Raw genomic sequence first — 42,204 nt, forward strand, 5'->3', positions numbered from 1 at the left:
CCCGAAGACACGCGCCTGGTTCGCCGTGAGGTTGGCGAGCGCGCGGTGGGAGACCAGCACGCCCTTGGGGCGGCCTGTGGAGCCCGAGGTGTACAGCAGGTAGGCGGCCGCGTCGGGGTCGGCCTGCGGGAGCGCCACCGCCCCGGTCGGGGCCTCGCGCAGCGCCTCCTCGACAAGGTCGCGGGTCACCAGACCGCGCGCCCCCGAGTCGGCCAGCATGAACTCCTTGCGCTCGGCCGGGTAGGCGGGGTCGATCGGCAGGTACGCCGCTCCGCAGCGCTGCGCCGCCAGTACGGCGACGACCGCCTCGACGGACGGCTCGACCGCCACGGCGACGACGTCCCCGGGACGCACGGCGAACCGCTCCGCGATCACCCGGGCGACCTGGTCCACCCGCGTGCGCAGCTCGCCGTAGGTCAGCGCGCTGTCCGCGCCCTCCAGCGCGATCGCGTCGGCGCGGCTGTCGGCGATCCGCTCGAACTGCGCCCAGAAGGTGTCGGGCTGCCGCTCGTCGTCCGCCCCGGACGGCCAGCGGTCGAGTGCGGCCGCGGCCGAGGGGGTCTCGACGCGCTCGTCGGGCCGCTGCGCCATGGCGCGGGCCGTCTCGCCGAAGAGGCGGGCGATGAGCTGCGCCGTCTCGGGCCGGAACAGGTCCGAGTTGAACTCCAGCCAGCCCGTCAGCGGACCGCCGTCGTCGGTGATCTCGAAGGTCAGGTCGGTCTTGGCGGTACCGGTGTACAGCGGGGCGGTCTCGACCCGCAGGCCGGGCAGGGCCGGCGAGGGCAGCGCGCCGCTGCGGACGTCGAGGATCGCCTGGAAGAGCGGGCTGCGGCTGGGGTCGCGGTCCTGGCCGCTCGCCTCCACGATCGTGGAGAACGGGACCCACTTGTGCGGCATCGCCTCGAGGGTGGTGGCACGGGCGCGGTCGACGAGGTCGCGGCCGGTGGCTCCGCCCGGCGCCCGGAAGCAGAGCGGGACGGTGTTCACGAAGAAGCCGACGACGTCGTCGTACGCGCCGTCGTCCGGACGGTTGGCGTCGGGCACACCGATGACCACGCGCTCCTGGCCGGTCAGCCGGGAGAGGGTCGAGGACATGCACGCGGCGAGCGTCATGAAGACGGTCGCCCGCTGGTCCCGGGCGAGGGAGCGCAGCAGGTCCGAGTCGGCCTGGCTCAGCGTCAGCGGCACCCGCGCGCCGTCGAAGGTCTGCACGGCCGGCCGCGGCCGGTCGAAGGGCAGGTCGAGGGCGAGGGGCGCGCCACCGAGGTGCTCGGTCCAGAACTCCAGTCCGCGCCGGCCCTCGGCCGACTCCAGCCGGGCGCTCTCGTCGACCGCCCACCGGGCGTACTCGTGGACGACCGCGGGCGGTTCGCCGTCCGTGGCGCCGGAGCCTTGGGCGTACAGCCCGGCCAGCTCACCGGCGATGATCTCCATGGAGCGGCCGTCGGAGACGATGTGGTGGAAGGCCAGGAGCAGGGCGTGCTCGTCGGGCCCGAACTCCACCAGGGCGGCGCGCATCAGCGGCGGCGTGTCCAGCTCGAAGAGCCGCCGGGCGTGGCCGTCGACGAGCGCGGCCAGTTCCGCCTCGCGCCGTGCGGGCGTGACCGCGGTCCGGTCGAGCACCTCGAAGGGGCAGGCCAGGCCGGTGTGCACGAAGGGCACGGGCCGGCCGCCCTCGTCCTTGAAGCCGGTGCGCAGGGCGGGGTGGCGCTCGACGATCGCGTCGAGCGCGCCGCGCAGGACGTCCCGGTCGAGCTCCCCGTACAGCCGCAGGACACCCGGCACGACGTAGGCGGCGGAGCCGGGGGCGAACTTCTCCAGGAACCACAGCCGGCGCTGGCCCAGCGACAGGGTGGGCTCTGCCGCGGCGGGCAGGGCGGGCGCCTCGACGTCGGCCGGTGCGGTGGCGGCGAGTTCGGCGATCCGCGCCGCCTGGGCGCGGACGGTGACGGACTCGAAGAACATCCGCAGCGGAGGCTGTACGGAGAACTCCCGGCGCACCCGGGTGTTGAGGTCCGCGGCGCGCAGCGAGTGCCCGCCGAGCGCGAAGAAGTCCTCGTCGGGACCGACCCCGGCGACTTCGAGCACCTCGCACCAGAGGGCCGCGAGCCTGCTCTCCAGCGGCGACATGTCGGCCGCGCCGGCCGAACGGGAGACCTCCAGGGCGAGTTCGCGGAGCGCGTGCGCGTCCACCTTGCCGTTGGAGGTGAGCGGGATCGAGTCGAGGACGAGGAGCCGGCTCGGGACCATGTAGCTCGGCAGTTCACGGTTGAGCCAGTCCCGCAGACCGTCGGTGCCGACGCCTTCGCCGGTGACGGCGGCGATCAGCTCCGTCTCGCCCGTACCGCGTGAGGCGACCACGGCCGCCTCGGCGACCTCGGGGTGACGCCGCAGCGCCACGTCGACCTCGCCGAGCTCGATGCGGTAGCCGCGCACCTTCACCTGCTGGTCGGCGCGGCCGACGTAGCGCAGCTCGCCGTCGGCAGACCGGCGCACCAGGTCGCCGGTGGCGTACAGCCGCCGGCCCGGCTCGGTCGCGAACGGGTCGGGGACGAACCGCTCGGCGGTCTTGCGCGGGGCCGACGCGTAGCCGCGTCCGACACCGACACCGCCGATGTACGCCTCTCCCACGACGCCGTCGGCGACGGGCCGCAGCTCGGCGTCGAGGACGTGGATCACCGCGTCGGTCATGTCGGCGCCGATGGAGACGTCACGGGCGCGGGCGACCTGACCCGACTCGGGACCGAGGTGGGCGACGGTCGAGCACACCGTGGTCTCGGTGGTGCCCCAGCGGTTGTACAGCTCGACGTGGCCGCGGTCGGCCGCGAACCACTGCGCGAGCTTGTCGGGGTGCGCGGCCTCGCCGCCGATCAGGATCGAGCGCAGCGCCGGCGGCACCTGCGCACCGGCCTCCAGGGCGGTGACCAGCACGTGGAAGAAGGCCGTCGGGATGTCGACCAGGGTGAGCCGCTGCTCCTCGCACCAGGCCCAGAACCGCTCGGGCGAGCCCAGCACCGACTCGTCGCGCTGCACCAGCGTCGCGCCCCGGGTCCAGGCGGAGAAGATCTCCTCCAGGCAGGGGTCGAAGGTGAGCGGCGCGAACTGCAGCACCCGGTCGCCCTCCGCGACGTCGAAGGCGTCGAGGAAGGACAGCAGGTAGCTCACCAGCGAACGGTGCTCGATCTGCACGCCCTTGGGGCGGCCGGTCGAGCCCGAGGTGAAGATGACGTACGCCAGGTTGTCGCCGGTGACGGCGAGCGCGGGGCGGTCCTCGGGAAGGTCCGCTCCGGACTCCTCGTCGACGCGGGTCGCGGCCCCCAGGGAGCCCGCGAGGTCCGCGGTCGCGGCGTGGCACAGGATCCGCGCGCACCGCGCGTCGCCGACCATGTCGGCGAGCCGGGTCTGCGGCAGCGTCGGGTCCAGGGGCACGAACGCGGCGCCGGACTTCATGACCGCGAGCATCGCGACGATCAGCTCGGGGGAGCGCTCCAGGCAGAGGCCGACGGTGTCCTCGGGGCCGAGGCCGTCCTGCCGCAGCCGGTGCGCGAGGCGGTTCGCCGCACGCTCCACCTGGGCGTACGTCAGCTCCACCGCGCCGGCCACGAGGGCGGTCGCGTCGGGGGTGCGGTCGGCCGTCGCCTCGAACAGCTCGTGGACGGAGGTGACACCCGGCAGGGCGCGGGCCGGCACGTCGGCCCGTGCGAGCGACTCGGTCGCACCGGCCAGCCGCAGCGCGGAGACCGGGGAGTCGCCCTGTACGACCATCTGCTCGAGCAGCTCCAGGAACTGCTGCCCCAGCTGCCCGGCGAGGGCCTCGTCGAAGCGGTCCGCGCGGACCAGCATGTGCGCGAGCAGGCCGCCGTCGGCCGGGACGGCGTGCAGGGTGATGTCGAACTGGGTGGCCAGCTCGCCGGCCGGGAACTGCTCCAGCGTGAGGTCTCCGAGGACCGCGCTGTCGCTGCCCGCGCCGAAGAGCACCGAGGTGACGTCGTCGGCGATCGCGTTGTGCGGCCGCTCGTAGACGACGGCCGTGTTGATGGCGGCCGAGGTGTTGCCCCGGGCGCGCAGCAGCTCGACGAGCCGGCTGACCGGGAAGTGCTGGTGGCCCAGCGACTGGCGCAGCTGCCGGCCGGTGCTGCGGATCAGCTCGGTGACGCTCGGGTGGGCGCCGGGCTCGGCGCGTACCGGAATGGTGTTGACGAAGTAGCCGAGGGTGTTGCGGAAGCGCGCCTGGGGGCGGCCGGCGGTGGTCGCGCCGACGACGAAGTCACGGGCACCGCTGTGGGCCGCGACGAGGACCTCGAAGGCCGCCATCAGCACGGAGAAGACCGTGGTGCCGCTGTCACCTGCGACCCGCTCCAGCTCGGCGAGAAGCTCGGCGTCCACCGTCACCCGGTGGCTCGCGATGCCCTTGTCCGGCTCCGGACGCTCCCGGGCGGGCAGCGTCGGCGCCTGGACGTCGCCGGACAGGAGGTCGAGCCAGTAGCGCTCGTCGGCCTGCCACTGCGGGGAGCGCTCGTAGTCCTGCTGCCAGCGCACGAACTCCTCGTAGCCGACGGCCGCCGGGAGCTCGGGGGTGCGCTCGTGCAGCAGGTCGCCGTAGACGGTGGTCAGCTCGTCGAGCAGGGTCACCACCGACCAGAAGTCCGTGATGGCGTGGTGCTGCGCGAGGACCAGGACCGGCGCGCCGCAGCCGGTGAACAGCCGGGCGCGGGCGACGTCGCCGTGCTCGATGTCGAAGGGGGCGAGGGCGCACGCGTCGACGCGGGCCCGGAGTTCCGGCTCCGTCTCGCCCTTCAGGTCGACGACGCCCAGCTCGAACGGGACGCCGGGGTCGATCAGTTGGGTGCGCCGGCTGCCGTCGACGCCGAAGCGGGAGGTCAGGATGGGGTGGCGGGTGCCGATGTGGCGTACGGCCGCGGACAGCACGTCGGCGTCGACCGGCTCGGGCAGCCGGACGGCCACCGAGACGTTCTGCCGGCAGTCCGGGCCTTCGAGCTCCCGCATGAAGAGCAGCGACTGCTGGCCGGCCGACAGCGGTACGGCACCGCCGCGCCGTCCGGTCTCCTGCCGCGCCGGCGCCTCGGGGGCGGTGCGCATCCGCTCCTCGACGGCGACGGCCACCTCGCGCAGGCTCGTCGGCTGGAGCAGCAGGCTCGGGTCGGTGACGACACCGAGCAGCTCCTCGATCCGGAAGGCGAGGTCGACCGCGGCCAGCGAGTCGAGGTCGAGCTCGGCGACCATGGTGGCGGGCGCGTCGCCCTCACCGCGGCCGAACAGGCTCAGCGCGCGCTCGATCGCGTCGACGCGCTGCTCGGGGGAGAGCTCCGCCAGCTCGGCGCGCGGCGGGAACGTGAGCTGCCGCTGCTCGCCGCGGGCCGGGGCGGAGGTGGAACGGCGGTACAGCTCGCCCTCGACCTGACCGGCGGTGTACGCCGTCCGGCCGGCCAGGCGCTGGATCTTTCCGCTGGAGGTCTTCGCCATGCTGCGGGCGCCGAGCAGGACCACGTCGAGCAGGGCGATGCCGTGCTCGTGCTGGACGGCCGCGGCGATCGCGTCGGCGATCCGGGGGAGTTCCTCCTCGGGGGTCCCCGCCGCGACCTCGTGCAGGACCACGCACTCCTCGCCGTTCCCGGTCTCGACCGAGAACGCCGCGCCACAGCCGGGGCGGGCCCAGGTGGACGCCGCGACGGCGGTCTCCTCCAGGTCGTGCGCGTAGAGGTTGCGGCCGCGTACGACCATCATCTCCTTCAGGCGGCCGGTGACGTAGACCTGGTCGTCCAGGACGAAACCGAGGTCGCCGGTGCGCAGGTAGGGCTGCGGGTCGTCCGCGAGGCGGGCGCCGAAGGAGGCCTCGGTCGCGGCCTCGTCCTCCCAGTAGCCGGAGGCGACGGAGGCGCCGCGCACCCACAGCTCGCCCACCGCGCCGGGAGCGACGCGCTCGCCGGATCCCGGGTCGACGACGGCGAGTTCGTGCCTCTCCGCCACCTGGCCGGAGGAGATCAGGTGATCCCCGTCCGCGCGCGGCTCGGCGCGGCCCTGCTCCAGGGCCGCGCGGTCGATCCGGGTGCTGTGCGCACCGTTGCCGCGGCCGCTTCCCGCCACGAACAGGGTGGCTTCGGCCAGTCCGTAGCAGGGCAGCAGCGCGGACCTGTCGAAGCCGCTGACGGCGAACGCGTCGGCGAAGCGGTCCATCGTGCGGTTGCGGACCGGCTCGGCGCCGCAGAAGGCGACCCGCCAGGAGGACAGGTCGAGGTTCTCCCGCTCGGCGGGGGTGCTCTTGTTGACGCAGAGGTCGAAGGCGAAGTTCGGGCCGCCGCTGACGGTGGCTCCGCGGGAGGCGATGGCCTCCAGCCAGCGCATGGGCCGCCGCATGAACTCCAGCGGGGACATCAGCACGTTGGACAGGCCGGAGAGCATCGGCTGCAGGACGCCGCCCAGGAGTCCCATGTCGTGGTAGAAGGGCAGCCACGAGGCGACGATGTCGCCGTCGGCGAGGCCGAAACCGCCCGCGATCGCGGAGCCGTTGGACAGCAGGTTCCCGTGCGTCACCACGACACCGCGCGGCGTGCCGGTGGAGCCGGACGTGTACTGGAGCAGGGCGACCGAGTCGGAGGTGAGGGCCGGCCGCCGCCACTCCTCGGCGCCCTCCAGCATCGCCTCCTCGGTGACCACCCAGGGCAGCCGGGCCACCTCGGGTGCCTGCTGCTCGAACAGTTCGTGGGTGAAGGCCTGCACCAGGCTGTCCGAGAGGACGATCTCGGCGCGGGAGCTGTGGACCACCGCGCGCAGCCGGGGCAGCGTACGGGCGATCCGCATGGGGTCCGGCGGATAGACGGGGACGGCGACCATGCCGGCGTAGAGCGTGGCCACGAAACCCACGACGAAGTGCTCACCGGGTGGATAGAGCAGCATGACCCGCGCACCCGGCTTCGCCCGCTCCTGAAGGGAGACGGCTATCGCCCGCGCACGCCTGTCGATCTCGATCATGCTGAGCTTGCTGTCGACACCGCCGACGTCGGCGAGGAATTCGTAGCTTACGGCGGTGCCGCGCTCGGAGACATTGCGGCGGATGACATCAACGACAGAATTGTTTGCGTACATAGACCGTTCTCGCATCGGCGTGGAGTTTCGGAGCCCGGACGGGGCGGAGCAGACCTGCGGGTACACCGCGGCGGCGGAACCGACGGCGAATGGAGAGCCGTCGGCCCGCTCGGGAAATCGCGGTCAGTAGCCGGCGATCGGCCGGCGGTGGCAGAGGGCGCGGACCCGCTCCTGGACGCGTGCCTGTACGGCGGGGTCGAGCGCGTAGGTGTTGTTCGACGTGTTCTCGGTGGCGGTCAGCACCTCGGAGACGAGGTCCGCGACTTCCACGACGTCGGCGACGTCGAAACCACGGGCCGCCATGCTGTTGCTGCCGAACCGCACGCCCGACGTCACGAAGGCGGAGTGGGCGTCGCCGACGATCCGGTTCTTGTTGACGAGAATGCCGGCGCTCTCCAGCGCCTTCTCGGCGTTGACGCCGGTGATCCCGAACGACGTCAGGACGTCGGCCACCACGATGTGGTTGTCGGTGCCGCCGGAGATGACCCGGACGCCCCGGCCCACCAGCTGCTCGGCGAGCGCGGCCGCGAGGGAGCGCACCCGGCGGATCGTCGCGCCGAAGGCCGGCGTGGTCGCCGCCCCCAGGGCGTAGGCCTTGGCGGCGATGCTGTTCACCACCGGCGCGCCCTGGATGAGCGGGAAGAGTCCGCTCTGCAGGGTCTGCTGGAGCGTCCGGCCGCTCGGGAGGACGGTCTCGGCCGAGTCGCCGAGCAGGATCAGCCCGCCGCGCGGGCCGTAGAGCTGCTTGTGCGTGCAGGTGGTCACGACATGGGCGTGGGGCAGCGGCGACGGGTGCAGACCGGCCACCACCAGACCGGCGATGTGGGTGATGTCGGCGAGCAGGTACGCGCCCACCTCGTCGGCGATCGCGCGGAAGGCGGCCCAGTCGAGCGTACGGGGGTAGGCGGTGGTCCCCGCGACGATCAGACGCGGCCGGTGCCGGAGTGCCTGCGCCCTGACCTCCTCGTAGTCGATGAGCCCGTCGGGCCCCAGGCCGTAGCTGTGCGCGTCGAATATCCGGGCCGAGATGTTGACCGAGGCGCCGTGGCTGAGGTGGCCGCCGGCGTCCAGGTCGAGGCCCAGGATCGGGTCGCCGGGCCGCAGCAGCGCGTTCATGACGACCTGGTTGGCGGTGCTCGCCGAGTGGGGCTGGACGTTGGCGTAGCGGGCGCCGAAGGCCTGCTTGGCACGCTCGATCGCGAGCTGCTCGACCTTGTCGACGTTCACGCAGCCGGCGTGGAACCTCTTGCCCGGGTATCCCTCGGCGGTGACGTTGGCGAAGAAGCTTCCTTCGGCGAGCAGCGCGGCGGGGCTCACCGGGCTGCACGAGGCGACCAGGGCGAGGGTCTCGTGCTGCCGGCGGAGCTCGTCGTCCATCAGCCCGTACAGGGCCGGGTCCCCGAGCTCCATGGCGTGCAGGGCCTTCTCGTAGAAGGACGAGAGCGGAGCGGTCGGGGCGGTGAGCGTGGGCAGACCGACGGCGTGGGTCATGGAGAGGCATCCAAACTGTGAGAGCGGCGGTCGACGGGCGACAGGGCGCTGGGGGTGCCCGTGGTGGCGGGGGGCCCGTGGTGGCGGCGGGGGGTGCCCGTAGCGGCGGGGCGGCCCGGGCTCCGGCGTGCGGGGGGGGAGAGGGAGCCCGGTCGGCGTGCCCAGGGCCCCCCAGGGGCGCCCCCGGACTGGTGATCAGAAGTTCGGCGTCGAGAGCATCGCCGCGACCTTGCGGTCCGGGTCCTCGAAGCCACGCCGGCCGTGCATCACGCGCTTGTTGTCGATCATGACGATGTCCCCGGCCTCCCACTGGAGGTCGACCCGCACCTCCTCGGTGGCGTCGAGCGCGTCCCAGCGGCAGTGCTGCGGGATGGACGATCCGTCCTCGAAGGAGACGATCGCGCCCGAGCCCAGGTAGCTGTTGCAGAGCGTGGGCGCGTCCACGTAGGGCGCCTGCGGGACCGCGGAGACGGTCCACTTCCAGTTGAGGTTCCCGGCCTCGTCGAAGTCGTACTCGAAGTCGTCGAACGTGGCGAACAGCGCCTCCAGCTCGGCCCGGTCGGCCGTGCCGAACACCCGCTCCTGGTGCTCGGGGGCGGTCGGGAACGGCAGCCGCCAGGTCAGCCGGAGCTTGTCGAACAGGTCGCGGGTTTCCTTGGCGAGCCGCTTGTACGCCTCGACGCCGTCGTAGACCGTCGTCTCGCCGTCCTCGTCGGCCGGCCGTACGCAGTAGAACCACTGGAGGCCCGGGTGCAGCGGGCAGTAACTCATCTCGGAGTGCGCCGGAATGGGATTCCGGTGCGCGTCCACCAGCAGCACCGCGCCGTCGTCGGAAATCGTCTCGCGATTGGGATTCTGGTGGAAGAAAAGCTTCGACGAGAACTTCTGGACGAGTGCGCGGAAATCCTCGGCGGTTGCGCCGAATCCGCGGAACATCAGCGTGCCGTGCTGCTTGAAGAGTTCGGCGATCTCGGCGTGCGGGAGTTCGGCGAGGGGGAGATCTGCGCTCTCGATCACCAATCCGTGGTGATCGGAGAGGGGAGTGGTTTTGAAGGGGGTTATCGCCATGAGAATTCCTACGTTAGGAGAGGCCCTGACATTCGATCACGACCGTGACGTTAGACGGGCGTGAAGCCGCCGGGCAATATCGGGATCCTGGACTGATCCGGTCAATGAAAGGGGTGTGTCATTCCGTCCAGGGGCGGTTGCGCGCGATGTCCCCCGAACAGGTGTCACGGCTTTCGGGGGCGTGTGTTCCCGCCGTCCTGCCGTGAGCATGGGAGGCCGACTGGTACATGCGGTACCTCCCCGTCCAGGCAGAGGAAGGCAATGCGGTGAAGCACGACCTCGGACTCGACGCCGTACGTGGCCGGCTCGCGGAGATCTGGTGCACGGCGCCCGCCGTAAACCCGGTCGAGGCTCTGCCCTCAACCGCGGGGAGTGCCCGTGCTGCTTGACGCGCCCCCGACGGTCCCGGTCCTCGGTCCGGCCGACTGCCACATCTGGTGGGCCGATCCGGCCACGGTCACCGACGACTGCCTGCTCCTGCTCGACGGGGCCGAGCAGGAGCGGATCCCGCAGATGCGCAGGGTGGAGGACCGCCGGCGGTTCATCGCCGGACGGGCCCTGCTGCGCACCGCCGCGGCCGGCTATCTGGGGCTCGCGCCCCGGCACCTCGACGTGGTCGCCCGCTGCCCCGACTGCTCCAGGAACCACGGAAAGCCCGAACTGCCCGGCACCGGGCTCCAGGTGTCGCTGTCGCACTCGGGCGACCGGGTGGCGGTCGCCGTCACCCGGGCCGGCGCGGTCGGGATCGACGTGGAGGAGATCAGCACTTCGGTCTCCCCCGTGGAACTGCTCCCCCATGTCATCGGGCCGACGGAACCACGTACCCCCGCCCACGCCACCGCGAGCGGCTTCCACCGGATGTGGACCCGGAAGGAGGCCGTGCTCAAGGCGACGGGCCAGGGGCTGCGGGTGCCGCTGTCCGAGGTCGGGGTGTCGGCTCCCGAGGAGGACCCGAAGGTGCTCTTCCTGGGAGGCCCGGCGGCCAGACCGGCCGAGGAGTTCGTGCTGGCCGACCTGGAGGCCGGCGCGGGCTGTGCGGCCGCCGTCGCGGTGATCGGCGGTGGGCCGCTGGCCTTCACCGCCTACTCCCGGAGCCGCCCCTCGGCCGCCGCCTTCACCCCGTGGGCTGGGGGGACCGGACGCTGAGCGGCCGCATGTCCGTCCACACCCGCTCGATGTGGTCGAGGCACTGCTGCCGGTCGCCGCGGAAGCCCTCCGGCTCCCATCCGTACGGCAGTTCGCGGTCGGCGGGCCAGAGGGAGTACCGCAGTTCCTGATCGCGGACCACGAGCTGGGTGCCGCTGCCTTCGGACGTCATCTCTCCACCTGCTGTCGTTGTCGGGGTTCGGTGTGCACGGACTGGGCGGTCAGAGCGGCCGGTTCGAGGTGCACGGACTGGGCACGCGGGGCGGTCAGGGCGGCCGGTTCGAGGTGCACGGACTGGGCACGCGGGGCGGTCAGGGCGGCGCGGACCAGCTGTGCCTTGTTGTGCGCGCCGAGCTTGGAGCGGATGCGCTTCACGTACGTGTCGACCGTGTGCTGGCTGATGCCGATCCGCCGGGCCGCCTGGTCATGGGTGCAGCCCTCGACGAGGTGTCTGAGCACCTCCCGCTCGCGCGGGGAGAGCGTGGCGACACCCTGCCGGGCGACGGGACCGACACCGGCCGGGGCCGGTCCCGGACCGGCCACCCGCCGGATGGCGTCGACGAGCAGCAGGGGCGCGTCGTCGAACAGATGGGTCTCGGCCATCCGCCGGTCCGGGCCCAGCTCCCGGCCGGCGGCGGTGTCGGCGGTCAGCAGGACCGTCCGGGCGGCGGGCACCCCGGCCGTCCCCCACGGGGGCTCGGGCAGCTCGTCGAGCAGCCCCAGGTCCAGCACCAGGCAGTCGACCGCGCCGGCCGCCACCGCGAAGGGCGTGCCCGTGGCGAACGCGACCTGGATGTCGGCCTCCGCGTCGAGCAGACAGCGGATGCCCAGCAGGGCGAGCTGGTTCCGGACGAAGACCCCGGCACGCACCAATTCGACTCCCCGTCCGCGCTGTTCCGGTCCACTCCGGCTCTACGGAGCCCAATCTCCCCGACCGCCGCACGGACCGGAAGACGACTCCGGTGGCCCATTGGGGCGCTGGACGGAAGGGGACATCCGGGCGGGAGGGGTTACGCGGGTACGACGAGACGACCGGCCGTCGACGAGCGGGCGGCGGGGTGTGGACGAAGTCCAGGAAGGGGGCCGTCCGCGCGGACGGCGATGCGGCGATGCGGCGAACCGGCGGTTCAGCGGTGTTCCGGGATCCAGCCGTTCTGCACCGCGCGGACGCCCGCCTCGAACCGGCTGCGCGCACCGAGCCGGGTCATCAGCTCCGAGGCCAGCCGCCGCGCGGTACGCGGGGACACCCCGAGCCGCTTGGCGATGGTCTCGTCCGTGTGGCCCTCGGCCAGCAGGACCACGACCATGGCCTGCTGGTCGGTGAGCCCCTGGTCGTCGGCCCTGATCTCCTCGTTCAGCGGCCGGGCGCCGTTCCAGACGCTGTCGAACAGCGCGCAGAGCGCGGTCAGCGTGCCGTGGCCGGTCAGTACGACGGCGCCCTCGGCGCTGTTGTCGCTGTTCACGGGGATGACGGCGGCCTTGCGGTCGACGACGATCATCCGGGTCGGCAGCGTCGGGACGGTGCGCACCTCACCGCCGAGCTTGGAGAGCCAGCTCACGTACTGGAGGGTGTGCGGGCTGTTGCTGGCGCTGTTGAGGTAGACCGTCCGCATCCGGACACCGCGCTCGAGCAGTTCCTGGTTGAGCGGCTTCGCGGCTTCGATGTGTTCCGGCCGCTGGGGCCCGTCCGGGGCGAAGGTCATGACCTCTTCCCGGGTGTCCCGGGTGAGTGCCGCGAGCCGGTCGCGGATCTGGTCGATTCCGGTCAGGCGCTCGCTGTGCGGGCCGGTGTCGGCCGGCCGGGCCTCCGCGTACTCCGCGATCAGCCGGGCCGCGGCCGCCCGTGAGTCCTCCAACCGTTTCTGATGCGCGGCCAGTTCGGCCTGCTGACGCGCCATCAGTACCTGGAGGCCGACCTCGGGGGAGACGGGCCACAGCTCGCCCTCGCGGTCGTAGGAGGGTCTCAGCAGGGCCAGTTCGCTCAGGGTGTCCAGACCGTGGCGGACCTGCTCGGGGGTGAGGCCCAGTCGCTCGGCGAGGTCTGTCACGCCGTCACGCGGGCGTGCCAGGAGACCCCGATAGACGGTCTCGGCAATGGAATCGAGACCTAGCGACTTGAGCACGGCGCATCTCCCCCCGGAGCCTCGCTGTAAAGACGCCCCATCATCACACGCGTGGCTCGATTTCTACAGAAGGTGGCGTGGACTGTACCGGCCATTGCCGGAATGGGACTTCTGGTGCTCTTCTCCCGTGTTCGCCCTTTTGGGAAAATGCGAGGCGTGTATCTCGTTCACACCGAACTCCTTAACAGGAAGGCGGAGTTGTGTATCCCTCAGAACCTCGCGGATCTCCTGCGCGCCCTGGCGCGCCCCGGCGACGGCGTGGAACACGTGGTCGTCCACCCTCATCCGGGACACGGTGTGACGGTGGGCGTCTACCTGCTGGCTGACCGCCTCCTGGACGCGGAGAGGACGGCGGCGCGACTGTGCGGACGTGCGGTGACCCCGATCGGTCCGCTGCCTGGATGGGCGGTCGGGCGCTCCGAGGCGCCGCTGCTGGCCCCGTACGGCCTCGACGACGTCATGGACTACTGAGCCCTGGGCCACGGCCCGCTGACCGCTTCGGTCCAGGGCCCGTTCCGTCCACCGGAACTCTCTTCCGAAGCGCTTTCTGCTTGGCGAAGCTTTGTCGCACAGAAGGAACAACTCACCTGCTTCGGAAGGAATTCTTACGTTGCTGCGCTTTCGTCCCGCCCGCTGGGCCGCGGTTCTCCTGACGGCCTTCGCTCTCCTCACCCCCGCGTTCGGCATGACCTCCGACGACACCGCGGAGTCCGTGGTCGTCGCCTCCACGCCTTCGCCGAACGACATGATCTGGGGCTGACATCGGCCTCGACGCCGTGGCGTCGACCGGTGGCGCGGGACGAGGGCGCGAGAGGCGCCCCTTCCAGGACGCCGGGCGGCATCGAAGACAACGCCTTCGGTGTCCTCCCGGCCTTCGCACACCGGAATCACCGGGCGACCGGAAGCACCGGGCGGTCCGGCGGCCCGGGACACCGCGGAAGCGGAAGGACGCGGGCCGGAAATACCCCTCTCAGATGTGCGCCCCTTTGCACGCCCGTGCACACGGTGCGGGAGAATGGATCGGTGACCTCACCCCACTCCACGCGCCGCGCCGCCCAGGCCCCCCGACTGATCGCCACCGACCTCGACGGCACGCTGCTGCGCGACGACAAGTCCGTGTCGGAGCGCACCATCGCCGCGCTCGCCGCGGCGGAGCAGGCCGGGATCGAGGTCTTCTTCGTCACCGGCCGGCCGGCCCGCTGGATGGATGTCGTCAGCGACCACGTCCACGGCCACGGCCTCGCGATCTGCGCCAACGGTGCGGCCGTCGTCGATCTGCACTCCGGGGGAACGTTCCTGGAGGTACGCCCGCTGGCGCGTGACGTCGCGCTCGACGTCGTGGCGACGCTGCGTGCCGCCGCCCCGGGCACCTCCTTCGCGGTCGAGCTCACCACCGGCATCCATTACGAGCCGCAGTACCCGCCGTTCTTCCTCGACCCGGGTGCGACCGTCGCCCTGGCCGAGAAGCTGCTCTACGAGGAGAAGCCGGGCGCCGCCGCTCCCGTCCTCAAGCTCCTCGCCCAGCATCCGGAACTCGACCCCGACGACTTCCTGGCGACCGCCCGCGCGGCCGCCGGCACGCTGGCCTCGTTCACCCGGTCCAGCCCGACCGCGCTCCTGGAGATCAGCGGCCTCGGTGTCTCCAAGGCGTCCACCCTCGCTCTGTGCTGCGCCGAGCGCGGTATCTCCGCCGAGGAGGTCGTCGCCTTCGGTGACATGCCGAACGACATCGAGATGCTCAGCTGGGCGGGCCGTTCGTACGCCATGGGCAACGCCCACCCCGCCGTGATCGCCGCCGCCTCCGGCCATACGGTCGCCAACAACGAGGACGGCGTGGCCGTCGTCATCGAGCGGATACTCGCGGGCACGCTCGACGACTGACAGCGCCCGGTGCCGGGCTACAGCGGGGCCTGCCAGACCACCGTCGTACCGCCGCCGTCCTCGCCGATGCCAGGACCGCACCAGCTCGACCCGCCCAGCGACTCCGCGCGCCGCGCCAGGTTGCGCAGTCCGCTGCGCCGCCCGCCCTCCGGGATGCCCACGCCGTCGTCCGCGACCGAGAGCCGGACCCCGGGCGCGCCGTCCGGAAGCTCGGCTCCCGCGTCGACGACCACCTCGATCCGGGTGGCCTCCGCATGCCGGAAGGCGTTGGAGAGCGCCTCGCGCAGGGCCGCGATGAGGTTCTTGCCGGTGAGTTCGCCGACCGTCGAGTCGATCGCCCCGAGGAAACGGTGCGCGGGCTTGAAGCCGAGCGGCACGGCGGCCATGTTGATCTCCCGCAGCACGCGGGTGCGCAGCCCGGAGGGGGCCTCGGCGGGCCCCTGCTGGAGGGCGAAGATCGCGGTACGGATCTCCTGGATGGTCACGTCGAGTTCGTCGACGGCCTTCCCCACGCCCTCGCGCACCGCGGGCACCACCGACCTCCGCTGGGCGCTCTCCAGCATCATGCCGGTGGCGAAGAGCCGCTGGATGACCAGATCGTGCAGGTCACGGGCGATCCGGTCGCGGTCCTCGTAGACCGCCAGCCGCTCCCTGTCGCGCTGGGCCTCGGCCATCATCAGCGCGAGCGCGGCCTGGGAGGCGAACTGGGTGGCGAGCGTCCGCTCGGCCTCGGTGAACGGCCGGTCGCCCCGCGCGCGTGGCGTGGCGAGCGCGCCGAGCACCCTTCCGCCGCTCTGGAGGGGCAGCATCATGCTGGGGCCGTACTGGTGGGCGAGGCGGGTGACCATGCGCGGGTCGGTGGAGGCGTCGTCGACGAACACCGCCTCGCCTTCGAGGAGCCGCTCCACCACGGCGCTCTCGGGCGGGATCACCACGCCCAGCGACTGGGACGGCCGGTCGGCCGAGACCGCGACGATCTCCAGGCCGCCGTCCTCCGAGGGCAGCAGAACGATCCCGGCGGCCGCGTCGGCCAGTCTGCGGGCCTGTTCGGCGACGACCGCGAGGGCGTCGTCCGCGTCGCCGCCGGAGAGCAGGGCGGTGGTGACGGCCACCGAGCCGTCGATCCAGCGCTCGCGCTGGCGGGCGGCCTCGTAGAGCCGGGCGTTGCCGATCGCGATGCCGGCCTCGGTGGCGAGGACGCGGACCATGTGGACGTCGTAGTCGTTGAACTCGCCGCCGTCGTTCTTCTCCGCGAGGTAGAGGTTGCCGAAGATCTCGCCCTGGACCCGGATCGGGACCCCGAGGAAGGTCCGCATCGGAGGGTGTCCCGGCGGGAACCCGGCGGAGCGGGGGTCGGCGGACAGATCGGCGAGCCGGATCGTCCGGGGGTCGCGGATGAGCGCGCCGAGCAGCCCCGCGTGTCCGTCGGGACGCCGCCCGATCCGACGGGCGGTCTCCTCGTCCACGCCGTGGGTGACGAAGTCGGAGAGGCCCCTGCCCTCCTCGTCCACGACGCCGATCGCCGCGTAGCGGGAACCGGCGAGCTCGGCCGCCGTCTCGCAGATGCGGTCCAGGGTGGAGTGCAGTTCGAGCCCGGTGCCGACCGAGCGCATCGCCTCCAAGAGCTGCGGCACCCGTGCGGTGAGCTCCGTGGACAGGCCCTGGAGGCTGCGGGTGGCCTGGGTCGCGGCTTCCAGGGGGTCCGGGAGATCGGGCACGGCGGCGGTCATGGCCTTGAGCCTAGTAAGTCCTATTTGGCGAGAAAAGTCGGGCGCTCTGTGGCCTGGCCCGAAGACCGCCCCGCGGCGACCAGCAGATCGGTCGCCCTCTCCTGCTCCAGCATCCGCCGCAGCGGACCGTGGACCTCTGCCAGCTCCTCGTACGGTCCGCGCTGCACCGTGCGGCCCTCGTCCAGGACCACCACCTCGTCGACGGCGTCGAGGCCGTGCAGCCGGTGGGTGATGAGCACGGTGGTGCGGCCCTCGGTGGCGAGCAGCAGATCGTCGGTGAGCGCGTCCGCCGTGGCGAGGTCGAGGTGCTCGGCCGGCTCGTCCAGGACGAGGACGGGGAAGTCGGCGAGGAGCGCGCGGGCGAGCGCGAGACGCTGACGCTGCCCGCCGGAGAGTCGCGAACCGTGCTCGCCCACCAGGGTGTCGAGCCCGTCCGGCAGCCCGTCCACCCAGTCCAGGAGCCGGGCCCGGCCCAGCGCGGCCCGCAGGTCGTCGTCGCTCGCGCCGGTACGGGCCAGACGCAGGTTCTCGCGGATGGTGCTGTCGAAGATGTGCGCGTCCTGGGCGCAGAGCCCGACGAGGAGGCGGACGTCGTCACCGGCGAGCTCGGCCGCCTCCACTCCGCCGATCCGGTACGAACCGGCGTCGGCGTCCAGGAAGCGGAGCATCACCTGGGCGAGCGTGGTCTTGCCCGACCCGGAGGCGCCGACGACGGCGACGCGGCGCCCGGCCTCCAGGGTGAGCGCGAACCCGCTGAGCGCCTCCCGGTCCTGCCCCGCGTGCCGTGCCGAGAGGCCGGTGAGCTCCAGCGGGAAGGGACTGGGCGGCGGCGCGGCGGGCAGCTCGGGCTCACGTACGGGAACGGGCGCGTCCAGGACCTCGTACACCCGCTCGGCGCTCCGCCTGACCCGCTGGCGGTACTGGACGGCGAGCGGGAGGCCGGTGACGGCCTCGAAGGCGGCGAGCGGGGTGAGGACGACGACGGCGAGCGTCACGCCGTCGAGGCGGCCGTCACGGACGGCCTGGACGCCGACGAACGCGGCTGCGGCGACGGTCAGACCGCAGGCGAGCGCGGAGAGCCCGGCCCCGATCGCGGTGGCGGCGGCCTGCCGCGACGCGATGGAGGTGAGCGTACGGTCCGCCGCGGCGGCCCGGCCGGTACGGTCCTTCAGCGCACCGGCCACGGTCAGTTCGGCGCAGCCGCGCAGCAGGTCGACGACGGTGACGGTAAGGGCCCCGCGGGCGGGCGCGAGCTGCCGCTCGGCGCGGCGGGCCAGCACCCCGCTGAGCAGCGGTACGGCCACGCCCGCGACAAGGAGACCCACGGCGAGTACGGCCCCGGCCCCGGGCAGCAGCCAGGCGGTGAACCCGACCGAGCCGGCTCCCACGACGAGGGCGGCCCCCGCGGGCAGCAGCCAGCGCAGCCAGTAGTCCTGGAGGGCGTCGACGTCCTGGACGAGCCGGGAGAGCAGATCGCCACGGCGGGTGCGGCGCAGCCCGGCGGGGGCGATGCGCTCCAGGCGCCGGTAGACGGAGACGCGGAGTTCGGCGAGCATGCGCAGCACGGCGTCGTGGGACACGATCCGCTCGGCGTACCGGAAGACGGCCCTGCCGGTGCCGAAGGCCCGCGTCGCGGTGACGGCGACCATCAGATAGAGCACCGGCGGCTGTTCGGAGGCCCGGGAGATGAGCCACCCGGAGACCGCCATGAGCCCCACGGCGGATCCCAGGGCCAGACTGCCGAGCAGCAGGGCGAGCCCCATCCGCCCGCGCAGCTCTCCCGCCATGGCACGCACCCGCCCGAAGACGGACCGCGCGTCCCGTGCGCCGTGGGCGTCCACTTCGCCCGCGATGGCCGGAGGCCCGGCCACGGCGGACGTACCGGTCTCGGCGGACGCGCCGGTCTCGGCGGACGTGCCGGTCTCGGCCCCTGCCTGGGCGGGCACCACAAGCGCCCCGGACGGCGTGGCGGGCCTCCGCTCCTCCGAAGCGGTCGTCCGCACGAGCTCCACCACGCGGTCCGCGACCGCGAGCAGCGCCGGGCGGTGGACGACCAGAAGCACCGTGCGGCCGGCCGCGAGACGGCGTACCGCGTCGACGACGGCCGCCTCGGTCTCGCCGTCCAGCGCGGCCGTGGGCTCGTCCAGGAGCAGCAGGGGCCGGTCGGCCAGGAACGCCCGTGCCAGGGAGAGGCGTTGGCGCTGGCCCGCCGAGAGACCCGTTCCGTCCTCGCCGAGCACCGTATCCACACCAGCCGTGAGCGATCCGACGAAGCCGTCCGCGCCGGCGTCCCGCAGGGCCTCACGTACCGCCTCGTCGGAGGCGTCCGGCCGGGCCAGACGGACGTTCTCGGCGATGGTGCCCGCGAACAGATACGGCCGCTGCGGCACCCAGGCGATCCGCGACCGCCACTGCTCCACATCGAGCGTGCTCAGCGCGGCGCCCCCGACGCGGACCGAGCCGCCCTCCTCCGGTGCCGCGAACCCCAGCACCACATCGAGGAGCGTCGACTTGCCGACCCCGCTCGGCCCCACGAGTGCGACCGTCTCGCCGGGCTCCACGACCAGGGTGGCCGCGTCCAACGAGGCCTCGGAACGCCCCGCATGACGAACGGTCACGTTCTCCAGCTCGATCCGGGGCGAGGACGGCACCACGCCCGTGCCGTGCTCGGGTGCCGGGGTCTCCAGGACCTCGAAGATCTCCTCGGCGGCGGCCAGCCCCTCGGCCGCCGCGTGGTACTGCGCCCCCACCTGCCGGATCGGCAGATAGGCCTCGGGCGCCAGAACCAGAATGACCAGCCCCGTGTAGAGGTCGAGGTCGCCGTGGACCAGCCGCATGCCGATCCCGACCGCGACCAGCGCCACCGAGAGCGTCGACAGCAGCTCCAGAGCGAAGGAGGAGAGGAAGGCGATACGCAGCGTCTTCATCGTCGCCCGCCGGTACTCCGACGTGATGGCACGGATCGACTCGGCCTGGGCCTTGGCCCGCCCGAACACCTTGAGCGTCGGCAGCCCGGCCACCACGTCGAGGAAGTGCCCCGACAGCCGGGACAGCAGCTTCCACTGGCGGTCCATCCGGGCCTGGGTGTACCAGCCGATGAGGATCATGAAGACGGGGATGAGCGGCAGGGTGACGACGATGATCGCCGCCGAGATCCAGTCCTCGGTGACGATTCTGGCCAGGACCGCCACGGGCACCACCAGCGCGAGCCCCAGCTGCGGCAGATAGCGCGAGAAGTAGTCGTCGAGCGCGTCCACACCGCGGGTGGCGAGGGCGGCCAGCGAGCCGGCCTTCTGACCGCTGAGCCATCCCGGCCCCAGCGCGGCCGCCCGGGCCAGCAGCCTCCCCCGCAGCTCGGACTTGACCGCCGCGCTGGCCCGGTGGGCCGCCAGCTCGGTCAGCCAGGAGACCAGCCCCCGCCCCGCCGCCACGCCGGCGAGCAGCAGCAGGGGCGTGGTCAGATCGGAAACCGGCAGGCCCTTCTGGAAGGCGCCCACCACCACCTCGGCGATGAGCATCGCCTGGGCGACGACCAGCGCCGCCCCGGCCAGGCCGAGCACCACGACCGCTCCGAGGAAGAAGCGGGTGGCCCTGGCGTACCGGAGCAGACGCGGATCGATCGGTTTCACGTGAAACATCCCCCACTAGTGAGCGTCGGCCGCGATGTGCTGCGTGCCGATCCGCTTACGGAACACCCAGTAGGTCCAGCTCTGATAGAGGAGGACCAGCGGGGTGGCGATCGCGGCACACCAGGTCATGATCTTCAGGGTGTACGGGCTCGACGACGCGTTCGTCACGGTGAGGCTCCACTCGGGGTTGAGCGAAGACGGCATGACGTTCGGGAAGAGCGTGAAGAAGAGCATCGCCACCGCCGCGACGATCGTGATGCCCGACAGCGCGAACGACCAGCCCTCACGCCCCGCCTTGATCGCCCCGATGGCACCGACCAGCGCGACGACGGCGACGAGCATGGCGCCCAGGCTCCAGCCGTCGCCCTTGTCGGCCTGGGTCCAGACGAGGAAGCCCAGCGCGAGGACGGCCGTGACGAGACCCAGCTTCAGCGCGAGCGACCGGGCCCGGACCCGGATGTCACCGGCCGTCTTGAGCGCGGCGAAGACCGTCCCGTGGAAGGTGAAGAGGGAGAGGGTGACCAGGCCGCCGAGGATCGCGTACGGGTTGAGCAGGTCCCCGAAGGTACCGACGTACTCCATGTCCTGGTCGATCTTCACTCCGCGCACGATGTTGCCGAAGGCGACGCCCCACAGCACGGCGGGGATCAGGGAGGTCCAGAAGATGGCCTCCTCCCAGTTCCGCTGCCAGTTCTCCTCGGGCCGCTTCACCCGGTACTCGAAGGCGACACCACGGATGATCAGACAGACCAGGATGATCAGCAGCGGCAGGTAGAAGCCGGAGAAGAGGGTCGCGTACCACTCGGGGAACGCGGCGAAGGTCGCGCCGCCGGCGGTGAGCAGCCACACCTCGTTGCCGTCCCAGACGGGACCGATCGTGTTGATCAGCACCCGCTTCTCGGTGCGGCCACGGGCGAGCAGCTTGGTCAGGACGCCGACCCCGAAGTCGAAGCCCTCCAGGAAGAAGTAGCCGATCCAGAGGACGGCGATGAGTACGAACCAGACGTTGTGGAGTTCCATGCCTCGATCTCCTGAGCCTCAGTACGAGAAGGCCATGGGCCGGTCGGGGTCACGGTGGTCCCCGCCGATCTTGGTGGGCGGGTTGAGGTCGGACTCGGTGAGCTCGGGCGGTCCGGCCTTGACGTACTTGACCAGCAGCTTGACCTCGATCACCGCGAGCACCGCGTAGAGCAGGGTGAAGATGATCATCGAGGTGAGCACCTCGGCCTGGGTGGTACCGGGGGAGACCGCGTCCCGGGTGCGCAGCACGCCGTAGACGACCCAGGGCTGCCGGCCCATCTCGGTGAAGATCCAGCCCCAGGAGTTGGCGATCAGCGGGAAGGCCATGGTCCAGAGGGCCACGATCCAGTACCACCTGGCCAGGCGGGGGCTGAGCGCCTTCCGCTTGAACAGGACCAGATTCGGCACCTCGTCCTCACCGGTCCGCATCCCCGGCGCCAGCATGAACTTCTTACGGGTCAGCCAGAGGCCGACCATGCCGATGGCCAGCGAGGCCATGCCGAAGCCGATCATCCAGCGGAAGCCCCAGTAGGCGACGGGGATGTTGGGCCGGTAGTCGCCGGGGCCGAACTTCTCCTGCTCGGCCTTGTTGATGTCGTTGATGCCCGGGACGTACGAGCTGAAGTCGTCGTTGGCCAGGAAGGACAGCAGTCCCGGGATCTCTATGGCCACCTTGTTGTGGCCCTTGTCGACATCGCCGTACGCGAAGATCGAGAACGGCGCGGGTGCCTCGCCGTCCCAGAGCGCCTCGGCGGCGGCCATCTTCATCGGCTGCTGCTTGAACATGACCTTGCCGAGCAGGTCGCCGCTGATGGCCGTGCCGAGTCCGGCGATGATCAGCGTGATCAGGCCGAGCCGCAGCGAGGTCCGCATCACCGGGACGTGCTTCTTGCGCGCCAGGTGGAAGGCGGCGATGCCCACCATGAAGGCGCCACCGACCAGGAAGGCGGCCGTCATGGTGTGGAAGAACTGGGTGAGCGCGGTGTTCTGCGTGAGCACCAGCCAGAAGTCGGTGAGCTCGGCCCGGCCGCGCTCCTCGTTGATCCGGTAGCCGACCGGGTGCTGCATCCAGGAGTTGGCCGCCAGGATGAAGTACGCGGAGAGGATCGTGCCGATCGAGACCATCCACATGCAGGCCAGGTGGATCTTCTTCGGCAGCTTGTCCCAGCCGAAGATCCACAGGCCGATGAAGGTGGACTCGAAGAAGAAGGCGATCAGCGCCTCGAAGGCGAGCGGCGCACCGAAGACGTCGCCGACGAAGCGGGAGTAGTCGGACCAGTTCATGCCGAACTGGAACTCCTGCACGATGCCGGTGACCACACCCATCGCGATGTTGATCAGGAAGAGCTTGCCCCAGAACTTCGTCGCCTTGAGGTACTTCTCGTTCTCCGTGCGCACCCAGGCGGTCTGGAGGCCGGCGGTGAGGGCGGCGAGGGAGATCGTCAGGGGGACGAAGAGGAAGTGGTAGACGGTGGTGATGCCGAACTGCCAGCGCGCCAGAGTCTCCGGCGCCAGAGCTAGGTCCACGTCTTCTCCTTACATCGCGCGATCACGTCGGCAGTCTGCCCCTTTGATCCCACCCATTTCGGGAGGAACGAGACACGCTTGTGAACGCGTTCACATTCACAAGCATTATGGCTCATACGAAATCCGTACGTAAGACCGGGGGGTCCCCCTACCGAAGGTCACCCCTTCCCAGGACCTTCAACATATTGTTGAATCCTGGCTATGACCCTTCAGATCCGTATCTCCTGGCCCGCCGGGCACACCACGGCGACCCTCGAAGAAACCCCCACGAGCAAGGCGCTCGCGGGGGTTCTCCCGATCGTCTCCACCGCCCGGACCTGGGGCGAGGAGGTCTACTTCGACACTCCGGTCTCCACCGCCGTCGAGTCCGACGCGCAGCAGGTGGTGGAGCCGGGCACGGTCGCCTTCTGGACCGACGGCGACGCCCTCGCACTCCCCTACGGCCCCACCCCGATATCCCGGGGCTCCGAGTGCCGGCTCGCGAGCCCCTGCAACCTGTTGGGCTCGCTGGACGGCGACCCGCGCGTCCTGGCCACCGTCAGGGACGGCGACCCGATCCGCGTCGAGCGCGTCGAAGGCTGACCGGCCGCCCCCGACCCACTCCACCGGGCCTGATCGGCGTCCGCCCTGGTCAGCGTCCGCTCCGCTCAGCCCTGCTCCCGGTCAACCGGCGTTACGGAAGCCCTCCGCCGTCTTCAGGAACAGGTCGTTGGCCTCGCACTCACCGATCGTGACGCGTACGCCCTCACCCGCGAACGGCCGCACCACCACACCGTGCCGCTCGCACTCCGCCGCGAACTCCAGCGTCCGCTCACCGAGCCGCAGCCAGACGAAGTTCGCCTGGGTGTCCGGCACGGTCCAGCCCTGGGCCACGAGCCCCGCGTGCACCCGCTCGCGCTCGCCCACCAACGAGCCGACCCGCCCGAGCAGTTCGTCCTCGGCCCGCAGCGAGGCCACCGCCGCGTCCTGGGCCAGCTGACTCACGCCGAACGGCACCGCCGTCTTGCGCAGCGCCGCCGCCACCGGCTCATGGGCGATCGCGAAACCGACCCGCAGCCCGGCCAGGCCGTACGCCTTGGAGAACGTCCGCAGCACGGCGACGTTCGGACGGTCGCGGTACAGCTCGATGCCGTCCGGGATGTCGGTGTCCCGGACGAACTCGCGGTACGCCTCGTCGATCACCACCAGGACGTCGGAGGGCACCCGGTCCAGGAACCGCTCCAGCTCGGCCCGGCGCACCGCCGTGCCCGTGGGGTTGTTCGGATTGCAGACGAAGATCAGCCGCGTCCGGTCGGTGATCGCCTCGGCCATCGCGTCGAGGTCGTGCACCTCGCCGTCGGTCAGCGGCACCTGCACCGAGGTGGCCCCACTGATCTGCGTGATGATCGGGTACGCCTCGAAGGACCGCCAGGCGTAGATGACCTCGTCGCCCGGCCCCGAGGTCGACTGGAGCAGGGACTGGGCCACACCGACCGAGCCCGTGCCGGTCGCCAGGTGCGAGAGCGGCACCCCGAAGCGGTCGGCGAGCTCGTTCATCAGGCCCGTGCAGGCCATGTCGGGGTAACGGTTGAAGGCGGCGGCCGCGGCCAGCGTGCTCTCCATCACACCGGGCAGCGGCGGGTACGGGTTCTCGTTGGAGGACAGCTTGAAAGCGACCGCACCGCCCGCGGCGGCCGGCTTGCCCGGCTTGTAGGTGGGGATGCCGTCCAGCACGGCCCGCAGCCTCGGGCTGCCCGCGCTCGTCCCGCCGGTTCCGCCGGCCTCGCTCACTGCGCTCACTGTGGTCCTCCTCGACCGTCCGTACCACCAATACTCCTCACCTTATGAGGATTCGCCTCCGCTGCGAATGGGCTGTGGACAACGGAACGGGGAACCTGTGGACGAGTGGGGGAGCGCGTGGCCGGGTGGCGCGCGCCGGTGGCGGGCGCCGTGGCGCGCGTCGCCCGTAGAGGTGAGTTGAGACCTCTTCGAGACATGACCCCCGTGGCAGGCCCATACGGTTCGACGACCGCAGATCACACTCGAAGGGGCCCAACTCCCTTTATTTCTAAGGCAATTGATGGTTTTTGATCATGCAGAAACGTGCCTGTCAACGAGTGCATATGCGGCCGTCCCAACCACCCGCCCTCGCCCTACTATCGGCTCGCCATGACAGCAGCAGGGAAGCACCAGGTGAGCCGGGCACAGACCCGGGGAAGCCGGCAGGGGCGGGCGGGCATCCGGGATGTGGCCGCCGCCGCCGGGGTCTCCATCACGACTGTCTCCGACGCGCTCAACGGCAAGGGCCGGCTCCCGGACGCCACCCGCCGCCACGTCCGCGAGGTCGCAGACCGGCTGGGCTATCGCCCATCCGCGGCGGCCCGCACGCTCCGTACCGGCAAGTCGGGCCTCATCGGCCTGACCGTGACGACCTACGGGGATGAACCTTTCACCTTCACCGAATTCGCGTACTTCGCGGAGATGGCCAGAGCCGCCACGTCGGCCGCGCTCGCCCGTGGCTATGCCCTGGTCATCCTGCCCGCCACCTCCCGCCATGACGTCTGGTCGAACGTCGCCCTCGACGGCACCGTCGTCATCGACCCCTCCGACCACGATCCGGTCGTCACCGAGCTCGTCCGCCAGGGCCTGCCGGTCGTCTCCGACGGTCGCCCGGCCGGCACCCTCCCGGTGACCGCCTGGGTCGACAACGACCACGAAGCCGCCGTCCTCGAACTCCTCGACCACCTCGCCGCCGCCGGCGCCCGCCGGATCGGCCTTCTCACCGGAACCACCACCGACACGTACACCCGCCTGTCCACCACCGCGTACCTGAACTGGTGCGAGCGGGTCGGCCAGGACCCCGTCTACGAGGCCTATCCGGCGCACGATCCGTGCGCGGGTGCCGTCGCGGCCGACCGGCTGCTCGCCCGCCCCGACCGTCCCGACGCCGTCTACGGCCTCTTCGACCCCAACGGAACCGATCTGCTGGCGGCAGCCCGCCGCTACGGACTGCGCGTACCGGACGATCTGCTGCTGGTCTGCTGCAGCGAGTCGACCGTCTACTCCAACACCGAACCGCCCATCACGACCCTCTCGCTCAAACCGCGCCGGATCGGCACGGCCGTCGTCCAGCTCCTCATCGACGCCATCGAGGGAGTCGACACCGACGGACCGGTCGAGCAGGTGATACCGACCGAACTCATCGTGCGGACGTCCTCCCAGAGGCGTTCGCCGCGGACGACGGTCAGCCCGCCCAGGTCACCCTCGAAGGACTAGCGAAGAACACGTACGCGCCGGAACCCGACCCCTCTCGGGTCGGGTGAGGGCCGGGTACGGACCCGGTTCCGGTCACAAACCAGACCCCGGCCCTGCCCCAACCCTGGACTGGACCTTCTCAAATCGGGCGAAACAACCGGCGAACCCGGAGTGGGCCCGGATTCACCACCCCTGGTGCGTCACACAGGCGGACCCTCATTCCTATGATGGGCGCACGACATCGCGGACCACCCCGACCAGGCCGGTCCGCGATGTGCAGGGCATCGCGACGGTGGTGGAGGGGTCGATGACTCAGGGGGCCGGGCAGGAACCCGTGGTGCGCACGGCGACACTGCGTGATTTCCGCGTACCGCCGTACGCCCGGGTGCCCGTGCAGGGCCATGCTCCCGAGCCGCCGGCGGGTCACCCTCTCGAACCGTTCGAGCCCGGGGCATCCGACACCGGCTTCGAGCCCGTCGGGCCCGTGGCTCCCGTCGACCCCCGCGCGACGATGGCACCCACCGCACCGCTCGTCTCCGTCGAACCCGCCGCACCCGCGGCCCCCTCCGCGCCCACCGAGCCGTTCGCGCCCGAGCCCTCCGCGTCCGCCGAGCCGTTCGAAGTCGCCGAGCCCGGCGAGCCCGGTGCCCCGTTCGAGCCGGCCCGCGTCGCTCCCGCCCCCACCCCCGTCACCGACCCCACGCTCCTCCTCGGCCGGCCCGCCTCCGCCCTCTCCGCCCTCACGACCCTGGTCACCCCCGCGGCCGTCACCCCCGGCCACCCCGGGAACGCCTTCCCGGAGGGTGATGTCCCCGAGGGCTACACCCCCACCGAGCGCGACCTCCCGGTGATCAACCGGGGAGACACCGTCCAGGTCCACGTGGACCCGGCCCAGGCCCCCGCTCCCGCCCCGGCCGGCGAGGGTCCCGGCCCCCTCTACGTGGTCGGCGACGTCCACGGCTACCTCGACGAACTCGTCGCCGCCCTGCGCGAGCAGGGCCTCATCGACGCCAACGGCGCCTGGGCCGCGGGCAACGCCCGGCTCTGGTTCCTCGGCGACTTCACCGACCGCGGTCCCGACGGCATCGGCGTCATCGACCTCGTCATGCGGCTGTCCGCGGAGGCCGCGGCAGCCGGCGGCTACTGCAAGGCCCTGATGGGCAACCACGAGCTGCTGCTCATCGGCGCCAAGCGTTTCGGCGACACCCCCGTCAACTCCGGTGCGGGCACCGCCACCTTCCAGGCGGCCTGGCTGCTCAACGGCGGCCAGAAGAACGACATGGACCGTCTCCAGGACGTCCATCTGCAGTGGATGTCCCGGCTCGACGCCGTGGTGGAGGAGGACGGGCATCTGCTGATGCACTCCGACACCACCGCCTACCTCGACTACGGCAGCACCATCGAGGACGTCAACGAGACCGTCCACGAGATCATCAACCGGAACGACGCGGACGAGGTCTGGGACCTGTTCCGCAAGTTCACCAAGCGCTTCGCCTTCCGCGACGACGCCGGCCCCCAGGCCGTCCAGGAGCTGCTCGCCACCTACGGCGGAGGCCGCGTCGTGCACGGTCACAGCCCCATCCCGTACCTCCTGGGCCAAGTCGGCACCGAGGACGGCGAGGGCGGCTCGGACCCGGTCGTCGACGGTCCGCACGTGTACGCGGACGGTCTGGCGATCGCCATGGACGGCGGAGTGACCATGGCCGGAAAGCTGCTGGTCGTCCAACTCCCCCTGAACGGCTGAGACATAACCCTGCGCATCCGGGGAAGTCGATTTCGGGAAACCCCCTGTCACCCTGTGCCGAAACCGCAATACCATCGGATCATCCGTAGCAGGCTCTCCTCCGTTTCCGCCCGACCGGCCGTATCCCACGGTCGATAAGGCCCTACGGAGCATCGGGGGATGCACATGAACGTGGCTCCGCACCTGCTGACCGAGGACCGTGCCGAGTACGTACGCCTCCTCGACGACGCACTGCGCAACGCGCACGACCATCCGGATCTCGCCGAGACCGGGAAACGGCTCACGGCCGAACAGCTGCGCACGATGGCGCTGAACGCGACGGCGCTCATCACGGCCGCCGCGGCGGTCGAGTACGACCACTTCGTGAAGGTCCGCGAAGAGGGTCGCTCACCGAGCGGTTCGAGTGTCATGAACGCCGTACTGGCGGCGGAGGGCGAAGGCGTGGGAGCCGGCCCGGGCGCCGGCGTCGTCGCGATCGTCACGGTCCTCGCGCCGGTCCTCGCGGGCACGGCCGCGGTGATATTCCTGCTGGTCGGCGCGGTACTGAAGGTGCTGGCTCCCACCCTCGTGTTCGCCGACACCCTGCTGACCGCGGCCTGGTTCTTCGGCGCCGTCGCCGCCGCGGGCCTCTTCTGCGCCGCCGTCGGGCTGCTGCTCACGGCGCTGCGCAACCGGTCCACGCAACTGGCCGCGAGCGATCCGCCGCGCGCCGAGACGGACGACGAGCTGTCCCGCGCCCGCGAGGCATGGCGCCGCGCCCTGCTGGAACGGGGCATCCTGCCGTTCCTGCGCGACGCCCTGGCGGCCCCCCTCGCCCGCCCGGCCACGCCGCCCGGACCGCCGCCCCGCGCCGACCGCATACCGAAGATCGGCTACAGCGGCCCGGACTTCTCCAGCCCGAACGAAGGCTCCTCGGGCACCCGCCCGACGTACAGCAGCCCGGACTTCAGCAGCCCCGACTTCGGCCCCCCGGACCACCGGCCGGAGTAGACCGGGGCCCGGGGCGCGAACGCGAGCGGCGGACACGAGCCGCACGACCCCCCGGCCGCGCGGTCCGCCCCGCCGCTTCCTGCGTCCTGCCCGGTCGTACGTACGGAAGGGCGCGGGCTACTCAGCCATCGGCAGGTACACCCGGTTGCCCGCGGCCGCGAACTCCTTGGACTTCTCCTCCATGCCGGCCGCGATCTCCTCCGACTTGAGGTCGCCACCGTGCTCCCGGCGGATGTCCTGCGAGATCTTCATCGAGCAGAACTTCGGACCGCACATCGAGCAGAAGTGCGCGGTCTTCGCCGGCTCGGCCGGCAGCGTCTCGTCGTGGAACTCGCGGGCGGTGTCCGGGTCGAGGGCCAGGTTGAACTGGTCCTCCCAGCGGAACTCGAACCGGGCGTCCGACAGCGCGTCGTCCCACTCCTGCGCCCCCGGGTGGCCCTTGGCCAGGTCCGCCGCGTGCGCCGCGATCTTGTACGTGATGACGCCGGTCTTCACGTCGTCGCGGTTGGGCAGGCCCAGGTGCTCCTTGGGCGTGACGTAGCAGAGCATCGCCGTACCCCACCAGGCGATCATCGCCGCGCCGATGCCCGAGGTGATGTGGTCGTACGCCGGGGCGACGTCCGTGGTGAGCGGGCCGAGCGTGTAGAACGGCGCCTCCTCGCAGATCTCCTGCTGGAGGTCGATGTTCTCCTTGATCTTGTGCATCGGGACATGACCCGGGCCCTCGATCATCGTCTGCACGTTGTGCCGCTTGGCGATCGTGTTCAGCTCTCCGAGCGTACGCAGCTCGGCGAACTGCGCCTCGTCGTTGGCGTCGGCGATCGAGCCGGGGCGCAGGCCGTCGCCCAGCGAGTACGTGACGTCGTACGTCGCCAGGATCTCGCAGAGCTCCTCGAAGTTCGTGTAGAGGAAGTTCTCCTTGTGGTGCGCGAGGCACCAGGCGGCCATGATCGAGCCGCCGCGCGAGACGATGCCGGTCTTGCGGCGGGCGGTCAGCGGCACGTACGGCAGCAGCACGCCGGCGTGGACCGTCATGTAGTCGACGCCCTGCTCGGCCTGCTCGATGACGGTGTCCTTGTAGATCTCCCAGGTCAGCTCCTCGGCCCTGCCGTCGACCTTCTCCAGGGCCTGGTAGAGCGGCACGGTGCCGATCGGTACGGGGGAGTTGCGCAGCACCCACTCGCGGGTGGTGTGGATGTTGCGGCCGGTGGACAGGTCCATGACCGTGTCGGCGCCCCACTTGGTCGCCCACGTCATCTTCTCCACCTCCTCCTCGATGGAGGAGGTGACGGCGGAGTTGCCGATGTTGGCGTTGACCTTCACCAGGAACCGCTTGCCGATGATCATCGGCTCGATCTCCGGGTGGTTGACGTTCGCGGGGAGCACCGCGCGACCCGCCGCGATCTCCTCCCGTACGACCTCGGGGGAGACGTTCTCGCGGATCGCGACGTACTCCATCTCCGGCGTGATCTCGCCCCGGCGGGCGTACGCGAGCTGGGTCACGGCCTGGCCGTCGCGGCCCCGGCGGGGCTGGCGCGGGCGGCCCGGGAAGACCGCGTCGAGGTTCTTCAGGCCACCACGCGGCGAGGTGTGCTTGATGCCGTCGTCCTCGGGGCGGACCGGACGGCCCGCGTACTCCTCGGTGTCACCCCGCGCGATGATCCAGTTCTCGCGCAGGGGCGGAAGGCCGCGCCGTATGTCGGTGTCGATGGTGGGGTCGGTGTACGGACCGGACGTGTCGTACAGCGTCACGTCCTTGCCGTTGGTGAGGTGCACCTGTCGGACGGGCACCCGGAGGTCGGGGCGCGAGCCCTCGACGTATCCCTTGTGCCAGCCCGGCTTGCGCTCGTCCTGGCTGGTGGCAGGCGTGCGTGCATCCTGAATGGTCATGAGACCGATCTCCCTACGCCGGCATTACCCGGTAACAGGTTCGGCGGTCGGCGCAGCCTCCTCCCGTACGTACGTTCAGTACGCGCGTACGGTGATCAGCGCCCTCTCAGCCCGGTGCTCCGAGCTCCCGCGTGTGCAAAGGTGCCACCACGCTAGCGTCAATCCGGCCGTGCTGAACAGTGGGCCCCCTCCGTTCTTGCGATGATCTGTCCGTGACTTCCTCGCAGCGGACCCCAGAACCCGACGGCCACGACGCACACGGCGAGGCGGGTCACGGGCACGGCCACACCCACAGCCATGGGCCGGCCGCACCCGTCTCCCGGCATCTGCGCAGAGTCATCGCCGCGGTCCTGATCCCGTTCGCCACGGCCGTGGTGGTCGGTCTCGTCGTCCTGTGGCCGGGCGGCGCACCCGACCACGAACGCACGGGCGTCGGTTTCGACCGGCAGACCTACCAGGGCGAGGTCGTCTCGGTCGAGGCGGTCGACTGCCAGGACGTGAACGCCGCTCAGGTCCCGCCGACCGGGGACGTCTCGACGCCCCAGGGACGCGAGGCGGTCAACGCCCAGGAGGGGGAGTGCGACAGGGCGACGATCGAGGTCACCAGCGGTCCTGACGCGGGCCGTACCTTCGTCGAAATCGTGCAGCCGGACGCTCCGCGTCAACTGGACGAGGGACAGGGCGTGGTGGTGGCCTACGCGCCGGACGCCCCGCGCGATCTGCAGTACTCGGTGACGGATGTGAACCGCAAGGTTCCGCTGGCGGTCCTCGCCCTGATTTTCGCCGTGGTGGTCGTGCTCGTCGGCCGGATGCGCGGTGTGATGGCGCTGATCTCGCTCGCCTTGAGCTTCCTCCTGCTGACCTTCTTCATCCTGCCCGCGATCCTCCAGGGCTCGAATCCGCTGGTGGTGGCGGTGGTCGGGTCGAGCGCGATCATGCTCATCGCCCTCTACATGTGCCACGGGCTGTCGGCCCGTACCTCGGTCGCGGTGCTCGGGACGCTGATCTCGCTGATGCTGATCGGGCTGCTCGGCTCGTACTTCATCAGCTGGGCGTCGCTGACCGGGAACACCGACGACAACACCGGCCTGATCCACGGGCTCTACCCGGAGATCGACATGTCGGGTCTGCTGCTGGCCGGAATCATCATCGGTTCGCTCGGTGTCCTCGACGACGTGACGGTGACGCAGACCTCGGCGGTGTGGGAACTCCACCAGGCGGATCCCCGGATGGGCACGCGCGCGCTGTACCGGGCCGGGATCCGGATCGGCCGCGACCACATCGCGTCCGTGGTGAACACGCTGGTGCTCGCGTACGCCGGTGCGGCCCTGCCGCTGCTGCTGCTCTTCTCCATCGCGCAGAGCAGCGTGGGAACGGTGGCCAACAGCGAGTTGGTCGCCGAGGAGATCGTCCGCACGCTGGTGGGATCGATCGGTCTGGTCGCGTCGGTGCCGGTCACCACCGCACTCGCGGCCCTCGTGGTCTCGGCCGACCGGCGGGGAACACCGGGGACTCAGGGCGCGACGGGTGCGACGGGCACGACCGGAAAGCGTTCATCCAAGGGTGGGCGCCGCCGCCGGGCCAAGTGACGACGGCCGGTGGTTCAGCCGGCGTTCTCCTCCGCGAGGATCCGGCCGAGTGCCGCCTCCAGGTTGTCCTCGAAGTCGCCCAGTGTCCGTTCCTGACCGAGCGGAACCAGCTTGTCCGTACGGTCGAGGAAGGCCACGAGCGGCGGGGCGCTGGCCCGGAACAGCGCGCGGTCGCTGCCGACCTGGAGCCTGATGGCGACGTCCGAGAGATCCTCGGGTTCGGTCGGCGCGATGTGCACATCGCCGTCCCCACTCGGCCGGTTGATCCCGTCGAGCAGCAGCTCCCTCCCGAACGCCCAGGTCACGGGCGCGTCTCCGGGGAGGTGGAACGTCATCCGCACCGCGTAGGGATCCCGGGTCTCGTAACGCAGCTCCACCGGGATCCTGAAGGAGAGCTCCTCGGAGACGAGGAAGCTCATCAGGACCTCGGCCTGCACCGACTCTCGCATGATGTACCCCGCAGTAGATGAAGCAGTTGTGTGAACGCGGCTGCTGAAAGCTGTGATCAAAACGGCCAGGAATGATCCCCGCCGGCCCTTTGACGTAATCGTGCTGTAAGGCCTAGCAGATCACAAGGAGTGATTTTTCAGATACTGATAGAGAACGCGAAGGAGCTGAAGAGCTTGCCGATCTCATTGCGTAGCTGTTCGACTGCGGGGAGCAACCGTTCTTGCTGGTGAAGCGGGAGAGAAATCGCCATGGCGGCCGCCGTGGACCCCGCAGTGATGGGGATTGCGGCACAGACCGTGCCGAGCGCATATTCCTGACGCTCCACCAGGGGCTCCATTCGCCCCATACCGCCCAAACGATCCAAAAGCGCCCGGCGGTTACGCACCGTATATGGGGTGATGGATTCGACCGGATGCCGGTCGAGGTGGTCTTGACGAGTCTTCAGATCCAGTTGACTGAGGAGACACTGGCCGATCGCGTGCGCGTGACCCGTCTCCCGGAAGTCGGCCCACTCGTCCACGGCGGGAGCGGAAGGGGTGTCCGAGACGGCGACCAGCTCGATCTCACCCTCGCGGTAGATCGCGAAGTAGACGGGGACGCCGATCTCGTCGCGCCAGTGCGCCAGGGAATCCTCGATCTTGGTGCGACGATTCTGCAGAACTCCCCCGCCGGCCAGCCGACCGGCCGCGTCGCCGAAGACGAACACACCCTTCTCGCGGCGCAGATAGCCCTCGTGCGTCAGGGTGCGGAGCAGGTGGTACGCGGTGGGCAGCGGGAGTCCCGCCTCACGCGCGAGTTGTTTGGCGGGAGCTCCGTCTTCGTGGGAGCCCACGGCCTCCAGTAGTCTCAGCGCCCGCTGCACCGAGCCGATCAGGGTAGGAGCGGCGGACTGCGTAGCCGTGGCCAAAGGTCACCCCCAGGCGTGACGACGGGTGCCGTACACCCGCCCGCGGGGGCCGCCCCCGCGCGCCCGCCGCGGCCTGGGAACCGGGTGGGGTCCGAGGCGGACCCGCCCGGGACAGGCGGACAACCGCAGGTCAGTGCGGAGGGCTACGCCGTTTTTCCCCGGGGCGGCAGTGGTCTGCCACTCTAATGGCAGCTCCGAGGCCCGGCCCTGGATTCAGGGGCCACGTCCCTCGCCCGGGCTAACACCCGGCGACCCGGCCCCTACCGCTCGATAGCGTGTGCCTACCAGTCCTCGCGCGAGGACGACGAGGACATGAACTTCCGTACGACGTAGATCAGTCCGCCGACGAGGGCGACGAAGACCAGCACCTTGAAGAGCAGACCGATCACGACCATCGCGATGCTGGTGATCAGTCCTCCGAAGACGAACAGGGCGATGACGGGTATGGCGACCCACTTCACCCACCAGGGCATCCCCGCGAGAATCTCTCGTACCGCCATCGTGCTTCCCTCATCTCCCGAAGAGTCCGCCCCGCGCGCTCTGCGCCGGGCACCTTCGATGCTAGAGGTGGCACAGGTGCCCGCGGGGGCCTCGGAGCCCTTGCTCTCCCCTGATCCTCCCCCTAGGGGAGCTCAGCCCTCCGGCGGCGAGAACACCACCATGACCCGCAGATCCTCGGTGATGTGGTGGAACTTGTGGGCCACTCCCGCCGGGACGTAGACCACGCTGCCGCGCGCCACCTGCGTCGTCTCCATGCCGACCGTGATCGCGGCCCGCCCGCTGACGACGAAGTACACCTCGTCCTGGCCGTGCGGCTGCTGCGGGTCGAGCGAACCGGCGTCGAGCGCGTACAGACCCACGGACATGTTCCGTTCCCGAAGGAACTGGAGGTACGCACCGTCGTTGGCGGCGCGCTCCGCCTCCAGCTCGTCCAGTCGGAATGCTTTCATCGTGCGTCCGCCCCTGCCCTTGGCCCGATCATGTCTGCCACGATCAGACACATGAAGAATTTCGTAGTCAAGACGCTCGCCAACGCGGGCGCTTTGGGAGTGGCCATCTGGCTGCTCCAGGACATCACCCTGACCGGTGACAGCACGGGCAAGAAGGCCTGGACGCTCATACTCGTCGCCCTGGTTTTCGGCTTGGTGAACTTCTTGGTGAAGCCGATCGTCAAGCTGATCTCGCTTCCGCTGTTCATCCTCACCCTCGGCCTGATCACCCTGGTGATCAACGCCCTGATGCTGCTGCTCACCTCCTGGCTGGCAGAACAGCTCGACCTGAGTTTCCATGTCGAGGGCTTCTGGACCGCCGTGCTCGGCGGTCTGATCATCTCCGTCGTCTCCTGGGCGCTCAACGTCGTTCTCCCCGACGGGGACTGAGTGCGGACGATGACCTACCGCGTCTGTTTCGTCTGTACCGGCAACATCTGCCGCTCGCCGATGGCCGAGTCCGTCTTCCGCGCCCGCGTGGAGGAGGCCGGCCTGGCCGACAGGGTCGAGGTGGACAGCGCGGGCACCGGCGGGTGGCACGAGGGCGACCCCGCCGACCCGCGTACGGTCGCCGCCCTGGAGGGCCACGGCTACCGCTCCGGGCACACCGCCCGCCAGTTCCGCGCCTCGTGGTTCCCCGCGCTCGACCTGGTGATCGCCCTCGACGAGGGGCACCTGCGGGCCCTGCGCCTGCTCGCCCCGACCCGGGAGGACGCGGAGAAGGTACGGCTGCTGCGCTCGTACGACCCGGCGGCCGACGGCCTCGACGTCCCCGACCCCTACTACGGCGGGACGGACGACTTCGAGGAATGCCTTGAGATGGTGGAGGCGGCGAGCGAAGGACTGCTGGCCGCGGTACGCGAGAGTGTGGAGGAACGGGCGGTATGAGCACGGACACGTTCGGGGGCGCCGAGGGCCTCGGCGCCGTCGGCGACGGGACACGGGCGGTGCGGGCAGGGCTCCCCGAGCCCGTGAAGTACGAGCCGGCCCTGCCGGGGCCGGTCTTCGCCGCCCACTTCCATCTGCCGGGGGACCCCACCGGCCCCTATACGTACGGGCGGGACGAGAACCCCACCTGGACCCATCTGGAACGCGCCCTGGGCCAGCTGGAGGCGCCGGGGGAGCCGGGCGTCGAGACGCTCGTCTTCGCCTCGGGCATGGCCGCCATCTCCGCCGTCCTCTTCTCCCAGCTGAAGGCCGGCGACGCCGTCGTCATGCCGGACGACGGCTACCAGGCGCTCCCCCTGGTCCACGAGCAGCTCAGGGCGTACGGGATCGAGGTCCGCACCGCGCCCACCGGCGGCGACGCCCAGCTGTCCGTGCTGGAGGGAGCGCGGCTGCTGTGGATCGAGACGCCCTCCAACCCCGGGCTCGACGTCTGCGACATCCGGCGTCTGGCGAAGGCGGCGCACGAGGCCGGCGCGCTGGTCGCGGTCGACAACACCCTGGCCACCCCGCTCGGCCAGCGGCCCCTGGAGCTCGGCGCGGACTTCTCCGTGGCCAGCGACACCAAGGGCACGACCGGGCACGGCGACATCCTCCTCGGCCATGTCAGCTGCCTCGATCCGCGGCTCGCCGCGGAGGTGCGGCGCTGGCGCAAGATCGTCGGAGCCATTCCGGGCCCCATGGAGGCCTGGCTCGCCCATCGGTCCCTGGCCACGCTCCAGCTCCGCATCGACCGGCAGTGCACCTCGGCACTGACTCTCGCGGAGACCCTGGCCAAGCGGGGCGAGGTGAGCGGGCTGCGCTACCCCGGCCTCCCGGACGACCCTTCACACGCGGTGGCGGCGACGCAGATGAAGCGCTTCGGGCCGGTGGTGTCCTTCGTCCTGCCCGACCGGGAGTGGGCCGAGCGGTTCCTCGACGGGCTGCGGCTCGTGGACGACGCCACCAGCTTCGGCGGTGTGCGCTCGACGGCCGAACGGCGCGGCCGGTGGGGCGGAGACGCCGTTCCGGAGGGCTTCATCCGCTTCTCCGTCGGGGCGGAGGACCCTCAGGACCTGATCGCGGACGTCCTGCGCGCCCTCGACGCGGCCGAGGCGGCGGCGCCCACCGGATGACCGCCGAGTGAACCCGCACGGAACCGGGGCGCTCCGAGCCTCCCCCCTCATGGCTCGGAACGCCCCGGGTTCCACGCGCGGAGAACCGCCTGACCAAGGCTAGTTGACTCTGCGTCAGTGTCCAATCACGGTAGCGACAGAGACCTATCGACTTATTTATAGTTGGACGGTCCTGAGGCGCCGTCAGCCGACCGCCTGAGTCGAACGGCCGTGACGGCCGGGAGGGGGCGGACATGGATCTCGCCCTGCTGCGCACCTTCGTCGCGGTACACCGGGCCGGCTCCTTCACCCGCGCCGCGGCCCTCCTCGGACTCTCCCAGCCCGCGGTCACCAGCCAGATCCGCACCCTGGAACGGCAGCTGGGGCGTCCGCTCTTCCTCAGACAGGCCCGTGGGGTCACCCCCACCACCATCGGCGACGAGCTCGCCCACCGCGCCGCGCCGCATCTGGACGCGCTCGTGGAGATCGCCGAGACCGGTCTGGACGAGGAGAACGGTGTTCGCACCCTCCATCTCGCGGGGCCTCCCGAATTCACCTCGGCGCGTGCGCTGCCCGCCCTCACCCCGCTGGTCTCCCAGGGACTCGCGGTACGGGCCTCGTTCCCCGGCACTGCCGAGGAGACCCTCGACGGGCTCGCCGCGGGACATCATGACCTGGCCATCGCCACCGCTCGCCCGCGTGGGTCTCTCTTCGGCTCCACACCGCTCTGCGACGAGGAACACGTCCTGGTCGCCGCCCCGCGCTGGGCCGCCCGGCTGGCGCCCGACCTGCTGCTGCGCAAGGGCGCCGTGGTCCTGGAGCAGCTGCCGGTGGTGGAGGTGCACGAGTCGCTGCCGTTCGTCTCCCGCTACTGGGCGGCCGTCTTCGAGACCAAGCCGGCCGCGACCGCCACCGTCGTGGCGCCCGACCTGCGGGCCGTCCTGGAATCCACGGCCGCCGGGGCGGGGCTCGCCGTCCTGCCCCGCTATCTGTGCGAGGAGGCCTTGGAGCAGGGGCGTCTCGTGGCGCTCCTCGATCCGCCGGTTCCCCCGCTGCGGACGTACTTCCTGGTCGTCCGGGCCGGGACCCTCGCGCTCCCGCACATCGCGCGGGCCCACGACTGGCTCCTGCGGGCCTCCGGAGGCTGGTGAGTTTCAGGACACCTTTCGTGGGCCATTTTCTTCCCATGACCGAACGTCCTGTGGTCAAGCGCACCGCACGCGCCATTCTGCTCGATGGAAACGACCTCATCCTCATCAAGCGCACGAAGCCGGGGGTGGATCCCTACTGGGTGACGCCCGGAGGCGGGGTCGATCCCTCCGACACCACCGTCGTCGAAGCCCTCCACCGCGAGGTGCACGAGGAACTCGGCGCCAAGATCACCGATGTGGTCCCCTGCTTCGTCGACACCGTCGAGCACATCGTCGACGGCGGTGTCTCGGGAGTGAAGGTCCAGCACTTCTTCGTCTGCCGGCTCGAATCGATGGACACCTCACAGCGGCACGGGCCCGAGGTGGAGGAGCCCTGCGGCGAGTACGAGATCGTCCGGGTGCCGTTCAGCCGCGTCGGCATCGCCGCCGTCCATCTCGTGCCGCTGTCCCTGCGGCACTACCTGGACGGCAATATCGAGGGCGTCCGCGCGATGCACGCCCCCGACCTGGGCTAGGAGGCGGCCTGCCGGTCAGGAAGCGAGTTCCGACAGAAGGTCGTGGCGGATCCGCTCCGCGGGGATACCGATCCCCCGCAGGGTGTCCACCCCGCGCCGGATCATGCCGGGCGGCCCCGACAGATACGCCTCGTACTCGGTCCACGGGCCGTACTGGCGCACGGCGTCCGGCAGCAGGGCCTGGTCATCGGTGACCGGCCGCACCGACAGCCAGGGATAGGCCTGCTGGAGCCGCATCATCGTGTCGATGTCGTACAGGTCATGGCCGCTGCGCGCCCCGTAGAACACCTCCATGTGCCGCCGGTCCCCGTGTTCCGCGACATCCTCGACCATCGCCTTGATGGGCGCGATCCCCGTGCCGCCGCCCAGGCACAGCAGCCCGTTGTCCGTGGAGTGGTCGACCGTCATCGACCCCGCGGGCGGTCCGAGGCGTAGCACGTCACCGGGTCTTGCGTGGTGCACGAGGGCGTTGGAGACCCAGCCGGCCGGGACCGCCTTGACGTGCAGGGAGAGCAGCCCGTCGGGCCGGGGCGCAGAGGCGAAGGAGTAGTGCCGCCATACGCGCGGCCACCAGGGGGTCTCCAGCGTCGTGTACTGGCCGGCGAGGAAGCTGTACGGCCGGTCGGGCCGCAGGGTGATCACGGCGATGTCGGGGGTCCGCAGATCGTGCGAGACGACCTCGGCCTGCCACCACGCGGGCGCGTGCCGCTCGTTCTCGGCCGCCGCGTCGATCATGATCTGGGAGATCGTCGTGTACGTCCGCACCCAGGCGGCTTCGGTCTCCTCGTTCCACGTCAGCGTGGCGTACCGGATCAGCGCGCCGATCAGCGCCTCGCCGACGGCCGGGTAGTGGGCGGACCGAGTCCCGTACTTACGGTGTCCACGGCCCAGGTTCTGGAGGTACTCGGTGAGGACGGGGGCGTTGTCCATGTGCTCGGCGGCCGTCAGCAGCGCCTTGAGGAGGCGGTCGCGCTGGGTGTCCATCGCCGCGGGGAACATCGCACGCAGCTCGGGGTGGCGGACGAAGAGCAGGGCGTAGAAGTACGAGGTCACCTTGTCGGCGACGGGCGCGATCTCGGCCAGTGTGCGGCGTATGAGGATCGCGTCGGGGGACGGGCCCGGAGCTATCCGGGGCGGTGCGTCGCCGTCGTGCACGGCCTCTTCCATCGTGTGCCTCGCCTCGCGCCTGCGGCTCTAGTCGCCGCAGCTTGGCAGGTTCGACCACCGGTTCGGACAGAAAGTGGAATTCTCGGGCATTAGCCCCGCGATGAGGCTAGGCTGCGCTCTTTCGGACCAGGTCGTACGCCTCACGCAGATCGGCTCCGGTGTACGCGTGGCGCGAGAGCCCGGCCAGATGCCGGTCCGCGTTGACCGCCACCGCGAGCGGCACGGCGGCGAAGAGTTCCGCGTCGGACATCGAGTCGCCGTAGGCCACGCAGTCCTCCAGGCCCAGCCCGTACTCAGCGCAGAGCCGGCGAGCGATCCTCACCTTCGCGGCGGCGTTGAGGATGCCCGGGCGGTGGATGGGCTCGGTGAACGGTACCGCCGGCCAGCGGGAACCATGCGCGGCGTCGGCGCCCCAAGCGAGGAGGCGCTCGACAAAGAAGTCCGGCGAGAGCGAGATGACAGCGCAGCGCCCTCCCTGGGCGTGGATGTCCGCCCAGACCTCGCGGATGCCGGCCAGCCAGGGCGCCCCTTCGAACGCGGCCGTGACCTGCTCAGCCGTCAGCGCGGACCAGAGCCCATGGGCCTGGACGGCGAACTCGTCGGGCGTCATCCCGTCCAGCAGGAATGCGCGCTCCAGGGCGGCGATCTCCTCGCTGACACCGAGCTGCCGCGAGATCTCCACCGCGGCGGCCGAGCCCCGGATGAGGGTGCCGTCGAGATCGAAGAGATGGAGCCTGCCGGCGCCCGGGGAACTGGTCATGTACGCCGAGGCTAGTACGTCTGCTTACTCCCCCTGTCAGACGCGCGGTGAGCGCGCGGAGCGGCACGGTGTTTCACGTGAAACATCTCCAGCGCCCCGCTCGGCGGGCTCTCCTCGTCGTCCATGTCGCCGTCTCCGTGGCGTGGCTCGGGCTCAGCGTGGGACTGCTGACGCTCGGGATCACGGCCTATACGACGGGTGACCCCTCGCTCACCGAAGCCTCCTACCGTGCGATGAAGGTGTTCGCGGACTGGCTGCTCGCCCCCGTCGCCGTGGCGACGCTGGTGAGCGGCCTGGTGCTCTCGCTGGGCACACCCTGGGGGCTGGCCCGGCACCGCTGGGTCTGGATCAAGTTCTGGCTCACCCTCGCCACTGCGGCCGCCACCGTCTTCGCTCTGCGTCCGGAGATCGAGCACGCGGCGACGGCCGGGGTGGCGGACCCCAGCCTGGTGGCAGCGCCGACGGTGTCGACGGCGGCCTATCTCTTCATGACCGCGATCTCGGTGCTGAAGCCCTGGGGACCGACCCGCCGAGGCCGTCGCCTGCGGGCAGAGGCCGGCTCCCGCGACCGGGCGCCGGCCAGTTCTCCTAAAACGGTGGACGAACGATCATCGCGTCGGACAGCCTGAGCGCCATGCCGACTCCGCACGCCGCACTCGACCAGCTCCCCATCCGCACCCTCACCTCCGCGGACCTCATCGCCTGCGCCGACCTCTCCGAGGACCGGGGCTGGCTGCGTGAGGAACACAAGTGGAACCTCCTGTTGACCGCTGGGACCGGCTACGGCATCGACGACCCCGAGGGCAAGGGACTGATCGCGGCCAGTGTGGTCACCTCGTACGGGCCCGGGCTCTCCGCGATCGGCATGGTGCTGGTCGCCGAGCGGTACGCCCGACAAGGGGTGGGGCGCCGCCTGATGCGCCACGTCCTGGCCGAGGCCGGAGACACCCCGCTCACGCTCCACGCCACCCCGAACGGGAAGCCGCTCTACGAGCAGCTGGGCTTCGTCCAGACCGGCCGCGCGGAGATGCTCCGTGGCCGCTTCACCGCGGTGGAGCCGGCCCCCGGGATCCCCACCCGCGCCGCCACGGCCGAGGACCTCCAGACCGTTCTCCACCTGGACACCGAGGTCTTCGGCCTGGACCGCACCCACATGATCACCCGCCTCCCGGCCTTCGCGGACCAGCTTCGCGTCGCCGAGGCGGACGGCGAGATCACCGGCTTCGCCGCGGCCTGGCCGAACATGGACACCCATGTCATCGGCCCTCTGATCGCCCGCGACACGGCCACCGCACAGGCGCTCGTCGCCGCCCTGGCCGCCACCACGGACCGCCCTCTGCGCACGGACATCGATGTACGCCACGAGGCCCTGGTGGCCTGGCTCAAGACGAACGGCCTCTCCCCGATCATGTTCAACGCGGTCATGGTGCGCTCCCTCCCCGACCTTCCCGGCGACTGGAGCCGCCGGTTCGCGCCGCTGACCGTCGCGGCGGGGTAGGCCCCAGGGCGTTGAGGCGGAGCAAGGGCCCGGTAATTGCACACGCGGGCTTTTGCACTCATCGTCTACTCTGGGAGGAGCCGCTCCGGACCGAGGAGAGACATGACCGCGACCGACCCCGCCCTCACCGCCCTCTCCCAGGGGTGGTGCGCCCTCTCGTTGCTGCACGGCAGGATCGAATCCCGCATCGAGCGCGCTCTGGAGTCCCAGCACGGCCTGAGCGTGCGCGAGTACTCCCTCCTCGATGTGCTCAGTCGCCAGCACAGCGGTCCCGGCGGGCATCTCCAGATGAAGCAGGTCGCCGACGCCGTCGTGCTCAGCCAGAGCGCCACCACCCGGCTGGTGACCCGCCTGGAGGACCGCGGTCTCCTCACCCGGTACCTCTGCGCCACCGACCGGCGCGGCATCTACACCGACGTCACCGAGGCCGGCCTGGCTCTGCTCGCCGAGGCCCGGCCCACCAACGACGGGGCGCTGCGCGAGGCCCTCGACGAAGCCGCGAAGAACCCGGAGCTGGCTCCCCTGGTCCGCGTCGTCGAAGGACTGCACGTCGCCGCCTAGG

At 71.0% G+C, this 42,204-nt stretch carries 35 protein-coding genes and 1 riboswitch (1 of these 36 cut by a window edge); of the genes, 17 read left to right on the forward strand and 18 right to left on the reverse strand.

Features of this window, described 5'->3' with window-relative positions; genetic code table 11:
- The 3 genes from M5362_RS31640 to M5362_RS31650 all read right to left on the reverse strand — a co-directional run.
- Positions 1-7,104, reverse strand: the 5' end (the start) of a protein-coding gene (locus M5362_RS31640; RefSeq protein ID WP_260231315.1) for a non-ribosomal peptide synthase/polyketide synthase. Its footprint begins 7,722 nt before the window's first position; 7,104 of the gene's 14,826 nt are visible here — the first part of the coding sequence; its start codon is at positions 7,102-7,104; its stop codon lies beyond the left edge, outside the window.
- Positions 7,105-7,227: 123 nt separating this feature from the next.
- Positions 7,228-8,595, reverse strand: coding sequence for a serine hydroxymethyltransferase (gene glyA, locus M5362_RS31645; protein ID WP_260231316.1), 1,368 nt, complete (start codon positions 8,593-8,595; stop codon positions 7,228-7,230).
- A gap of 195 nt (positions 8,596-8,790) precedes the next feature.
- Positions 8,791-9,612 (reverse strand): TauD/TfdA family dioxygenase, encoded by an 822-nt coding sequence (locus M5362_RS31650; protein WP_260231318.1) that lies wholly within the window; start codon positions 9,610-9,612, stop codon positions 8,791-8,793.
- A gap of 429 nt (positions 9,613-10,041) precedes the next feature.
- Here M5362_RS31650 and M5362_RS33070 point away from each other — a divergent pair, with 429 nt between their 5' ends.
- Positions 10,042-10,809, forward strand: coding sequence for a 4'-phosphopantetheinyl transferase superfamily protein (locus M5362_RS33070; RefSeq protein ID WP_308354927.1), 768 nt, complete (start codon positions 10,042-10,044; stop codon positions 10,807-10,809).
- Here M5362_RS33070 and M5362_RS31660 read toward each other — a convergent pair.
- The 3 genes from M5362_RS31660 to M5362_RS31670 all read right to left on the reverse strand — a co-directional run bounded on the left by M5362_RS31660 (position 10,778) and on the right by M5362_RS31670 (position 12,932).
- Positions 10,778-10,981 (reverse strand): MbtH family NRPS accessory protein, encoded by a 204-nt coding sequence (locus M5362_RS31660; protein WP_260231320.1) that lies wholly within the window; start codon positions 10,979-10,981, stop codon positions 10,778-10,780. The genes M5362_RS33070 and M5362_RS31660 overlap by 32 nt on opposite strands.
- Positions 10,978-11,679 (reverse strand): LuxR C-terminal-related transcriptional regulator, encoded by a 702-nt coding sequence (locus tag M5362_RS33240; protein WP_260231321.1) that lies wholly within the window; start codon positions 11,677-11,679, stop codon positions 10,978-10,980. The genes M5362_RS31660 and M5362_RS33240 overlap by 4 nt, the downstream gene beginning before the upstream one ends.
- Positions 11,680-11,936: 257 nt before the next feature.
- On the reverse strand, positions 11,937-12,932 hold the full coding sequence (locus M5362_RS31670; protein WP_260231322.1) for a helix-turn-helix domain-containing protein: 996 nt from the start codon (positions 12,930-12,932) through the stop codon (positions 11,937-11,939).
- Positions 12,933-13,130: 198 nt separating this feature from the next.
- Here M5362_RS31670 and M5362_RS31675 point away from each other — a divergent pair, with 198 nt between their 5' ends.
- The 3 genes from M5362_RS31675 to M5362_RS31685 all read left to right on the forward strand — a co-directional run bounded on the left by M5362_RS31675 (position 13,131) and on the right by M5362_RS31685 (position 14,813).
- Entirely contained in the window at positions 13,131-13,403 is a 273-nt protein-coding gene (locus M5362_RS31675) for a hypothetical protein (RefSeq protein ID WP_260231323.1), read from the forward strand.
- Positions 13,404-13,542: 139 nt separating this feature from the next.
- Complete coding sequence (locus M5362_RS31680) at positions 13,543-13,692, forward strand: hypothetical protein (protein ID WP_260231324.1); 150 nt, start codon at positions 13,543-13,545, stop codon at positions 13,690-13,692.
- Positions 13,693-13,955: 263 nt separating this feature from the next.
- The gene (locus M5362_RS31685; RefSeq protein ID WP_260231326.1) at positions 13,956-14,813 is read left to right on the forward strand and encodes a Cof-type HAD-IIB family hydrolase; all 858 of its coding nucleotides are present in this window, start codon (positions 13,956-13,958) and stop codon (positions 14,811-14,813) included.
- A gap of 17 nt (positions 14,814-14,830) precedes the next feature.
- On the opposite strand, the gene M5362_RS31690 is transcribed toward M5362_RS31685, so the two are convergent.
- From M5362_RS31690 to M5362_RS31705, 4 genes are read right to left on the reverse strand one after another with little or no spacing between them, the layout of a single operon-like run.
- On the reverse strand, positions 14,831-16,543 hold the full coding sequence (locus M5362_RS31690; protein ID WP_260231327.1) for a GAF domain-containing sensor histidine kinase: 1,713 nt from the start codon (positions 16,541-16,543) through the stop codon (positions 14,831-14,833).
- A 20-nt stretch (positions 16,544-16,563) separates the two neighbouring features.
- A complete protein-coding gene (gene cydD / locus M5362_RS31695; RefSeq protein ID WP_260231328.1) occupies positions 16,564-20,172 on the reverse strand; it encodes a thiol reductant ABC exporter subunit CydD in 3,609 nt (1,202 codons plus the stop codon).
- 15 nt (positions 20,173-20,187) lie between these two features.
- Positions 20,188-21,192 carry a cytochrome d ubiquinol oxidase subunit II gene (cydB, locus tag M5362_RS31700; protein WP_260231329.1) on the reverse strand — a complete coding sequence of 335 codons (1,005 nt, stop codon included), beginning with the start codon at positions 21,190-21,192 and terminating at the stop codon, positions 20,188-20,190.
- A gap of 18 nt (positions 21,193-21,210) precedes the next feature.
- Positions 21,211-22,719 (reverse strand): cytochrome ubiquinol oxidase subunit I, encoded by a 1,509-nt coding sequence (locus M5362_RS31705; protein ID WP_260231330.1) that lies wholly within the window; start codon positions 22,717-22,719, stop codon positions 21,211-21,213.
- Between the two features lie 201 nt (positions 22,720-22,920).
- On the opposite strand from M5362_RS31705, the gene M5362_RS31710 reads away from it, so the two are divergent.
- A complete protein-coding gene (locus tag M5362_RS31710; protein WP_260231331.1) occupies positions 22,921-23,301 on the forward strand; it encodes a cyclophilin-like fold protein in 381 nt (126 codons plus the stop codon).
- Positions 23,302-23,382: 81 nt separating this feature from the next.
- Here the strand turns inward: M5362_RS31710 and hisC are convergent, their stop codons facing one another.
- On the reverse strand, positions 23,383-24,489 hold the full coding sequence (hisC, locus tag M5362_RS31715) for a histidinol-phosphate transaminase (protein WP_260231358.1): 1,107 nt from the start codon (positions 24,487-24,489) through the stop codon (positions 23,383-23,385).
- A 378-nt stretch (positions 24,490-24,867) separates the two neighbouring features.
- Here hisC and M5362_RS31720 point away from each other — a divergent pair, with 378 nt between their 5' ends.
- From M5362_RS31720 to M5362_RS31730, 3 genes are all read left to right on the forward strand, one after another.
- On the forward strand, positions 24,868-25,974 hold the full coding sequence (locus M5362_RS31720; protein ID WP_260231332.1) for a LacI family DNA-binding transcriptional regulator: 1,107 nt from the start codon (positions 24,868-24,870) through the stop codon (positions 25,972-25,974).
- 286 nt (positions 25,975-26,260) lie between these two features.
- Complete coding sequence (locus M5362_RS31725) at positions 26,261-27,697, forward strand: metallophosphoesterase (protein ID WP_261366740.1); 1,437 nt, start codon at positions 26,261-26,263, stop codon at positions 27,695-27,697.
- Positions 27,698-27,856: 159 nt separating this feature from the next.
- Positions 27,857-28,687, forward strand: a complete 831-nt coding sequence (locus M5362_RS31730) for a hypothetical protein (protein ID WP_260231333.1) — start codon at positions 27,857-27,859, stop codon at positions 28,685-28,687.
- Between the two features lie 117 nt (positions 28,688-28,804).
- Here the strand turns inward: M5362_RS31730 and thiC are convergent, their stop codons facing one another.
- Complete coding sequence (gene thiC, locus M5362_RS31735) at positions 28,805-30,577, reverse strand: phosphomethylpyrimidine synthase ThiC (RefSeq protein ID WP_260231334.1); 1,773 nt, start codon at positions 30,575-30,577, stop codon at positions 28,805-28,807.
- Positions 30,571-30,718: riboswitch (TPP riboswitch) on the reverse strand. Its footprint overlaps the gene before it by 7 nt.
- 71 nt (positions 30,719-30,789) lie before the next feature.
- Between thiC and M5362_RS31740 the strand changes: the two genes are divergently transcribed.
- The gene (locus tag M5362_RS31740; RefSeq protein WP_260231335.1) at positions 30,790-32,166 is read left to right on the forward strand and encodes a YibE/F family protein; all 1,377 of its coding nucleotides are present in this window, start codon (positions 30,790-30,792) and stop codon (positions 32,164-32,166) included.
- A 14-nt stretch (positions 32,167-32,180) separates the two neighbouring features.
- Here M5362_RS31740 and M5362_RS31745 read toward each other — a convergent pair whose 3' ends face one another.
- The 4 genes from M5362_RS31745 to M5362_RS31760 form a co-directional block, all read right to left on the reverse strand.
- Positions 32,181-32,615, reverse strand: coding sequence for an SsgA family sporulation/cell division regulator (locus M5362_RS31745; RefSeq protein ID WP_260231336.1), 435 nt, complete (start codon positions 32,613-32,615; stop codon positions 32,181-32,183).
- A gap of 137 nt (positions 32,616-32,752) precedes the next feature.
- Positions 32,753-33,478 (reverse strand): IclR family transcriptional regulator, encoded by a 726-nt coding sequence (locus tag M5362_RS31750; protein WP_374214557.1) that lies wholly within the window; start codon positions 33,476-33,478, stop codon positions 32,753-32,755.
- Between the two features lie 326 nt (positions 33,479-33,804).
- Positions 33,805-34,023 carry a DUF5326 family protein gene (locus M5362_RS31755; RefSeq protein WP_260231338.1) on the reverse strand — a complete coding sequence of 73 codons (219 nt, stop codon included), beginning with the start codon at positions 34,021-34,023 and terminating at the stop codon, positions 33,805-33,807.
- Positions 34,024-34,155: 132 nt separating this feature from the next.
- Positions 34,156-34,473 carry a cupin domain-containing protein gene (locus M5362_RS31760; protein ID WP_260231339.1) on the reverse strand — a complete coding sequence of 106 codons (318 nt, stop codon included), beginning with the start codon at positions 34,471-34,473 and terminating at the stop codon, positions 34,156-34,158.
- 51 nt (positions 34,474-34,524) lie between these two features.
- On the opposite strand from M5362_RS31760, the gene M5362_RS31765 reads away from it, so the two are divergent.
- From M5362_RS31765 to M5362_RS31785, 5 genes are all read left to right on the forward strand, one after another.
- Entirely contained in the window at positions 34,525-34,902 is a 378-nt protein-coding gene (locus M5362_RS31765; protein ID WP_260231340.1) for a phage holin family protein, read from the forward strand.
- Positions 34,903-34,911: 9 nt separating this feature from the next.
- Positions 34,912-35,400 carry a low molecular weight protein-tyrosine-phosphatase gene (locus M5362_RS31770; RefSeq protein ID WP_260231341.1) on the forward strand — a complete coding sequence of 163 codons (489 nt, stop codon included), beginning with the start codon at positions 34,912-34,914 and terminating at the stop codon, positions 35,398-35,400.
- A complete protein-coding gene (locus M5362_RS31775) occupies positions 35,397-36,572 on the forward strand; it encodes a cystathionine gamma-lyase (RefSeq protein ID WP_260231342.1) in 1,176 nt (391 codons plus the stop codon). The genes M5362_RS31770 and M5362_RS31775 overlap by 4 nt, the downstream gene beginning before the upstream one ends.
- Positions 36,573-36,805: 233 nt before the next feature.
- Positions 36,806-37,702 (forward strand): LysR family transcriptional regulator, encoded by an 897-nt coding sequence (locus M5362_RS31780; RefSeq protein WP_260231343.1) that lies wholly within the window; start codon positions 36,806-36,808, stop codon positions 37,700-37,702.
- Between the two features lie 35 nt (positions 37,703-37,737).
- Positions 37,738-38,217 (forward strand): NUDIX domain-containing protein, encoded by a 480-nt coding sequence (locus tag M5362_RS31785; protein ID WP_260231344.1) that lies wholly within the window; start codon positions 37,738-37,740, stop codon positions 38,215-38,217.
- Positions 38,218-38,232: 15 nt separating this feature from the next.
- Here the strand turns inward: M5362_RS31785 and M5362_RS31790 are convergent, their stop codons facing one another.
- Positions 38,233-39,384, reverse strand: a complete 1,152-nt coding sequence (locus tag M5362_RS31790) for a globin domain-containing protein (RefSeq protein ID WP_260231345.1) — start codon at positions 39,382-39,384, stop codon at positions 38,233-38,235.
- Between the two features lie 106 nt (positions 39,385-39,490).
- The gene (locus M5362_RS31795) at positions 39,491-40,144 is read right to left on the reverse strand and encodes an HAD family phosphatase (protein ID WP_260231348.1); all 654 of its coding nucleotides are present in this window, start codon (positions 40,142-40,144) and stop codon (positions 39,491-39,493) included.
- Between the two features lie 77 nt (positions 40,145-40,221).
- On the opposite strand from M5362_RS31795, the gene M5362_RS31800 reads away from it, so the two are divergent.
- From M5362_RS31800 to M5362_RS31810, 3 genes are all read left to right on the forward strand, one after another.
- The gene (locus M5362_RS31800; protein ID WP_260231349.1) at positions 40,222-40,773 is read left to right on the forward strand and encodes a DUF2269 family protein; all 552 of its coding nucleotides are present in this window, start codon (positions 40,222-40,224) and stop codon (positions 40,771-40,773) included.
- A gap of 5 nt (positions 40,774-40,778) precedes the next feature.
- A complete protein-coding gene (locus tag M5362_RS31805; RefSeq protein ID WP_260231350.1) occupies positions 40,779-41,642 on the forward strand; it encodes a GNAT family N-acetyltransferase in 864 nt (287 codons plus the stop codon).
- Between the two features lie 102 nt (positions 41,643-41,744).
- On the forward strand, positions 41,745-42,203 hold the full coding sequence (locus M5362_RS31810) for a MarR family winged helix-turn-helix transcriptional regulator (protein WP_260231352.1): 459 nt from the start codon (positions 41,745-41,747) through the stop codon (positions 42,201-42,203).
- Position 42,204 lies beyond the last annotated feature (1 nt).

This window comes from Streptomyces sp. Je 1-79 (genome assembly GCF_025195125.1).
Classification (GTDB): domain Bacteria; phylum Actinomycetota; class Actinomycetes; order Streptomycetales; family Streptomycetaceae; genus Streptomyces.

Excerpts from the sequence above, each read along its gene's own strand:
- M5362_RS31765 (WP_260231340.1), top strand. The coding sequence starts at position 34,525 with ATGAAGAATTTCGTAGTCAAGACGCTCGCCAACGCGGGCGCTTTGGGA.
- M5362_RS31795 (WP_260231348.1), bottom strand. The coding sequence starts at position 40,144 with ATGACCAGTTCCCCGGGCGCCGGCAGGCTCCATCTCTTCGATCTCGAC.
- M5362_RS31730 (WP_260231333.1), top strand. The coding sequence starts at position 27,857 with ATGCACATGAACGTGGCTCCGCACCTGCTGACCGAGGACCGTGCCGAG.
- glyA (WP_260231316.1), bottom strand. The coding sequence starts at position 8,595 with ATGACCCACGCCGTCGGTCTGCCCACGCTCACCGCCCCGACCGCTCCG.
- M5362_RS31790 (WP_260231345.1), bottom strand. The coding sequence starts at position 39,384 with ATGGAAGAGGCCGTGCACGACGGCGACGCACCGCCCCGGATAGCTCCG.
- M5362_RS31710 (WP_260231331.1), top strand. The coding sequence starts at position 22,921 with ATGACCCTTCAGATCCGTATCTCCTGGCCCGCCGGGCACACCACGGCG.
- M5362_RS31810 (WP_260231352.1), top strand. The coding sequence starts at position 41,745 with ATGACCGCGACCGACCCCGCCCTCACCGCCCTCTCCCAGGGGTGGTGC.
- M5362_RS31760 (WP_260231339.1), bottom strand. The coding sequence starts at position 34,473 with ATGAAAGCATTCCGACTGGACGAGCTGGAGGCGGAGCGCGCCGCCAAC.
- M5362_RS31690 (WP_260231327.1), bottom strand. The coding sequence starts at position 16,543 with ATGACCGCCGCCGTGCCCGATCTCCCGGACCCCCTGGAAGCCGCGACC.
- thiC (WP_260231334.1), bottom strand. The coding sequence starts at position 30,577 with ATGACCATTCAGGATGCACGCACGCCTGCCACCAGCCAGGACGAGCGC.
- M5362_RS31770 (WP_260231341.1), top strand. The coding sequence starts at position 34,912 with ATGACCTACCGCGTCTGTTTCGTCTGTACCGGCAACATCTGCCGCTCG.
- M5362_RS31725 (WP_261366740.1), top strand. The coding sequence starts at position 26,261 with ATGACTCAGGGGGCCGGGCAGGAACCCGTGGTGCGCACGGCGACACTG.
- M5362_RS31720 (WP_260231332.1), top strand. The coding sequence starts at position 24,868 with ATGACAGCAGCAGGGAAGCACCAGGTGAGCCGGGCACAGACCCGGGGA.
- M5362_RS31745 (WP_260231336.1), bottom strand. The coding sequence starts at position 32,615 with ATGCGAGAGTCGGTGCAGGCCGAGGTCCTGATGAGCTTCCTCGTCTCC.
- M5362_RS31785 (WP_260231344.1), top strand. The coding sequence starts at position 37,738 with ATGACCGAACGTCCTGTGGTCAAGCGCACCGCACGCGCCATTCTGCTC.
- M5362_RS31780 (WP_260231343.1), top strand. The coding sequence starts at position 36,806 with ATGGATCTCGCCCTGCTGCGCACCTTCGTCGCGGTACACCGGGCCGGC.
- M5362_RS31775 (WP_260231342.1), top strand. The coding sequence starts at position 35,397 with ATGAGCACGGACACGTTCGGGGGCGCCGAGGGCCTCGGCGCCGTCGGC.
- M5362_RS31660 (WP_260231320.1), bottom strand. The coding sequence starts at position 10,981 with ATGACGTCCGAAGGCAGCGGCACCCAGCTCGTGGTCCGCGATCAGGAA.
- M5362_RS31755 (WP_260231338.1), bottom strand. The coding sequence starts at position 34,023 with ATGGCGGTACGAGAGATTCTCGCGGGGATGCCCTGGTGGGTGAAGTGG.
- M5362_RS31805 (WP_260231350.1), top strand. The coding sequence starts at position 40,779 with ATGCCGACTCCGCACGCCGCACTCGACCAGCTCCCCATCCGCACCCTC.
- cydB (WP_260231329.1), bottom strand. The coding sequence starts at position 21,192 with ATGGAACTCCACAACGTCTGGTTCGTACTCATCGCCGTCCTCTGGATC.